This is a genomic window from Streptomyces sp. CBMA291, assembly GCF_014596525.1.
Classification (GTDB): Bacteria; Actinomycetota; Actinomycetes; order Streptomycetales; family Streptomycetaceae; genus Streptomyces.
This window is the reverse complement of the sequence record NZ_MSJP01000098.1, coordinates 56,137-111,828: the sequence shown is the minus strand read 5'-3', so window position 1 is coordinate 111,828 and position 55,692 is coordinate 56,137. Positions and strand designations below refer to the sequence as shown.

At 72.0% G+C, this 55,692-nt stretch carries 53 protein-coding genes, 1 pseudogene and 1 riboswitch (2 of these 55 cut by a window edge); of the genes and pseudogenes, 17 read left to right on the top strand and 37 right to left on the bottom strand.

The genetic code is table 11. The features are described 5' to 3' along the window. On the bottom strand, positions 1-427 hold the 5' end (the start) of the coding sequence (locus tag BU197_RS24035) for an EamA family transporter (protein ID WP_188270384.1). It extends 638 nt beyond the left edge of the window; the window shows 427 of its 1,065 coding nt (coding positions 1-427); it begins with the start codon at positions 425-427; its stop codon lies beyond the left edge, outside the window. 262 nt (positions 428-689) lie between these two features. On the opposite strand from BU197_RS24035, the gene BU197_RS24030 reads away from it, so the two are divergent. Beyond that, a complete protein-coding gene (locus BU197_RS24030) occupies positions 690-911 on the top strand; it encodes a hypothetical protein (RefSeq protein WP_188270383.1) in 222 nt (73 codons plus the stop codon). A 67-nt stretch (positions 912-978) separates the two neighbouring features. Here the strand turns inward: BU197_RS24030 and BU197_RS24025 are convergent, their stop codons facing one another. Beyond that, a complete protein-coding gene (locus tag BU197_RS24025; protein ID WP_188270382.1) occupies positions 979-2,532 on the bottom strand; it encodes a PucR family transcriptional regulator in 1,554 nt (517 codons plus the stop codon). 209 nt (positions 2,533-2,741) lie between these two features. Continuing rightward, positions 2,742-5,216 carry an ATP/GTP-binding protein gene (locus BU197_RS24020; protein ID WP_188270381.1) on the bottom strand — a complete coding sequence of 825 codons (2,475 nt, stop codon included), beginning with the start codon at positions 5,214-5,216 and terminating at the stop codon, positions 2,742-2,744. A 244-nt stretch (positions 5,217-5,460) separates the two neighbouring features. On the opposite strand from BU197_RS24020, the gene gabT reads away from it, so the two are divergent. Both gabT and BU197_RS24010 read left to right on the top strand, forming a co-directional pair. After that, positions 5,461-6,795 carry a 4-aminobutyrate--2-oxoglutarate transaminase gene (gabT, locus tag BU197_RS24015; protein WP_188270380.1) on the top strand — a complete coding sequence of 445 codons (1,335 nt, stop codon included), beginning with the start codon at positions 5,461-5,463 and terminating at the stop codon, positions 6,793-6,795. Positions 6,796-7,202: 407 nt separating this feature from the next. Beyond that, positions 7,203-7,733 (top strand): phosphatase PAP2 family protein, encoded by a 531-nt coding sequence (locus BU197_RS24010; protein WP_317452331.1) that lies wholly within the window; start codon positions 7,203-7,205, stop codon positions 7,731-7,733. Here BU197_RS24010 and BU197_RS24005 read toward each other — a convergent pair. From BU197_RS24005 to BU197_RS23965, 9 genes are all read right to left on the bottom strand, one after another. Beyond that, entirely contained in the window at positions 7,669-9,471 is a 1,803-nt protein-coding gene (locus BU197_RS24005; RefSeq protein WP_411158526.1) for a chitinase, read from the bottom strand. The genes BU197_RS24010 and BU197_RS24005 overlap by 65 nt on opposite strands. 68 nt (positions 9,472-9,539) lie before the next feature. After that, entirely contained in the window at positions 9,540-9,869 is a 330-nt protein-coding gene (locus BU197_RS24000; RefSeq protein ID WP_188270378.1) for a hypothetical protein, read from the bottom strand. Positions 9,870-10,020: 151 nt separating this feature from the next. After that, positions 10,021-10,491 carry a hypothetical protein gene (locus BU197_RS23995; RefSeq protein WP_188270377.1) on the bottom strand — a complete coding sequence of 157 codons (471 nt, stop codon included), beginning with the start codon at positions 10,489-10,491 and terminating at the stop codon, positions 10,021-10,023. Positions 10,492-10,603: 112 nt separating this feature from the next. After that, the gene (locus BU197_RS23990; protein WP_188270376.1) at positions 10,604-12,022 is read right to left on the bottom strand and encodes an NAD(P)/FAD-dependent oxidoreductase; all 1,419 of its coding nucleotides are present in this window, start codon (positions 12,020-12,022) and stop codon (positions 10,604-10,606) included. A 37-nt stretch (positions 12,023-12,059) separates the two neighbouring features. Beyond that, the gene (locus BU197_RS23985; protein WP_188270375.1) at positions 12,060-12,854 is read right to left on the bottom strand and encodes an ABC transporter permease; all 795 of its coding nucleotides are present in this window, start codon (positions 12,852-12,854) and stop codon (positions 12,060-12,062) included. Beyond that, on the bottom strand, positions 12,854-13,786 hold the full coding sequence (locus tag BU197_RS23980) for an ABC transporter permease (RefSeq protein WP_188270374.1): 933 nt from the start codon (positions 13,784-13,786) through the stop codon (positions 12,854-12,856). Before BU197_RS23980 ends, BU197_RS23985 begins: the two co-directional genes overlap by 1 nt. Then, on the bottom strand, positions 13,783-14,934 hold the full coding sequence (locus BU197_RS23975; RefSeq protein ID WP_188270373.1) for an ABC transporter ATP-binding protein: 1,152 nt from the start codon (positions 14,932-14,934) through the stop codon (positions 13,783-13,785). Before BU197_RS23975 ends, BU197_RS23980 begins: the two co-directional genes overlap by 4 nt. 43 nt (positions 14,935-14,977) lie before the next feature. Then, a complete protein-coding gene (locus BU197_RS23970; protein ID WP_188270372.1) occupies positions 14,978-16,225 on the bottom strand; it encodes a PotD/PotF family extracellular solute-binding protein in 1,248 nt (415 codons plus the stop codon). Between the two features lie 49 nt (positions 16,226-16,274). Continuing rightward, a complete protein-coding gene (locus BU197_RS23965) occupies positions 16,275-17,789 on the bottom strand; it encodes a gamma-aminobutyraldehyde dehydrogenase (RefSeq protein WP_188270371.1) in 1,515 nt (504 codons plus the stop codon). A 175-nt stretch (positions 17,790-17,964) separates the two neighbouring features. On the opposite strand from BU197_RS23965, the gene BU197_RS23960 reads away from it, so the two are divergent. Beyond that, positions 17,965-18,513: an NADAR family protein gene (locus tag BU197_RS23960; protein ID WP_188270370.1), complete on the top strand. Its 549-nt coding sequence runs from the start codon at positions 17,965-17,967 to the stop codon at positions 18,511-18,513. 182 nt (positions 18,514-18,695) lie between these two features. On the opposite strand, the gene BU197_RS23955 is transcribed toward BU197_RS23960, so the two are convergent. Continuing rightward, complete coding sequence (locus BU197_RS23955) at positions 18,696-19,427, bottom strand: DUF4190 domain-containing protein (protein WP_188270369.1); 732 nt, start codon at positions 19,425-19,427, stop codon at positions 18,696-18,698. 76 nt (positions 19,428-19,503) lie between these two features. Between BU197_RS23955 and BU197_RS23950 the strand changes: the two genes are divergently transcribed. The 6 genes from BU197_RS23950 (at position 19,504) to BU197_RS23925 (ending at position 25,294) form a co-directional block, all read left to right on the top strand. Beyond that, positions 19,504-20,535, top strand: a complete 1,032-nt coding sequence (locus BU197_RS23950) for an adenosine deaminase (protein ID WP_188270368.1) — start codon at positions 19,504-19,506, stop codon at positions 20,533-20,535. A gap of 25 nt (positions 20,536-20,560) precedes the next feature. Continuing rightward, positions 20,561-21,250 carry a glycerophosphodiester phosphodiesterase gene (locus tag BU197_RS23945; protein ID WP_188270367.1) on the top strand — a complete coding sequence of 230 codons (690 nt, stop codon included), beginning with the start codon at positions 20,561-20,563 and terminating at the stop codon, positions 21,248-21,250. Continuing rightward, positions 21,247-22,026, top strand: coding sequence for an SAM-dependent methyltransferase (locus tag BU197_RS23940; RefSeq protein ID WP_188270366.1), 780 nt, complete (start codon positions 21,247-21,249; stop codon positions 22,024-22,026). Before BU197_RS23945 ends, BU197_RS23940 begins: the two co-directional genes overlap by 4 nt. A 131-nt stretch (positions 22,027-22,157) precedes the next feature. Then, positions 22,158-23,210 (top strand): sensor histidine kinase, encoded by a 1,053-nt coding sequence (locus BU197_RS23935; protein ID WP_223183966.1) that lies wholly within the window; start codon positions 22,158-22,160, stop codon positions 23,208-23,210. 56 nt (positions 23,211-23,266) lie between these two features. Further along, positions 23,267-23,905, top strand: a complete 639-nt coding sequence (locus tag BU197_RS23930) for a response regulator (RefSeq protein WP_411158528.1) — start codon at positions 23,267-23,269, stop codon at positions 23,903-23,905. Between the two features lie 201 nt (positions 23,906-24,106). Next, positions 24,107-25,294: a serine hydrolase domain-containing protein gene (locus BU197_RS23925; RefSeq protein WP_188270364.1), complete on the top strand. Its 1,188-nt coding sequence runs from the start codon at positions 24,107-24,109 to the stop codon at positions 25,292-25,294. Positions 25,295-25,304: 10 nt separating this feature from the next. Here the strand turns inward: BU197_RS23925 and BU197_RS23920 are convergent, their stop codons facing one another. Then, positions 25,305-25,955 carry a nitroreductase family protein gene (locus tag BU197_RS23920; protein WP_188270363.1) on the bottom strand — a complete coding sequence of 217 codons (651 nt, stop codon included), beginning with the start codon at positions 25,953-25,955 and terminating at the stop codon, positions 25,305-25,307. 74 nt (positions 25,956-26,029) lie between these two features. Between BU197_RS23920 and BU197_RS23915 the strand changes: the two genes are divergently transcribed. Further along, positions 26,030-26,695, top strand: coding sequence for an IclR family transcriptional regulator (locus BU197_RS23915; RefSeq protein ID WP_188270362.1), 666 nt, complete (start codon positions 26,030-26,032; stop codon positions 26,693-26,695). 51 nt (positions 26,696-26,746) lie between these two features. On the opposite strand, the gene BU197_RS23910 is transcribed toward BU197_RS23915, so the two are convergent. Then, the gene (locus tag BU197_RS23910) at positions 26,747-27,913 is read right to left on the bottom strand and encodes a PotD/PotF family extracellular solute-binding protein (protein WP_188270361.1); all 1,167 of its coding nucleotides are present in this window, start codon (positions 27,911-27,913) and stop codon (positions 26,747-26,749) included. A 190-nt stretch (positions 27,914-28,103) separates the two neighbouring features. Then, entirely contained in the window at positions 28,104-29,540 is a 1,437-nt protein-coding gene (locus BU197_RS23905; RefSeq protein ID WP_188270360.1) for a gamma-aminobutyraldehyde dehydrogenase, read from the bottom strand. 203 nt (positions 29,541-29,743) lie between these two features. Between BU197_RS23905 and BU197_RS23900 the strand changes: the two genes are divergently transcribed. From BU197_RS23900 to BU197_RS23880, 5 genes are all read left to right on the top strand, one after another. Next, positions 29,744-30,235 carry an Lrp/AsnC family transcriptional regulator gene (locus BU197_RS23900; RefSeq protein WP_188270359.1) on the top strand — a complete coding sequence of 164 codons (492 nt, stop codon included), beginning with the start codon at positions 29,744-29,746 and terminating at the stop codon, positions 30,233-30,235. After that, positions 30,220-31,599 carry an aspartate aminotransferase family protein gene (locus BU197_RS23895; RefSeq protein WP_188270358.1) on the top strand — a complete coding sequence of 460 codons (1,380 nt, stop codon included), beginning with the start codon at positions 30,220-30,222 and terminating at the stop codon, positions 31,597-31,599. Before BU197_RS23900 ends, BU197_RS23895 begins: the two co-directional genes overlap by 16 nt. Positions 31,600-31,803: 204 nt before the next feature. Beyond that, positions 31,804-32,532: an ABC transporter ATP-binding protein gene (locus BU197_RS23890; RefSeq protein ID WP_188270357.1), complete on the top strand. Its 729-nt coding sequence runs from the start codon at positions 31,804-31,806 to the stop codon at positions 32,530-32,532. After that, complete coding sequence (locus BU197_RS23885; RefSeq protein WP_188270356.1) at positions 32,514-33,659, top strand: hypothetical protein; 1,146 nt, start codon at positions 32,514-32,516, stop codon at positions 33,657-33,659. The genes BU197_RS23890 and BU197_RS23885 overlap by 19 nt, the downstream gene beginning before the upstream one ends. 49 nt (positions 33,660-33,708) lie before the next feature. Then, complete coding sequence (locus tag BU197_RS23880) at positions 33,709-34,848, top strand: LOG family protein (RefSeq protein ID WP_188270355.1); 1,140 nt, start codon at positions 33,709-33,711, stop codon at positions 34,846-34,848. 61 nt (positions 34,849-34,909) lie between these two features. Here the strand turns inward: BU197_RS23880 and BU197_RS23875 are convergent, their stop codons facing one another. The 10 genes from BU197_RS23875 to rpsB form a co-directional block, all read right to left on the bottom strand. Next, positions 34,910-35,560 carry a dihydrofolate reductase family protein gene (locus BU197_RS23875; RefSeq protein WP_188270354.1) on the bottom strand — a complete coding sequence of 217 codons (651 nt, stop codon included), beginning with the start codon at positions 35,558-35,560 and terminating at the stop codon, positions 34,910-34,912. Positions 35,561-35,641: 81 nt separating this feature from the next. Continuing rightward, positions 35,642-36,667, bottom strand: a complete 1,026-nt coding sequence (locus BU197_RS23870; RefSeq protein WP_188270353.1) for an ABC transporter ATP-binding protein — start codon at positions 36,665-36,667, stop codon at positions 35,642-35,644. Continuing rightward, entirely contained in the window at positions 36,667-38,280 is a 1,614-nt protein-coding gene (locus tag BU197_RS23865) for an ABC transporter permease (protein WP_188270403.1), read from the bottom strand. The genes BU197_RS23870 and BU197_RS23865 overlap by 1 nt, the downstream gene beginning before the upstream one ends. Before the next feature lie 38 nt (positions 38,281-38,318). Next, entirely contained in the window at positions 38,319-39,413 is a 1,095-nt protein-coding gene (locus tag BU197_RS23860) for a thiamine ABC transporter substrate binding subunit (protein WP_188270352.1), read from the bottom strand. A gap of 71 nt (positions 39,414-39,484) precedes the next feature. Next, positions 39,485-39,595, bottom strand: a riboswitch (TPP riboswitch). A gap of 125 nt (positions 39,596-39,720) precedes the next feature. Beyond that, positions 39,721-40,833: a 23S rRNA (adenine(2503)-C(2))-methyltransferase RlmN gene (gene rlmN, locus BU197_RS23855; protein ID WP_188270351.1), complete on the bottom strand. Its 1,113-nt coding sequence runs from the start codon at positions 40,831-40,833 to the stop codon at positions 39,721-39,723. A 171-nt stretch (positions 40,834-41,004) separates the two neighbouring features. Continuing rightward, complete coding sequence (locus tag BU197_RS23850) at positions 41,005-42,129, bottom strand: phosphatidate cytidylyltransferase (protein WP_188270350.1); 1,125 nt, start codon at positions 42,127-42,129, stop codon at positions 41,005-41,007. Beyond that, positions 42,129-42,686 carry a ribosome recycling factor gene (gene frr / locus BU197_RS23845; protein WP_188270349.1) on the bottom strand — a complete coding sequence of 186 codons (558 nt, stop codon included), beginning with the start codon at positions 42,684-42,686 and terminating at the stop codon, positions 42,129-42,131. The genes BU197_RS23850 and frr overlap by 1 nt, the downstream gene beginning before the upstream one ends. Before the next feature lie 94 nt (positions 42,687-42,780). After that, positions 42,781-43,545, bottom strand: a complete 765-nt coding sequence (gene pyrH, locus BU197_RS23840; protein ID WP_188270348.1) for a UMP kinase — start codon at positions 43,543-43,545, stop codon at positions 42,781-42,783. A gap of 162 nt (positions 43,546-43,707) precedes the next feature. Then, positions 43,708-44,544, bottom strand: a complete 837-nt coding sequence (gene tsf / locus BU197_RS23835) for a translation elongation factor Ts (RefSeq protein ID WP_188270347.1) — start codon at positions 44,542-44,544, stop codon at positions 43,708-43,710. Positions 44,545-44,646: 102 nt separating this feature from the next. Beyond that, positions 44,647-45,564, bottom strand: coding sequence for a 30S ribosomal protein S2 (gene rpsB / locus BU197_RS23830; RefSeq protein WP_188270346.1), 918 nt, complete (start codon positions 45,562-45,564; stop codon positions 44,647-44,649). A gap of 255 nt (positions 45,565-45,819) precedes the next feature. On the opposite strand from rpsB, the gene BU197_RS23825 reads away from it, so the two are divergent. After that, on the top strand, positions 45,820-46,377 hold the full coding sequence (locus BU197_RS23825) for a M23 family metallopeptidase (RefSeq protein ID WP_188270345.1): 558 nt from the start codon (positions 45,820-45,822) through the stop codon (positions 46,375-46,377). Between the two features lie 226 nt (positions 46,378-46,603). On the opposite strand, the gene BU197_RS23820 is transcribed toward BU197_RS23825, so the two are convergent. From BU197_RS23820 to lepB (BU197_RS23765), 11 genes and pseudogenes are all read right to left on the bottom strand, one after another. Beyond that, positions 46,604-47,185 carry a TetR/AcrR family transcriptional regulator gene (locus tag BU197_RS23820; protein WP_188270402.1) on the bottom strand — a complete coding sequence of 194 codons (582 nt, stop codon included), beginning with the start codon at positions 47,183-47,185 and terminating at the stop codon, positions 46,604-46,606. Positions 47,186-47,256: 71 nt separating this feature from the next. After that, positions 47,257-48,093, bottom strand: a complete 837-nt coding sequence (gene whiG, locus BU197_RS23815) for an RNA polymerase sigma factor WhiG (protein WP_188270344.1) — start codon at positions 48,091-48,093, stop codon at positions 47,257-47,259. A 221-nt stretch (positions 48,094-48,314) separates the two neighbouring features. After that, positions 48,315-49,625, bottom strand: a complete 1,311-nt coding sequence (gene dprA, locus BU197_RS23810; RefSeq protein WP_223183102.1) for a DNA-processing protein DprA — start codon at positions 49,623-49,625, stop codon at positions 48,315-48,317. Next, positions 49,622-51,235 (bottom strand): YifB family Mg chelatase-like AAA ATPase, encoded by a 1,614-nt coding sequence (locus tag BU197_RS23800; protein WP_188270343.1) that lies wholly within the window; start codon positions 51,233-51,235, stop codon positions 49,622-49,624. Before BU197_RS23800 ends, dprA begins: the two co-directional genes overlap by 4 nt. Before the next feature lies 1 nt (position 51,236). Next, positions 51,237-51,596 (bottom strand): annotated as a pseudogene (locus BU197_RS23795) (YraN family protein); the annotation flags it as partial. A 375-nt stretch (positions 51,597-51,971) separates the two neighbouring features. Then, positions 51,972-52,280: a DUF2469 domain-containing protein gene (locus BU197_RS23790; RefSeq protein ID WP_005311352.1), complete on the bottom strand. Its 309-nt coding sequence runs from the start codon at positions 52,278-52,280 to the stop codon at positions 51,972-51,974. A gap of 55 nt (positions 52,281-52,335) precedes the next feature. Further along, positions 52,336-52,863 carry an NUDIX hydrolase gene (locus tag BU197_RS23785; RefSeq protein WP_411158527.1) on the bottom strand — a complete coding sequence of 176 codons (528 nt, stop codon included), beginning with the start codon at positions 52,861-52,863 and terminating at the stop codon, positions 52,336-52,338. 41 nt (positions 52,864-52,904) lie between these two features. Next, the gene (lepB, locus tag BU197_RS23780; protein ID WP_188270342.1) at positions 52,905-53,687 is read right to left on the bottom strand and encodes a signal peptidase I; all 783 of its coding nucleotides are present in this window, start codon (positions 53,685-53,687) and stop codon (positions 52,905-52,907) included. A 74-nt stretch (positions 53,688-53,761) separates the two neighbouring features. Then, on the bottom strand, positions 53,762-54,688 hold the full coding sequence (gene lepB / locus BU197_RS23775; protein ID WP_188270341.1) for a signal peptidase I: 927 nt from the start codon (positions 54,686-54,688) through the stop codon (positions 53,762-53,764). Then, the gene (gene lepB / locus BU197_RS23770; RefSeq protein ID WP_188270340.1) at positions 54,621-55,643 is read right to left on the bottom strand and encodes a signal peptidase I; all 1,023 of its coding nucleotides are present in this window, start codon (positions 55,641-55,643) and stop codon (positions 54,621-54,623) included. Before lepB (BU197_RS23770) ends, lepB (BU197_RS23775) begins: the two co-directional genes overlap by 68 nt. After that, positions 55,636-55,692 carry the 3' portion of a signal peptidase I gene (lepB, locus tag BU197_RS23765; protein ID WP_188270339.1) on the bottom strand. It continues 795 nt past the right edge of the window, so the window shows 57 of its 852 coding nt (coding positions 796-852); its start codon lies off the right edge, out of view; its stop codon occupies positions 55,636-55,638. The genes lepB (BU197_RS23770) and lepB (BU197_RS23765) overlap by 8 nt, the downstream gene beginning before the upstream one ends.

Sequence of the window (55,692 nt, the reverse complement as noted above, 5' to 3'; positions counted from 1 at the left end):
CGCCGCCGAGGAGCAGGAGCAGACCGACGAGGAACGCCGAACCGAGCTGCCGCCGGGTGACCTTGACGGCGCCCGGCCCCCGGCGCCAGGCGACGAGCCCGAGGAGCAGCAGTCCGGCGGTGACGTAGCGGGCCCCTGCGGAGAGGAAGGGCGGCAGCGTCTCGACGACGAGCCGGATGGCGAGATACGTCGATCCCCACAGGACGTAGACGATGCCGAGCGCGATCCACACGGCGCCGGTGATCCGGCGGACGGGGCCGGTGGGAGCGGAGGGATCGGAGGGGTCGGCGAGACCAGTGGGATCGATGGGACCAGTGGGATCGGTAGCGGCAGCGGGGGCGATGGGGGCGATGGGAGCGGTGGGGGTACGGGATAAGGCGCTGGCCCGGGGTGGCTCGGGGGCCGGATCCACGGCAGGGCTTGTCATGAACAGAGCCTAGGGAGGCGGGGTGGGGCGGCCAAGGGGATTTCCCCGGGGCGGGCGAGGGGCGATTCGGTGGCCGGGGGACGGTTTTCCACGCCCGGCGGAACCCGTGAGGGCCGTGCGCCGTCCTCCTGCCTACGGGGGCCGTGCGTTCGATTCCCGCCCCTGCCCGCAGAGGCCCGGACGTTCCCGTCGGCGGCCTGAAGACCGTACGGCCACAGAGCCGGACAGACCCGCTCGCTCAGCCGGGCCCGAGGAGACTCCCATGGTCCTTACCGCTCTGATCGGTGTCGTCGCACTCGCCGCGGTGGGCTGCGTCTGCGTGGTGTGGGCCGCGCGGGGCGGACCGAAGGGGGCCCGCGCGGTGGCCGCCGTGACGCTGACCGCCGGGGAACTGGTGCGCGCGGGAGCACGCGCGAACGGCCGGTCGAACAGCCGGAACGGGAATGACGTCGGGACGATGGGCTGCGGCAACGACGGCTGCTGAGACACGGGGAGGGGAGCGGAGGCGGGCGAAAAAGGGGACCCAGGGGGGCGAAAACGGGCCACGGGGGCTACTTCGCCCCCTCCTCCGTGGCCTTCAACGCCAGCCACAGCTCCATCCGTACGTCCGGATCGTCGAGCGAGCGGCCGAGGATCTCCTCCACCCGCCGCATCCGGTAGCGGAGGGTGTGCCGGTGGACGCCGAGGTCGGCCGCCGCCGCGTCCCACTGGCCGTGCCGGGAGAGCCAGGCGCGCAGGGAGGCGACCAGATCGCCCCGGCCGGTGGCGTCGTGGTCCCGGAGGGCGCGGAGCATGCCGTCGGCGAAGGCGCGGACGGCGTCGTCGGCGAGGAGCGGAAGGACCGAACCGGCCGCCAGGTCCTCGTGCTCGACGAGCGCGCGCCCGCGTCGCCGGGCGACCGAGAGCGCCTGTTCGGCCTGTTTGTACGCGGCTGCCGTCAGGGCGGGCGCGGTGGGCGCGGACAGGCCGACGACGATTCCGGCCTCCTCGGCCTCCCGGGCGGCGTATCCCCCGCAGGCGGTGACGACCGCGCCGTCGTCCCCGGCGAGGACGACGAGCCGGTGTTCGCTCTCGGCGACGGTGAGGACGGCCTCTCCGGCGCGGGCGGCGGCGGCTTCCAGGTCCTCGGCGAGCAGCGGGAGCGCGGGTTCCCCGGCGGGTTCGGAGCCCGCGGGTTCGGCGACGAGGAGGCGGAAGGGGGCGTCGAGGAGTCCGCCGTACACCCCGCCGGCGACCGTGCGGGCGTGGTCCGCCTGGCCTTCGAGCAACAGGCGCAGGATCGCGGCGCCGAGGCGCTGTTCGGCCGCCTGGAGGGAACGCGAGCGTTCGGTGGTGAGGGTGAGAAGGGCGATGGCCGAGTGCACGGCGTACCGCTCGGCCGTGCCGAGGGGGGCGGCCGTGCCGACGGCGAGGGCGCCCCGGACGCGTCGGCCGGTGCCGAGGGACTGGAGTTCGACGCGGTCGTCGGTGCCGCCGACGACGGCGCTCGCGGGGGCCGGGCGGGCGCGGAGGCGTTCCACGTCGGGGGTGAGGCGGGCGGCGCGGCGGGCCGCCCAGTCGGGCGAGACGGCGACGACGGAGCCGGAGGTGTCGTAGAGCGCGGCCCAGCCGTCGACGTGGGCGGCGAGCCGGGCGACGACGGCGTCGGGCCCCTCGGCGAGGGCGGCTCTGGTCAGCTCGCGCTGGACTTCGAAACCGGCGGTGACGGCCCGGTACTGGTCGGCGGAGATGGCGGCGGAGACGGCCTTGCTGATGGCGAGGAAGGGGGTGCGGCGGGGCACTTCGAGGAGCGGCAGGTGCTCCTCGCGGGCGGCGGCGAGGAGCGCGGGCGGGATCTCCTCGTAGTTGACGCCCACGGCGAAACCGAGCCCGACGACTCCGGCGCCGAGCAGCCGGCGTACGTAGCGGCGCATGGACGCCAGGTCCTCGGCGTCGAGGGTGAGCGCGGTGGTGAGGAGGAGTTCGCCGCCCTCCATGTACGGGACGGGGTCGGCCAGCTCGCTGACGTGGGCCCAGCGGACGGGGGTGTCGAGACGGTCCTCACCGGCACGGACGACGAGTTTGAGCGAGGAGTGCTGGACGAGCGAGGCGAGGGTGGGCGGCATGTGCGGACCGACGGACCTTTGAGCGAGGGGGCACCGCTCAACCGAGCGACGCCCCCGATTGTGCCAGCACACGGGGGCACCCGCTCAGCCGAGCGGGCCGGGCGGGGGGCACGGCTCGGCCGGGCGGGCGGGTCGCGGAGGGACGCGGCCCGGCCGGGCGGGCGGGCCGCATGGTGTCCCGGCTCGGCCGGGCGGGCGGGGTTCTCGCCTCAGCCGTTCAACTCCACGAGCAGCGGGGGCACGTGCTCCCCCCGCACATGGGTGAGCGAGAGCACGGCGTGCCCCGGCGGCACGGCATGCGCGAGATCGGAAGCGGACCACCGCTGCCGCTCGACTTCCCGCACGGTGACGGCTTCGGTGGTGACGGCTTTGCCGGTGACGAGTTTCCGGAGGGCGTGGAGGGCACGGGTCATCGGCTGGTCGGCGAAGACGGTGTGGTGGGCGACCTCCTTGGTCTCCACCCGTTCGGTGCCCCAGGCCTCGGCGAAGGCCCGCCCGTCCCAGGTGGGAAGTCCTGCGAAGGCCATCCGGCAGCCGACGACGGCGAGCAGCGGGCCGTGCAGTGCCTCGGGCACTTCGGCGAGGGTACGGAGTGCCAGGACGGCGCCAGCGTTCTGCGGGCGGAGCCGCTGGAGGCTTCGGAGGGTTCCTGCCGTCAGGGCGCCCGCGGCCTCGTCGAGCACCAGGCAGACGAAGTGGCTCCGGCCCGGCCGGTCGCGGGTGACGGACTGGAACTGGGCGAGCAGCAGCCGGTTGAGCAGCCGGGCGGCCTCCTCGTGACCGCCCTCGGGCAGGGCGATCCGGACGCGCATCGGGTGCTGGGCGACGGCCCGCAGCGAGAAGGGCCGTGCGTCGCGTCCGCCGCCGAAGAAGTCGGCGAAGACCGGGCGGTCGAGGGCGGCGAGCCGGTCGGCGAGGACGGGGCCGACGTCGGTCGCGGTGCCGACCTGGCGGATACGGGAGTCCAGCTCTCGCCGCATGGCCGGGGCGCCGTCCTCGGGCAGCAGGCCGAGCAGCGCCTGGAGGGTCTCGGGGCGGGCTTCGAGCAGTTCCCGCAGGACCGGGACGGTCGGGAAGCGTCCGTAGGCGACCCGGTAGGGGCCGATGAGCTGGGCGAGCACGGTGGCGGCGCGCCGGGTCTCCACTCCTTCCATGTCGCCGACGAGTCCCTCGGCGAGGAAGTCGGCGGCCTCGTCGGGGTCGGTGGCCCCGGCGTAGAGGTCCAGGTCGTAGCGGGAGGAGGGGTCGCCGAGGCGGACGACGACGTCGTACGAGGCGTCGGGGCCGAGCGGTGATCCCGCCGGGCCGACGGCGACGACGGCGCAGGAGCCGGTGAGCGCCTGCAGGGCGAGCGTCTCGACGACGGGTGCGACGAGGTGCCGGGTCTTGCCCGCGCCGGAGGGGCCCACCGCGAGGAGGGAGGTGCCGAGGAGGCCGGGGTCGAGGGCGAGACCGGCGCCGTGGTAGGCGTCCGGGGTGCGCTCGGCGGGTGCGTACCGGCCGACGCGGACCTGGCCGAGGAGCAGGTCGTGGGTGGCCCGGCGGCCCGGCAGATCGCGGGCGCCGGAGGGGTGGGCGTCCGCGGCGGCGCCCTCCTTGAGGATCAGGTCGGCGACGGTGGCACGGCGGGCGGGGTCCCGCCAGGCGCGGTGGATCCGGGCGCAGTCGGCATCGCTCATGCGTCCGGCGGCCAGTTCCGCGGTGAGCACCTCGGCGGCCTGATGGGCGCCTGCCTCGCGCAGCTCCGGCCAGCGGGAGCGTGCGGTCTCGGGCGCGGCTGCGGGGACCGGTGCGGTGGTGGCCCGGCGGGCGCGGAGGAGGGGGAGCCAGCCACCGACCCGGGCGAAGGGCCGCAGGACGAGCGCCGTGACGAGCGCGTAGACCGGGTAGACGAGGAAGGGCGAGCCGAGGGCGGTGTAGCTGCCGGCGACGAGGGCCACGAGGGAGAGCGCGGGGGTGGCGATGGGCAGTGGGTCCCAGCCCAGTCCGAAGGCCTCCGGCCAGACGAACATCAGGGCGATCAGGGCCCCAGCGCCGGTGAGCGCCGCCCGGCCGGGCGGCCGGAAGCGGTCGAGGTAGAAGCGGACGATGCGGCCCCAGGAGCCGACGGCGGCGACGGCGCAGACGAGCCCGACGAAGAAGGCTCCGGCGAAGACCTCGTGCGCCGCCTGCCCGTGCCAGTCACGGGGGGTGGTGCCGAGGCTGTACCACCAGTCCCCCGGGGTGAGGGTCTTGAGCACCGCCCACATGTAGGGGAGGGTGCCGCGTCGGAAGGCCGACCAGATGAGCAGGCCGACCGCGAGCGGGACGAGCATGCCGATGACGGTGACGGGGGCGAGCCGGACGGGCGCCGCGGCCGGTGGCGGGACGTGGCGGAACCGCCAGATGCCGAGGCCCGCCTCGGGTCGCGGGGCGTCCAGCCACTCGACGACGGCCGGGGGCGCGCCGGGGGGCTGTGGGGGCCTCGGCGGTGCGGTCCGGCCGTAAGCGGGCGGGGCGGAGGGCGGTGGGGGCACGGGCCGGACTCGGGCCGGGGGGATGTCCATGGGCGCTGTGGTGTCCGCCGGAGGTCCGGCCGGAATCCGGCCGTCCCGTGCGGGGCCGCCCTGTGGTCCGCCGATCGGCGGCACCCCACCCCCCTCCCCCCGACTCCCACCCGACTCGTACCTGCCGTCGTTCTCCATGTACCCCTGCCCCCTGACCAGCCAGGTCGCCGCGTCTGTGCCAGCGTCAATCTAGTGGGCCCGGGGGTCCGCGGAGGGGTTTCGCGGGGGTGGGGGGCGGGGGTGGAAACGGAACCGCCATGTCCATCTCGGATAACGACACGCCCACGACCACTCCCTATCGGCGCATGCCCAGGCGTCTCCCCCGCGCCTAGCCTGCGGAGGAAACCCGCAAGTGCGTCCAGATCATCCCCAGGAGCCCCGCATGAACGCTGTCCCGCAGGAGCGGCGCGTCGTCACCGCCATCCCCGGTCCGAAGTCGCAGGAGCTTCAGGCTCGCCGTCTCGACACGGTCGCCGGTGGCGTCGGTTCCACGCTTCCCGTGTTCACCAAGCGGGCCGGTGGGGGCATCATCGAGGACGTCGACGGCAACCGTCTGATCGACTTCGGTTCCGGCATCGCCGTGACCTCGGTCGGCGCCTCCGCGGAGGCCGTGGTGCGCCGGGCCGCCGCGCAGCTCCAGGACTTCACGCACACCTGTTTCATGGTGACGCCGTACGAGGGTTACGTGGAGGTCTGCGAGGCGCTGGCCGAGCTGACGCCGGGCGACCACGCCAAGAAGTCCGCGCTGTTCAACTCGGGCGCCGAGGCCGTCGAGAACGCGGTGAAGGTGGCCCGTTCGTACACCAAGCGCCCGGCGGTCGTCGTCTTCGACCACGGCTACCACGGCCGGACGAACCTGACGATGGCGCTGACGGCGAAGAACATGCCGTACAAGCAGGGCTTCGGTCCGTTCGCGCCCGAGGTGTACCGCGTGCCGGTGGCCTACGGCTACCGCTGGCCGACCGGTGCCGAGAACGCCGGCCAGGAGGCCGCCGCCCAGGCGATCGACCAGATCACCAAGCAGATCGGCGCCGAGAACGTCGCCGCGATCATCATCGAGCCGGTCCTCGGCGAGGGTGGCTTCATCGAGCCCTCGAAGGGCTTCCTCCCGGCGATCGTGAAGTTCGCCAACGACAACGGCATCGTCTTCGTCGCGGACGAGATCCAGTCGGGCTTCTGCCGCACCGGCCAGTGGTTCGCGTGCGAGGACGAGGGCATCGTCCCGGACCTGATCACCACCGCCAAGGGCATCGCGGGCGGCCTGCCGCTCGCCGCCGTGACGGGTCGCGCCGAGATCATGGACTCCGTCCACGGCGGCGGTCTGGGCGGCACCTACGGCGGCAACCCGGTGGCCTGCGCCGCCGCGCTCGGCGCCATCGAGACGATGAAGGAGCAGGACCTCAACGGCAAGGCCCGCCGCATCGAGGAGGTCATGAAGGCCCGCCTCGTCACCATGCAGGAGAAGTTCCCGGTCATCGGCGACATCCGCGGTCGCGGCGCCATGATCGCCATCGAACTGGTGAAGGACCCGGCGACCAAGGAGCCGCACGCGGCCGGTGCCGCCGCCCTGGCGAAGGCCTGCCACGCGGCGGGTCTGCTCGTCCTGACCTGTGGCACGTACGGCAACGTGCTGCGTTTCCTGCCGCCGCTGGTCATCGGCGAGGACCTGCTGAACGAGGGCCTCGACATCATCGAGACCGAGCTGGCCTCGATCTGATCCACGAGTCCGCGGGGCCGCGGGGCCACGGATCTGCGGATCTGCGGCCCACCGGCTCACACGGCCCACCGGGTCGGCGGGCCGTGTGAAGAGGTGAAGAGTGTGTGGGGGGCCGATGGCGGGACGCGTTTCCCGCTGTCGGTCCCCTCTTCTCTGCCGTACGGTTTCTGCGGATGAGAGAAACACCCCGGGCGGAGCCTCCCCAGCCCCGCCCACACCGTGCCGCCGCGCACACCACCGGGGCCCCGTGCCCCGGACCTCCTCACCGATCGGATGGCCGCTCGCCCCACACCCCCCGGGGCGAGCGGCGGCCCGGTCCCCTCGGCCGCCCTGGAACCACCCCCCCTGTTCCAGGGCGGCCGGCCATCTTCTCTGCGCTGCTCGTCCTCGCCGTCACGACCTGGCAGGTGCTCGTCCACGGCCCGCTGGTCCGGCTCGACGAACGCCTTTCCGGGGCCCTGGTGGACACGGTTCCCCGGCCCCTCTCCGAGCTGGCCTCCGACCTCGGTTCCATGAGCGTCGCCCTGCCCGTGCTCGGCTGCGCGATGGCGTACGCGGTGTGGCGCGGCCGTCGGCTCGCCGCGCTGTACGCGGGTCTCGCGATGGGCGCCGTCCCGCTCCTGGTGGTCCCCCTGAAGGCGTGGACGGCCCGCCCCGGCCCGCTGGACCCCTGGAACCACGGCTACTTCCCGTCGGGTCATACGGCGACGGCCGCCGTGGCGTACTTCGGCGCGGCCTTCCTGGTCTCGAAACGGCTGGTTCCCGTCGCCGCCGTACTGACGGCGGTGACGGGAACCGGGCTGGTCCTGAGGGGCTACCACTGGCCGCTGGACGTGCTGGCCAGTCTCTGTCTGAGCCTGCTGGTGCTGGGGGTCAGCTCCACTTGTACGCGGAGAAGTTGTTCGAGAACTGCCACTGGTTGTAGCGGTCCCAGTTGATCGACCAGGTCATCAGACCGCGCAGGGCGGGCCAGGTGCCGTGGGTCTGGTACGAGCCGCAGTTGGTCTTCTTGGTGAGGCAGTCGAGGACCTTGTTGACCTCGGCCGGGGCGGTGTGGCCGTTGCCCGCCTGGGTGGAGGCGGGGAGGCCGATCGCGACCTGGTCGGCGCGCAGGGCCGGGAAGAAGCGGTCGGCGTTGCCCGCGACCGGGAAGCCGGTGAGCAGCATGTCGGTCATGGCGATGTGGAAGTCCGCGCCGCCCATCGAGTGGTACTGGTTGTCCAGGCCCATGATGGAGCCCGAGTTGTAGTCCTGGACGTGGAGCAGCGTCAGGTCGTCGCGCAGGGCGTGGATGACCGGCAGGTAGGCGCCGGCGCGCGGGTCCTGGCCGCCCCAGGGGCCGGAGCCGTAGTACTGGTAGCCGAGCTGGACGAAGAAGGTCTCGGGGGCCATGGTGAGGACGAACTTCTGTCCGTACTTGGCCTTGAGGGTCTTGACCGCCTGGATCAGGTTGACGATGACCGGGCTGGTCGGGTTGCGGAAGTCGGTGTCACCGGTCTGGAGCGACAGCGAGTGGCCCTCGAAGTCGATGTCGAGGCCGTCGAGGCCGTACTCGTCGATGATCTTCGAGACGGAGCTGACGAAGGTGTCGCGGGCGGCGGTGGTGGAGAGCTGGACCTGTCCGTTCTGGCCGCCGATGGAGATGAGGACCTTCTTGCCCGCGGCCTGCTTGGCCTTGATCGCGGCCTTGAAGTCGGCCTCCGACTCGACGGTGGGGCACTCCGTCACGGGGCAGAGCTTGAAGCGGATGTCACCCGAGGTCACCGAGGTCGGCTCGCCGAAGGCCAGGTTGATGATGTCCCAGGAGGCGGGGACGTCGGCCATCCGGGTGTAGCCGGAGCCGTTGGCGAAGCTGGCGTGGAGGTAGCCGACGAGGGCGTGCGCGGGCAGGTCGGTGTTGCCGCCGCCCCCGCCGCTGGTCGTGGTCGCGGTCACGCCGCCCGACTTCGGCGACTCGCCCGCGCTGTTCACGGCGCTGACCTGGAAGGTGTACGCGGTGGAGGCGGTGAGGCCGGTGACGTTGGCGGAGGTGCCGGTGACCGTCTGGACCTTGGTCGCGCCCTGGTAGACGTTGTACGAGGTGGCCCCGGAGACCGCCGTCCAGGTGAGCGGCACGCTGGTGGAGGTCGGGGAGCCGGCCGCGAGGCCCGTGGGGGCGGCCGGGAGCTGGACCGGGTCGCCGCCGGGGCCGAACAGGGAGAGGTCGTCGGCCTGGTAGGCGGGGGTGCCGTACCAGCCGTGGGTGTAGATGGTGACCGAGGTGGTGGAGGGGCCCGTGGTGAAGGTGGTGCTGAGCTTCTGCCAGTCGGGGGCGGAGCCCGTCCAGGTGGAGACGTCGGTGGTGCCGGTGCCGGAGGCGCCGAGGTAGACGTAGCTGCCGCGCACCCAGCCGCTGAGCGTGTACGAGGAACTCGGCTTGACCGTGACGGTCTGCGAGCAGCGGGCGTTGTCGGCACCGGCGGGGGTGGCCTGGAGCGCCTTCGTACCGCTGTGGACGGGGGTGGAGACGGCGGTGCCGCTGCCGCCCGAGCAGCTCCAGCCGTCGAGACCGGCCTCGAAGCCGCCGTTGCGGGCCAGTTCGGCGTCGGCGGCCTGGGCCGCGGGGGTGAGCGCGGCGAGCCCGCCGACGGCGAGGGCGCCCGCGAGGAGCAGGGTGAGGGGTCTTGCGCGGTCCACAACTGCCTCCGGATGTGGGGGAATCGGGGGTCGGGTGCGCCACAGCATGGTCCAGACCAATCGAGTGGTCAAGACCTCTGACTCCGACGTCCGCACGGCGGACGGACCGGTCCGCCCACCGTACGGAGCGCCCGGCCCGCCCCTCGCCCGATCATGGCCCGCCGCGCCGCCCCCGGGGCCCGGCCGATGGAGCACACCGCGTCGTATCCACCGGCCGGGGGCCGGAAGGTCCGCACGTCGGCCTGTTCGAAGGTGGCGCCGGGCGCGAGCCGTCCGATGAGCCATTCCAGGGCCGCGAGCTGCCCGGGGACGTCGGCGAACACCTCCTCGTACCGTGCTCCGACCTCGTCGAGAACCGCCGCCGCCGACTCACCGCGGGACTGCGGGGTGTCGCTCACCGAACGGACCTCCCGCTCTCGGACCGGGGCCCGGCCACCGGCACGGCGACCGGGGCCCGGTCTGCCGTGCCCTCAGAACGCCAAGGCCCGGCCCGGCCCCGAGCCGTCCCGCCCCTACCCCGCCCCGAGCCGTCCCGTCCCTACCCCGCCCCTACCCCTCGCCTCCCCCGCGTCCGATGCGCCCCGCCGCCTCGTGCATCGCCCGTTCCAGGAGGACGGCGTCGGTGAGCAGGCCCGTGCCGTCCGGGGGGACCAGCCAGCGGACTCCGCCGCCCACCCGGCCGGGGTGCGGGATGGCGATCCAGGTCCCGGTGCCCGCGCCCCGGACACCGGTGCCGAGCCAGCCGGTGGCGGTGCCCGGTGGCACGAAGAAGCCGATCCGGGCGTCGCCGAAGTCGGCGAGGACCGGACCCGGCCTGCCGACCAGACGGGTGAGGACGTCGAGGGTGGGCCCGCCCAGTTCCCCCGGCAGGATGAGCACGTCCCAGCGCCGGCCGGCGGGCAGCAGCGCGACCCTGTGCGGGCTGCGCTCCCATTCCCACCGGCAGGCGTCCGGGTCGGGTGCGACCGAAGCCAGCCACTCCGCGGCGCGCTTGGCGCCCGGGGCCCCCGTACCAGTCATCGCGTGGTTCTCCTTCCGTGTGGACACGTTGTCCGTACGGAGAGAGCGGGCGCGGGGGCTTCCCTTACGCGGCTTCGGCTACTCGCCAGTTGTGATGTGGGTCACTTATCGTTCAGCTGTCGAATCCGAGGCCCACCCGGTCCATCGCCTTCAGCCAGAGGTTGCGCCGTCCGCCGCGTTCGTCGGCGCGCGCGAGGGACCACTTGGTGATGCCGATGCCGGCCCAGGCGATCGGCTCGGGCGGGAACGGCAGCGGCTTGGAGCGGACCATCTCAAGGCCGGTGCGCTCGGTGCGCTCCCCCGCCAGCAGGTCGAGCATCACGTCCCCGCCGAAGCGGGTGGCGCCGACGCCGAGCCCGGTGAACCCCGCCGCGTACGCCACCTTGCCCCGGTACGCCGTGCCGAAGAAGGCGGAGAAGCGGGAGCAGGTGTCGATGGCGCCGCCCCAGGCATGGCTGAAACGGATCCCTTCCAGCTGCGGGAAGCAGCGGAAGAAGTGTTCGGCGAGCTTGAGGTAGGTCTCGGGGCGGTGGTCCATCTCGGCGCTGACCTTGCCGCCGAACGGGTAGATCGCGTCGTAGCCGCCCCACAGGATGCGCTGGTCGGCGGTGATCCGGAAGTAGTGGAACTGGTTGGCCGAGTCGCCGAGCCCCTGCCGGTTGCGCCAGCCGATGGAGGCCAGCTGCCCGGGGGTGAGCGGTTCGGTCATCAGGGCGTAGTCGTAGACCGGGACGGTGTACGGGCGGACGCGCTTGACGAGCGAGGGGAAGACGTTGGTGCCGAGCGCGACCCGCTGGGCGAGGACCCGCCCGTAGGGGGTGCGGACGCCCATGCCCGCGCCGACCGCGACCAGTTCGAGGCCCGGGGTGTTCTCGAAGATCCGCACGCCCAGGTCGAGGCAGGCGCGCTTGAGGCCCCAGGCCAGCTTGGCGGGGTTCAGCATGGCGACGCCGGTGCGGTCCCAGAGTCCGCCGAGGAAGGTCGGGGAGTCGACCTCGGCGCGCAGGGCGCCTTCGTCGAGGAGTTCGAGTCCGTCGGCGAGGCCGAGCCGCTCGATCTCCTCGTACATCTCGTGGAGTTCCTCGACCTGGTGGGGCTCGGTGGCCACGTCGATCTCGCCGGTGCGCTCGAAGTCGCAGTCAAGGGAGTAGCGGGCGACCGCCTCCTCGATGGCGTCGAGGTTGCGTCCGCCCAGCTCCTCCAGCTTCGCCAGCTCGTCCGGCCAGCGGGCGAGCCCGTTGCCGAAGCCATGGGTGAGGGAGGCGGCGCAGAAGCCTCCGTTGCGGCCCGAGGCGGCCCAGCCCACCTCGCGGCCCTCGATCAGCACGACGTCACGGGAGGGGTCGCGCTCCTTGGCGAGGAGCGCGGTCCACAGTCCGCTGTAGCCGCCGCCGACCACGAGGAGGTCGCACTTCTCGGTGCCGGTGAGGGCGGGCAGGGCGCCGGGCTTGCCGGGGTCTTCCAGCCAGAAGGGGACGGGCTGGGCGTCGGAGAGAGATCGTGCGGCGAGACGCATGGCTTCGGGGGCCATGGTTTCCAACTCCTTCGGTGCCTGGGCTGCTTTCCGCTCAGGCCGTTGCTGATTTCTTGCGCCGGTTCGTCATGACTTGCCCGGCTACGACCATCAGTACCGCGAGGGCGAACATCGCGGTGCCGATGACGTTGATCTGAACGGGGGTTCCGCGCTGTGCCGAGCCCCAGACGAACATGGGGAAGGTCACGGTGGAGCCCGCGTTGAAGTTGGTGATGATGAAGTCGTCGAAGGAGAGCGCGAAGGCGAGCATGCCGCCGGCGGCGATGCCGGGCGCGACGATCGGCAGGGTCACCCGCAGGAAGGTCTGCGCGGGGCTCGCGTAGAGGTCGCCCGCGGCTTCCTCCAGGCGCGGGTCCATGGACATGACCCTGGCCTTGACCGCCGTGACGACGAACGACAGGCAGAAGGTGACATGGGCGATGAGGATCGTCCAGAAGCCGAGCTGGATGCCCATGTTGAGGAAGAGCGTCAGCATGGAGGCGGCCATGACGACCTCGGGCATCGCCATCGGCAGGAAGATCAGCGAGCTGACCGCGCCGCGTGCCCGGAAGCGGTAGCGGACGAGCGCGAAGGCGATCATCGTGCCGAGGACGACGGCGCCGAGGGTGGCCCAGGCGGCGAGCTGGAGCGAGAGGGAGAGCGACTCGCACATGTCGGCGACGCCGCAGGGGTCCTTCCAGGCGTCCAGGGAGAACTCCTGCCAGGAGTAGTTGAAGCGTCCCTTCGGCTTGTTGAAGGAGAACGCCATCACCACCAGGTTCGGCAGGATCATGTAGGCGAGCGTGAGCAGGCCCGCGATGACGACGAGGTTGCGCCGGATCCAACGCATCAGACCAGGTCCTCCGTTCCCGCCCGGCGGATGTAGACGGTGACCATGACCAGCACGATCGCCATGAGGATGAAGGAGAGCGCGGCGGCCGTCGGATAGTCGAGGACCCGCAGGAACTGCGACTGGATGACGCTTCCGATCATCTTGGTGTCGGTGGAGCCGAGCAGTTCCGCGTTGACGTAGTCGCCGCTCGCGGGGATGAAGGTGAGCAGGGTGCCGGAGACGACGCCGGGCATCGACAGCGGGAAGGTCACCTTGCGGAAGGTGGTCGCCGGGGAGGCGTACAGGTCCTGCGCCGCCTCGTGCAGCCGTCCGTCGATCCGCTCCAGGGAGGTGTAGAGGGGCAGGATCATGAAGGGCAGGAAGTTGTACGTGAGACCGCAGACGACGGCCATCGGGGTGGCGAGCACCCGGTCGCCCTCGGTGAAGCCGAGCCAGCTGGTGACGTCGAGGACGTGCAGGGCGTTGAGGGTGTCCACGACGAGACTGTCGTCGGCCAGGATCGTCTTCCAGGCCAGCGTCCGGATGAGGAAGCTGGTGAAGAAGGGGGCGATGACGAGGACGAGGACGAGATTGCGCCAGCGTCCCGCCTTGAAGGCGATGAGGTACGCCAGCGGGTAGCCGAGCAGCAGGCAGAGCAGGGTCGCGGTGCCCGCGTAGAGCAGGGAGCGGACGAACTGCGGCCAGTACTCGTGGAAGGCGTCCCAGTAGGTCCGGAAGTGCCAGGTGACCTCGAAGCCCTGTTCGAGGGAGCCGGTCTGGACCGAGGTGGAGGCCTGGTAGACCAGCGGCAGCGCGAAGAAGACGAGCAGCCAGACGATGCCGGGCAGCAGCAGCCAGTAGGGGACGAGCCGCTTGCGGGTGGAGGGCTTGCGCGGGGCGGGCTCCCCGGTCGGCTCCACGGCCTCCTTCGGGAGGGTGGCGGTGCTCATCCGGCGTCCTCCACCGTCTCCACGCCCGCGTCGATGGCCTGGGAGGCGTCGAGCCCGAAGGTGTGCGCCGGGTTCCAGTGCAGGACGACCTCGGCGCCCGGGACGAGCCGGGTGTCGCGCTCGATGTTCTGCTCGTAGACCTGGAGTCCGGTGCCCGCGGGGCCGTCCACCACGTACTGGGTGGAGACGCCGATGAAGGAGGAGTCGGCGATCCGGCCGGTGACCCGGTTGCGGCCGTCGGCTATCGCGTCGGCGTCGTCGGCGTGCGTGAGCGAGATCTTCTCGGGGCGGACGCCCATGAGCACCTTGCCGCCCTGCCGGACGGCGCTCGTACAGCGGTCGCCGGGCACCCGGAGCCTGCCGCCGCCCGCCGTGACCAGGACGTCGGCGCCGCCGCTCTCCAGGACCTCGGCCTCGATGAGGTTGGAGGTGCCGAGGAAGTTGGCGACGAAGGTGGTCCGCGGGTTCTCGTAGAGGTCGGCGGGGGCGCCGAGCTGCTCGACCCGGCCGCCGTTCATCACCGCGACCTGGTCGGCCATGGTCATGGCCTCCTCCTGGTCGTGGGTGACGTGCACGAAGGTGATGCCGACCTCGGTCTGGATGCGCTTCAGCTCCAGCTGCATCTGGCGGCGCAGCTTGAGGTCGAGGGCGCCGAGCGGCTCGTCGAGGAGGAGGACCTGCGGGTGGTTGATGAGCGCGCGGGCCACGGCGACGCGCTGCTGCTGGCCGCCGGAGAGCTGGTGCGGCTTGTGGCGGGCCTTGTCGCCGAGCTGGACGAGCTCCAGCATGTCGTCGACCTGCTTGCGGACGGACTTGACGCCCCTGCGGCGCAGTCCGAAGGCGATGTTCTCGGAGATGTCCATGTGCGGGAAGAGCGCGTAGGACTGGAAGACGGTGTTGACCGGCCGCTTGTAGGGCGGGAGGTCGGTGACGTCCCGGTCGCCGAGGAAGACGGTGCCGGTGCTGGGCTCCTCCAGACCGGCGATCATCCGCAGGGTGGTGGTCTTGCCGCAGCCGGAGGCGCCGAGGAGGGCGAAGAAGGAGCCCTGCGGGATGGTCAGGTCGAGCGGGTGGACGGCGGTGAAGGAGCCGTACGTCTTGCCGATCCCGGTGAGACGGACGTCGCCGCCGGTGGTGGTGTCAGTCATGGGGTGTGGTCCCAGGGAGTGAGAGAGGTGGACGACGTGGGCCTCAGGCACCGATGAGCTTGGCGAACTTCTCCTCGTACGCCGTCTCCTCGGCGGTGCTGAGCGAGCGGAAGGCGTGCGACTTCCTGGCCATGGCCTGGTCCGGGAGGATCAGCGTGTTGTTCGCGAGCGCGGGGTCGATCTTCGACAGCTCGTCCTTCACCCCGTCGACCGGGCACACGAAGTTGATGTACGCGGCGAGCCGGGCGGCGGTGGGCGGCTCGTAGTAGTGGTCGATGAGCTTCTCGGCGTTGGTCTTGTGCCGGGACCCGGCGGGGACGAGCAGGTTGTCGGTGGAGGTGATGTATCCGGCGGCCGGGACGGCGTACCGGATGTCCGGGTTGTCGGCCTGGAGCTGGATGACGTCACCGGCCCAGGCGAGACAGGCGGCGAGGTCGCCCTTGTCCAGGTCCGACGTGTAGTCGTTGCCGGTGAAGCGGCGTATCTGCTTGGTGTCGACGCCCTTGGAGAGGCGTCCGACCGCCGCGTCGAAATCGGCGTCGGTGAAGGTGCCGGGGTCCTTGCCGAGGTCGAGCAGGGTCATGCCGATGGTGTCGCGCATCTCGGTGAGGAAGCCGACGCGGCCCTTGAGGGCGGGGTCGTCGAGGAGCTGGGTGACCGAGTCGACCTTCCGCCCTCCGGTCGCCTTCACGTTGTACGCGATGACGGAGGAGATGCCGGTCCAGGGGTAGGAGTGGGACCGGCCCGGGTCCCAGTCGGGGGTGCGGAACTGGGCGGAGAGATTGGCGTACGCGTGGGGCAGGTTCGCCGGGTCGAGCTTCTGGACCCAGCCGAGCCGGATCATGCGGGCGGCGAGCCAGTCGGTGACGCAGATCAGGTCGCGGCCGGTGTCCTGGCCCGCGGCGAGCTGCGGTTTGACCTTGCCGAAGAACTCGACGTTGTCGTTGATGTCCTCGGTGTACTTGACCGTGATGCCGGTGCGCCGGGTGAAGTCCTGGAGGGTGGGGCGGGACTTGCCGCTCTCGTCGACGTCCATGTACTCGGTCCAGTTGGAGAAGGAGACGGTCTTCTCCTTCGCCGAGGCGTCGTCGGAGACGGCGCCCTCGCCCGTCCGCCCGGCCGGCGGGATGCCGCAGGCGCTCAGTCCGGCGAGGGCGCCGACGGTGAGCGCCCCGAAGCCGCCCGCGCGCAGCACCGAGCGGCGGCTGAGGGCGCCCCGGCCACTGGTCAGGGTGCGGCGGATCGCCGCCGCCCGCGCGGCCGAGAGGCGGTCGGGCTCGTACTGCTCCATACGCTGTGCCCTTTCGGAGTGTGCGTCGCCTGGTCAGGGCGGAAGTCGGCTATCGGTCCCCGAAGATCGTGCGGTGCCAGTCCTTGGCCGCCACTGCCGTGTTGTCGAACATCACATGCTTGACCTGCGTGTATTCCTCGAAGGAGTAGGCAGACATGTCCTTGCCGTAGCCCGATGCCTTGGTGCCGCCGTGCGGCATCTCGCTGATGATCGGGATGTGGTCGTTGACCCAGACGCAGCCCGCCTTGATCTCCCGGGTGGCGCGGTGGGCCCGGTAGACGTCCCGGCTCCAGGCGGAGGCGGCGAGACCGTAGGGGGTGTCGTTGGCGAGCCGGATGCCCTCGTCGTCGCCGTCGAAGGGCAGGGCCACCAGGACCGGCCCGAAGATCTCCGACTGGACGACCTCGCTGTCCTGCGGGGCTCCGGTGATCAGGGTCGGCCGGTAGTAGGCGCCGCCCTCCAGGTCGCCGCCGGGCGCCTCCCCGCCGGTGACGACGGTGGCGTAGCCGCGGGCGCGCTCGACGAATCCGGCGACGGCGTCGCGGTGCCGGTGGCTGACGAGCGGGCCGAGGTCGGTGGCCGGGTCGAAGGGGTCGCCGACGCGGACGGTCTCCATCAGCTCGGCGACCCGGGCGACGAAGGCGTCGAAGAGCGGGCGCTGGACGTAGGCGCGGGTGGCGGCGGTGCAGTCCTGGCCGCTGTTGATGAGGGAGGCGGCGACGGCTCCGTGCGCGGCGGCTTCCAGGTCGGCGTCGTCGAAGACGACGAAGGGCGCCTTGCCGCCGAGTTCGAGGTGGAGGCGCTTGACGGTGCCGGTGGCGATCTCGGCGACGCGCTTGCCGACGGCGGTGGAGCCGGTGAAGGAGGTCATGACGACGTCGGGGTGGCCGACGAGGTGCTCGCCCGCGTCCCGCCCGGTGCCGTTGACGATGTTGACGACGCCGTCGGGGATGCCCGCGTCGGTCGCCGCCTGCGCGAACATCAGCGAGGTCAGCGGGGTCAGCTCGGCGGGCTTGAGGACGATGGTGTTGCCCGCCGCGATGGCCGGGAGGATCTTCCAGGCGGCCATCTGGAGCGGGTAGTTCCAGGGGGCGATGGAGCCGACGACGCCGATCGCCTCGCGCCGGACGTACGAGGTGTGGTCGCCGCTGTACTCGCCGGCCGACTGGCCCTGGAGATGGCGGGCGGCCCCCGCGAAGAAGGCGGTGTTGTCGACGGTCCCCGGCACGTCGAACTCGGTGCTGAGCTTGAGGGGCTTGCCGCACTGGAGGGACTCCACGGCGGCGAAGTCCCCGGCCCGTTCGGCGAGCACGGCGGCGAAGCGGTGGAGGGCGTCGGAGCGCTCCCCCGGGGTGGCTCCGGACCAGCCGGGGAAGGCCGCCTTGGCGGCGGCGACGGCCTCGTCCACATCGGCGGTGGAGGCCAGTCTGTAGGTGTACACGCTCTTTCCGGTCGCCGGGTCGATCACACTGTGTTCCCGGTCGGAGGTCCCGGCACGGAGCCGTCCGCCGATGTACTGTGCGCCGTCCGCGAAGCGGTCCGTCACCTGAAAGCGGTTGCCCATGACGCTCTCCGTTGTTCCAGCTCGATTTGAGTGCCGATCCTGACATGGCGCCAGAAGGCCAACAAGTGATTCCGCCGTTGCCTTTTGGTTACGCGGCGGAATCGGTCGACCATGTGTCGAGGCGGCCGGAAAATCTCCGTACGGAGTGTCCGTGGCGCATGCCACACTCGCGTGCATGAGCCACATCGAGTCGTTGACGCAGCAGGTCAGCAGGGGTGATCGGGTGAAGTGGCTGCCCTTCTGGGGTCACCGTCCGCGACCGGACGGACACCTTTCGGCGAGTTGTCTCAGCCAGTGGTGGCCCGCACCCTTCGTAGTCGAAGGGGAGGGATACGCGACCGCCGAGCACTGGATGATGGCGGCCAAGGCCCGGCTCTTCGGCGATGCCGGGGCCGAGCGGGCGGCGCTGACCGCCCGTACCCCCGCCGAGGCGAAGAACGCGGGCCGGGGGGTGCGGGGCTTCGACGAGGCGGTGTGGGAGCGGGAGCGCTTCGGGATCGTCGTCGAGGGCAGCGTCCACAAGTTCTCCTCGGACGAGGCGCTGCGCGCCTTCCTCCTCGGCACGGGCGAGCGGGTCCTGGTGGAGGCCAGCCCGCTGGACCGGGTCTGGGGCATCGGGCTCGCCGCCGACGACCCCCGCGCGACCGATCCCGCCCGCTGGCGCGGCCTCAACCTGCTGGGCTTCGCCCTGATGGAGGCCAGGGAGCGGCTGCGCCAGGAGTGAGGAACGGCGCGGGGCCGGGAAACGCAGGGGGGCCGGGGAACGCAGGGGGGCCGGGGAACGCAGGGGGGCCGCGCACCCGTGCCCGTACGGGGGCGGGGAACGCGCCGGGCCCCGCACCTGGGATCAGGTGCGGGGCCCGGTCGCGCGCGGGGTGACTCGGTGGCCGGTCGCGCGCGGGTGGCTCAGCGGCCGTTCTCGATCACCAGGCTGGAGGCGAACGGGTCGTCGGTGCCGGAGTCGTCGTACTCCTCGCCCTGCGCGATCGCCCAGACGATGAAGGACAGGAAGACCGCGCTGATCAGGGTGCCGATGGCGCCGAGCACGATGCCCGCGACGGCCATGCCCCGGTTGGTCGCCTCGCCCCGGCCGGCCTTCTTCACTCCGATGATGCCGAAGATCAGCGCCAGGATGCCGAGGACCGCGCCCAGACCGTAGAGGCAGAAGCCCGCGACGGAGATGATGCCGAGCACCATCGCGGTGGTGCCCATGCCGTTGGACGGGGCCTGCTGCCAGCCCGGCTGGCCGCCGTACGGCGTCGACGGGTAGCCGGGGTAGCCGTAGCCGGAGGCACCCGTGGGCGCCGCCGGGGCGGTCGGATAGCCGTAGCCGCCGGGGGCGCCCGCCGCCGGGTAGCCGTAGCCGGCGGCCGCCGGGCCCGTCGGGGCGACCGGGGGCGGCGGCACCGCGCCCTCGGGCTCGGGCGTCACCGGCACGGACGTGACGGTCTGCTGGTCGTGGACCTCCGGCCGCGGGTCCTGGCCCGGCGCGGACTGCGGGTCCTGGCCCGGCGCGGACTGCGGGTCCTGGCCCGGCGCGGACGCCGACTTGCTCAGTTCCACGCCTTCGCGATTCGGCGGAGCCCACGGGTCCGCCGGGTCGAATCCGCCCCGCGGCTGGTCTTGGTTGTCAGACATGGGCCTCCCCCCATCATGGTGCCGCCATGCTACGGCCTCCCCCCTACGGGGCATCCGTCCGGCCTACGATGATCCGATGACCGACCTCCATCCCTTCATCGCGGGGCTTCCCAAGGCCGAGCTGCATGTGCACCACGTCGGCTCCGCCTCGCCCCGGATCGTCGCCGAACTGGCCGCCCGGCACCCGGACTCCAAGGTCCCCACGGACCCGGAGGCTCTGTCCGACTACTTCACCTTCACCGACTTCGCGCACTTCATCGACGTCTACCTCTCCGTCGTCGACCTGGTCCGCACCCCCGAGGACGTCCGGCTCCTCACCTTCGAGATCGCCCGCGACATGGCCCGGCAGAACATCCGGTACGCCGAGCTGACCATCACCCCCTACTCCTCCACCCGCCGGGGCATCGACGAGCGCGCCTTCATGGAGGCCATCGAGGACGCCCGCAAGGCGGCCGAGGCCGAGTTCGGCACCCTCCTGCGCTGGTGCTTCGACATCCCCGGCGAGGCCGGACTCGTCTCCGCCGAGGAGACCGCGCGGCTCGCCACCACCGACACGCTGCGCCCGGAGGGCCTGGTCTCCTTCGGTCTCGGCGGACCGGAGATCGGCGTGCCGCGCCCGCAGTTCAAGCCGTACTTCGACCGGGCGCGGGCGGCCGGACTGCACTCCGTCCCGCACGCGGGCGAGACCACGGGCCCGGAGACCGTCTGGGACGCCCTGCGCGAGCTGGGCGCCGAGCGCGTCGGCCACGGCACCAGCTCCGTGCGGGACCCGGAGCTGCTCGCCCACCTGGCCGAGCACCGGATCGCCCTGGAGGTCTGCCCGACCTCCAACATCGCCACCCGGGCCGTCGCCACCCTGGACGAGCACCCGATCCGGCGGATGGTCGAGGCGGGTGTCCTGGTCACGGTCAACAGCGACGACCCGCCGATGTTCGGCACCGACCTCAACAGCGAGTACGCCGTCGCCGCCCGGCTCCTCGGGCTCGACGAGCGCGGGGTCGCCGCCCTCGCCAAGAACGCCGTCGAGGCCTCCTTCCTCGACGCCCCGGGCAAGGCGAGGATCGCCGCGGAGATCGACGCCTACACCGAGGGATGGCTCGCGCGCTGACGACGCCGGGACCGACAATGGGGCCATGGACTCCGTCACTGTCGTAGGTCACCGCGGCGACCCCTACCGCGCCCGCGAGAACACCCTCCGTTCGATCGTCTCGGCGGTCGAGCGGGGGGCCGACACCGTCGAGGTCGACGTCCGGACGACGAAGGACGGGGTGCCCGTCCTCCTCCACGACGACACCCTCAAGCGCCTGTGGGGCCACGACCGGCCGCTCGCCTCCCTCACCCGCGAGCAGGTCGCCGAGGTGTCGCGGGGCGGCATCCCGACCCTGCGCGAGGCGCTGCTCACCGCCGGGGAGACCCGGCTGATGCTGGACCTGCCGGGCGGCGACGAGAGCACGGTCCGGACGATCGTCGGCACGGTCCGCGAGTGCGGCGCCGGGGAGCGCGTCCTCTACTGTGCGGGGGCGGTCGCCATGCTCCGGGTGCGGGCGGCGGACCCGTCCGCCGAGATCGCGCTGACCTGGACCTCGCTCGCCCCGCCCCGTCCGACGCTGCTCGACGCCGTCCGGCCCCGTTGGCTCAACTACCGTTTCGGCCTGGTGAGCAGGGAGCTGACCGACCGGGTGCACCGGGACGGTCTGCTGGTCTCGGCCTGGACCGCCGACACCCGGCGCACCATGCGTAAGCTGATCATGAACGGGGTCGACTCGGTCACCACGAACCGGGTCGACGCACTGGCCGACGTCCTGCGAAAGGCTCGCTCATGAACGACCGCATCCGGACCGACATCGCCCACAACGCCCGTGTGTGGAACTACTGGCTGGGCGGCAAGGACAACTACCCGGTGGACCGCGCGGTCGGCGAGCAGGTCACCGGCTTCTACCCGAGCATCGGCGAAGTCGCCCGCGCCGACCGGGCGTTCCTGGGCCGGGTGGTGACCCATCTGGCCGCCGACGCGGGCATACGCCAGTTCCTCGACATCGGTACGGGGCTGCCGACGGCCGACAACACCCACGAGGTCGCCCAGCGTTCCGCGCCCGACGCCCGGATCGTCTACGTCGACAACGACCCGATCGTCCTCACCCACGCCCGCGCGCTGCTCACCAGCGCCCCGGAGGGCGTCACTGAGTACGTGGACGCCGACGCGCACGACCCGGAGACGATCGTCAAGGCGGCTTCGGCGACGCTCGACTTCTCCCAGCCGGTCGCGGTGATGATGCTCGGCATCCTCAACTTCGTCATGGACACCGACAAGGCGCGGTCGATCGTGCGGACCCTGATGGACGCCGTCCCCTCCGGCAGCCATCTCGTCCTGACCCACCCGACCCTGGAGCCGGAGCTGGGCGGCGAGGGCAACCACGAGGCGATGGCCTTCTGGAACGAGAACGCCACCCCGCCGATCACCGCCCGCAGCCGCGCCGACTTCGCCTCCTTCCTCGAAGGGCTCGACCTGCTGGAGCCCGGCATCGTCTCCTGCTCGCGCTGGCGCGCCGAGGGGGCGCCGGTGGTCGCGCAGTTCGGCGCGGTGGGCCGCAAGCCCTGATGGGGAGCGGGGGGGCCGTGCGCGTCCGGGAGGCCGTGAGGCTCCGGGGGGAGCGGGTGCGGGAGTGGGGGGCGGCCAACCCGTGGGCGGTGGACGCGGGGATCGCGCTGCTGGTCCAGGCGGCGGTGACGATGCCGTTCGTGGTGCCGCGCGGTCCCGATCTCGAACCGGCGACGTGGAGCGCGTACGGACTGACGACGCTCACGGTGCTGCCGCTGGCCTGGCGGCGGCGCGCGCCGCTCGCCGTGTTCCTGGCGGTGCTGGCGACGAGCGCGCTGTACAAGCTGGCCGTGGCGGGTCCCGGGCAGCCGTTGCCGTACACCGGGCTCGTCGCCATCCATACGATCGCGCTGCTCTCCCCGCCGGTGAAGCGTCTGGTGACGGTGGGGCTGCTGCTTGTCGCGGTGCCGGGGTCGGTGTGGCTCAACACCCAGTCGGCGCGCGAACTGACCTTCTCGTTCTTCGTGTTCGGCGCCGCCTATGTCTTCGGGCGGCTCCAGGACGCCCGGCAGCGCGCCCACCGGGTCGAGGAGGAGCGGGCCGCCGCGCGGGAGCGGGCCAGGATCGCGCGGGAGATGCACGACGTCCTGTCGCACGCGGTGAGTCTGATGGTGGTCCAGGCGGAGGCGGGGCCGGTGGCGGTGCGGACGGCCCCGGAGCGCGCCGAGGCCGCGTTCGAGGCGATCTCGGAGACGGGCCGGGAGGCGATGACGCAGCTGCGGCAGCTGCTCGGGCTGCTGCGGGAGGGCCCGGAGGGGGCCGCGCCGCGCGCTCCGCAGCCGGACCTCGGCGCGCTTCCGGAGCTGCTGGCGCGGGTCCGGGCGGGCGGGACGGCCGTGGAGTACCGGACGGAGGGCGGGGTGCGGGCGCTGCCCTCGGCGACCGGCGCGCAGGTGTACCGGATCGTCCAGGAGGCGCTGACCAATGTGGTCCGGCACTCCGGGGCGCGCCGGGCGGAGGTCCGGCTCGTGCACGCGGACGGGGTCCTGCGGGTCACGGTCACCGACGACGGGCGCGGTCCCGGCCGGTCCCGGCCGGGCGGCGCGGGGCACGGGCTCACCGGGATACGGGAGCGGGCCGCCTCGCAGGGCGGGACGATGGCGTACGGCCCGGGTCCGGGCGGCGAGGGGTTCGAGGTGCGGGTGGTGCTGCCCGTGCCGTCGGGGGCGGAGGTGGGGGTGTGACGGTGATCCGGGTGGTGGTCGCGGACGACCAGGAGCTGGTGCGCAGTGGTTTCGCGATGATCCTGGACGCGCAGCCGGACATCGCGGTGGTCGCGGAGGCGGGCGACGGCGCCGAGGCGGTCGAGGCGGTGCGTCGGCACGCGCCGGACGTGGCGCTGCTCGACGTCCGGATGCCGGGGATGGACGGGATCGAGGCCTGTCGGGTGATCGCCGGGGAGTCCCGCTGCCGGACGGTGATCCTGACGACCTTCGACACGGACGCGTATGTGTACGAGGCGCTGCACGCGGGCGCGAGCGGCTTCCTCCTGAAGGACGTGCGGCGCGACGATCTGGTGCACGCGGTACGGGTGGTGGCGGCGGGCGAATCGCTGCTCGCGCCTTCGGTGGCCCGGCGGCTCGTGGAGCAGTACACCTCGGGCGGTCCCCGCAGGACGGCGCCCGATCCCCGGCTCGACGTCCTGACGGCCCGGGAGCGGGAGACGCTGCTGCTGCTCGCGCGGGGGCTCTCGAACGCGGAGATCGCGGCGGAGCTGGTGGTCAGCGACCACACGGTGAAGACGCATGTGGGGAACGTGCTGTCCAAGCTGGGGCTGCGGGACCGGGTGCAGGCGGTGATCTGCGCGTACGAGACGGGTCTGGTCGCGGCGGGGGCTTCCCCGTCCGGGTCTGTCCCGCCCTGGCCTTCCTCGCTCTGAACGCCCCGGCCAGGTCTCCGGCGCCGGGGGCTCCCCGTCGCCGGAGACCTCCCCCGGGCGGGGGAGGCGGGAGGCCTGGTTCCTCCCCCGGGCCGGGGAGGTGTCGGCCTCTCGGAGACCGCCGGTGCGGGTGATCCGCGCGGGGTGCCCCGGCGGCCAGGATGGAGCCATCGACCACGGCTCACATCACGGGAGTTGACCATGAGGAAGTCCCTTCGGGCACTGCTCGCCGCCACCCTGGTCCTGGGGGTGGCCGGCGGTCCGGCGGCCGTCCCCGCGCTCGCGGCGGGAGGGACCGCGGCCACGGCCCCGGCCACCGCACCGGCCGGGGCGTCCGATCCGGGCGAGGCCCTGTCGGCGGTGCTCGCGGGGCTGCCCCGGGCGGACGCGACGGCCGCGCTCGTCCGGGTCGGCGGCCGTGAGGGCGTCTGGCGGGGCAGTGCGGGGGTCCACGATCTGGAGTCGGGCGCCCCGGCGGATCCGGCGGCGCGGTTCCGGGCCGGTTCGGTGACGAAGGTGTTCACGGCGGCGACCGTGCTCCGGCTGGCGGCCGAGGGGCGGATCGATCTGGACCGTACGGCCCGTTCGTATCTGCCGGAGCTGATCCCCGGCCGGTACGCCACGGTGACGGTCCGCCAGCTCCTGAACCACACGCACGGCATCCCGGCGGCCGATCTGCCGGGCGAGACGGTGGAGGAGTGGTACGCGCACCGCTTCGATCGGCACACTCCGGTGGAGCTGGTGCGCTCGGCGGTGGCGCAGCCGCGCGAGTTCCGGCCGGGCACCCGTCAGCACTATCTGAACATCGGCTACACGATCGCGGGGCTGATCGTGGAGCGGGTGACCGGTGACTCGTTCGAGAAGCAGGTGGAGCGGCGGGTGCTGGGTCCGCTGGGGCTGCGGGACACGTACTTCCCGCGCGGTGCGGCCGGGTTGGCGGGGCCGTACAACCATGGTTATCAGACGATGCGGCTGGACGACGGGACGACCGGGCTGCGGGATGTCTCCGTCTGGGGGACGTCGGACGCCTGGGCGGCCGGTGATCTGGTGTCGACCACCGCCGATCTGGAGCGGTTCGTCCGGGAGCTGTTCGCGGGGCGGGTGGTGCGCGGGCCGCTGCTTGAGGAGATGTTCACGCTGCCGAAGGTCCCGGACGCGGCGAGCGGCGAGCCCGCCGCGTACTCCGTCGGTCTGTCGATGAAGCGGCTCGGCGGGCGCGAGGTGTGGGGCAAGACGGGGGGCCGCTGGGGGTACAACGCGGCCGTCGCCTCGACCCGGGACGGTTCGCGGACCCTGGTCTACAGCGTCAACGCCACGGACGCGAAGGGCCAGGACGTGAACCGTACGGCGCTTGGCCTGATGGTGGCGGCGTACGGCCTGCCGGACTGAGCGGCGGGCGTCACCAGCGGTCCCAGTGGAGCACCTGCTCGCGCGGGACGCGCCGGGCGGGCCGGAAGTCGGTGCCGAGGGTGTAGGCGACGGGGATGAACGCGGCCTGCATGACCTCGCCGTAGGGGATGCCGAGGAAGCGGGCGAACTCCCGTTCCATCGGCAGGTTCCCGGTCGTCCACACCGTGCCGAGGCCGCGTTCCCGGGCGGCGAGCATGAAGCTCCAGGCGGCGGGCAGGATCGATCCCCAGGTACCGGCCTGATGGGTGACGGGGGCGCCTTCGGTGCGACCCTCGACGCAGGGGATGACGTACGCGGGGACCTCGTGCAGATGCCGGTGGAGGTGGCCGACCCCGGAGTAGACGCGGTCCATCACGCCGGGCGCGACCTCGGCCCTGCGCACGTCGCGGGCGGGCAGCGGCTGATGGGCGCCGGGGACGGTGAGGGCGGCGCGCCAGAGGTCGGCGAGGACGGCGCGGCGGTCCGGGTCGGTGACGATGACGAAGTGCCAGCGCTGCCGGTTGCGGCCGGTGGGTGCCTGGACGGCGAGGTCCACGCACTCCTCCAGGAGGGCGCGGGGCACCGGCCGGGTCAGGTCGAGCCGGTGGCGGACGGCGCGGGTGGTGGAGAGCAGGGTGTCGGAAGCGAGACCGAGGTTCATGTGTTGAGCCTCGTACGGGCCCGGCGGGGCGGGGAAGTACGGGATTCCACTGGGTGGAAGACGGGGGCGGGGAGATGGCGGAGAGTGTGGCGGGGCGGCTGTTCTCGGTCCTGGACGCCTTCGAGGAGGGCGGTCCGCCGTCGCTGCGGCTCACCGACATCGCGGCCCGTACGGGGCTTCCGGCGCCGACGGCGCTGCGGATGGTGCGGGAGTTGGTGGCCTGGGGCGGTCTCGAACGGGGCGCGGACGGGGCGTACCGGCTGGGGTTGCGGCTGCGGGCGCTCGGCGCGGCGGCCCCCTGCCCGCGCGGTCTGCTGACCGCGGCGCTGCCCGCGCTGCGGGTGCTGGGGGCGCGGACGGGCGGTCACGCGGACGTGGCGGTCGCGGCGGGTCCGCCGGGCGGCGGGACGCTGTGTCTGGTGAGCGGGGAGCGGTGGCCGGGGCACGCGACGGCGTACGGGGCGATCCTGTGGTCCGGTCCGCCGGTGGCGCCGGCCCGGCTGACCCGGCACACGGTGGTGGCGCCGGGGGTTCTGGCGGCGCGGTCGGCCCGGTTCCGGGCGGCGGGGCTTGCGGTCTGCGCGGAGGAGTACCGGCTGGGCGAGGTGACGGTGGCGGCGCCGGTCCGGGGTCCCGCGGGGACGGTGGCGGCGCTGGGCGTGACCGTCCCGACGGGCGTGCCGCTCGCCCGGGTGACGGCGGCGGTGCGGGAGGCGGCCGACGGGGTGCGGGTGGGGTGAGGCCCCGGTCGTCTCTTTCGGATCGTGCCGGGGGCCCTCACGGCCCGCCGCTCACAGCCCCACGATGGTGTTCCACTTCTTCGTGAACTCCTGGCGTTCGTCGGCGCGGATGTCCCGGCAGATGGCGAGGCGGGCGCTCATCTCGGCGTCGGGGAAGATCAGCGGGTCCTCGGCGAGGGCGACGAGGTCCTCGTCGCCGGAGTCGGCGAGGACCGCCTGGGCGGCGGGGACCGGGCAGACGTAGTTGACCCAGGCGGCGAGTTCGGCGGCGACCTCGGGCTCGTAGTAGTAGTCGACGAGCTTCTCGGCGTTGGTCTTGTGCCGGGCGAGGTTGGGGATCATGAGGGATTCGGCCCAGAGTTCGGCGCCTTCCTCGGGGACGACGAACTCGATGTCCGGGTTGTCGGCCTGGAGTTGGATGACGTCGCCGGAGTAGGCCTGGCAGGCGAGGACGTCTCCGGTGGAGAGGTCCTTGATGTAGTCGTTGCCGGTGAAGCGGCGGATGTGCTTGCGGCGGACGAGGCCTTCCATCTGCTCGCAGAGGGTGTGGAAGTCGTCGGCGGTCCAGCGGGTGACGTCGACGCCGTTGCCCTGGAGGAGCAGGGCCATGGACTCGTCGAGCCCGGAGAGCAGGGTGACCTTGCCTCGCAGGTCGTCGGCCCAGAGTTCCTTGGTGGAGCGCAGTTCCCTGCCGAGCTTGCGGCGGTTGTACGCGATGCCGGTGATGCCGGACTGCCAGGGGACGCTGTGCAGCCGTCCGGGGTCGAAGGCGGGGGTGCGCAGCTGGGGGGCGAGGTGGGCGGCGACGTTGGGCTGGGCGGCGCGGTCCATCTCCTGGACCCAGCCGAGGCGGACGAAGCGGGCGGCCATCCAGTCGCTGATGACGACGAGGTCGCGGCCGGTCTGCTGGCGGTTCATCAGGGAGGGGCTGATCTTCCCGAAGAACTCGTCGTTGTCGTTGATCTCCTCGGTGTACCGGACGTCGATGCCGGTGCGCTTGCGGAAGGCGTCGAGGGTGGGGCGCTTCCTGGGGTCCTCGTCGTCGGTGTCGATGTAGAGCGGCCAGTTGGCGAAGGCGAGGGTCCGGTCGCGGGCGGAGAGGTCGCGTCCGGCGCGGTCGGCCTCCTCGACGTAGGCGGCGGGGACTCCGCACCCGGCCGTGAGCAGGGTGGCGGCTCCGGCGCCGCCGAGGCCGCGCAGCAGGGCTCGGCGGGTCATGGTCTTCCTGGTCGCTCTCACCCGTGCAGCATCGCGGTCGGCGGCGGGCCGGGCAATGGACGGTCCGTCGAGCGAAGGACCGAGGCCCCGACACCTTGTCGATCAAGGGGCCGGGGCCTCGGCGGGAGGACCGGTGGGGGTCGGCCCGGGGAAGGGCCGGGGGCGGCCCCGGGGAGGGGCCGGTGAGGGGTCAGCCCAGGGAGGTCATGACGTGCTTGACGCGCGTGTAGTCCTCGAAGCCGTAGGCGGAGAGGTCCTTGCCGTAGCCGGACTTCTTGAAGCCGCCGTGGGGCATCTCGGCGACCAGCGGGATGTGGGTGTTGATCCACACGCAGCCGAAGTCGAGGGCCTTGGACATGCGCATGGCGCGGGCGTGGTCCTTGGTCCAGACGGAGGAGGCGAGGGCGTACTCGACGCCGTTGGCGAACTCCAGGGCCTGGGCCTCGTCGGTGAAGGGCTGGACGGTGATGACCGGGCCGAAGACCTCGTTCTGGACGATCTCGTCGTCCTGCTTGAGGCCGGAGACGACGGTGGGGGCGTAGAAGTAGCCCTTGTCGCCGACGCGGTGGCCGCCGGCCTCGACCTTGGCGTGCGCCGGGAGGCGCTCGATGAAGCCGCTGACCTGCTTGAGCTGGTTGGCGTTGTTGAGGGGGCCGTAGAGCACGTCCTCGTCGTCCGGCTGTCCGGTCTTCGTCTCGGCGGCGGCCTTGGCGAGGGCGGCGACGAAGGTGTCGTGGATGGACTCGTGGACGAGGACGCGGGTGGCGGCGGTGCAGTCCTGGCCGGCGTTGAAGAAGCCGGCGACGGAGATGTCCTCGACGGCCTTGTCGATGTCGGTGTCCTCGAAGACGACGACGGGGGCCTTGCCGCCCAGCTCCAGGTGGACGCGCTTGACGTCCTTGGCGGCCGACTCGGCGACCTGCATGCCCGCGCGGACGGAGCCGGTGATGGACGCCATGGCCGGGGTCGGGTGCTCGACCATCGCCTTGCCGGTGGTGCGGTCGCCGCAGACGACGTTGAAGACGCCCTTGGGGGCGATCCCGCCGATGATCTCGGCCATCAGGACGGTCGACGCGGGGGTCGTGTCGGAGGGCTTGAGGACGACGGTGTTGCCCGCGGCGAGGGCCGGGGCGAACTTCCACACGGCCATCATCATCGGGTAGTTCCAGGGGGCGACCTGGGCGCAGACGCCGACGGGCTCGCGGCGGACGATGGAGGTCATGCCCTCCATGTACTCGCCGGCGGAGCGGCCTTCGAGGAGCCGGGCGGCACCCGCGAAGAAGCGGATCTGGTCCACCATCGGCGGGATCTCCTCGCTCGCGGTGAGGGCGACCGGCTTGCCGGTGTTCTCGACCTCGGCGGCGATGAGTTCCTCGGCGCGCTCCTCGAAGGCGTCGGCGATCTTGAGGAGTACCTTCTGGCGCTCGGCGGGGGTGCTGTCGCGCCAGGCGGGGAAGGCGGCGGCGGCGGCTTCCATGGCGGCGTCGACGTCGGCCTGTCCGGAGAGCGGGGAGGTGGCGTACACCTCGCCGGTGGCCGGGTTGACGACGTCGATCGTGCGGCCGTCGGCCGCGTCGCGGAACTCCCCGTCGATGTAGTTACGCAGCCGGCGCAGCTCGGTGGTCACTTCCACCCCTCCTGTCACGTTCTGTCGTCGCACGTCGCCGTGCGCGTCTCGGTGGGCGAGACACCCCAGCCTAGTCATAAGGCTGATGCTTTCAACAGGCCCGACCCTCCATAACTTCGGATTCAGTGCTTGTTGGGGCCTCATGCAACGAATTACATCGGTCTGGGGTTGCGATACCGACGAGTCTCGGTGCAGAGTGAGGCGTGGCCAGTCGAAGCACAGACTCCAGAACCGGAACCGGTTCGTCCCCGACGATCGACGCCGTCTCCCTGGCGATCATCGAACAGCTCCAGGAGGACGGTCGCCGCCCCTACGCGGCGATCGGCAAGGCCGTGGGCCTCTCCGAAGCCGCCGTACGGCAGCGCGTCCAGAAGCTTCTCGATCAGGGCGTCATGCAGATCGTCGCCGTCACCGACCCGCTCACCGTGGGTTTCCGACGGCAGGCGATGGTCGGCATCAACGTCGAGGGTGACCTGGATCCGGTTGCGGAGGCACTGACCGGGATGGCCGAATGCGAGTACGTGGTGATGACCGCGGGCTCCTTCGACCTGATGGTGGAGATCGTCTGCGAGGACGACGACCACCTCCTGGATGTGATCAACAAACGCATCCGCGCCCTTCCCGGCGTGCGCTCCACCGAGAGCTTCGTCTACCTCAAGCTCAAGAAGCAGACCTACATGTGGGGAACTCGATAACCGTGACCCAGGACCTCTCCAAGACCGCCTACGACCACCTGTGGATGCACTTCACCCGCATGTCGTCGTACGAGAACTCGCCCGTCCCCACCATCACGCGTGGCGAAGGCACCTACATCTTCGACGACCAGGGCAAGCGCTACCTCGACGGTCTCTCGGGCCTCTTCGTGGTCAACGCCGGACACGGCCGCAAGGAACTGGCCGAGGTCGCCTACAAGCAGGCGCAGGAACTCGCGTTCTTCCCCGTGTGGTCGTACGCGCACCCCAAGGCCGTCGAACTGGCCGAGCGCCTCGCGAACTACGCCCCCGGCGACCTCAACAAGGTCTTCTTCACCACCGGTGGCGGCGAGGCCGTCGAGACCGCCTGGAAGCTCGCCAAGCAGTACTTCAAGCTCCAGGGCAAGCACACCAAGTACAAGGTCATCTCGCGTGCGGTCGCCTACCACGGCACCCCGCAGGGCGCCCTGTCCATCACCGGCCTGCCGGCCCTGAAGGCCCCCTTCGAGCCGCTGGTCCCCGGCGCGCACAAGGTGCCGAACACCAACATCTACCGCGCCCCGATCCACGGCGACGACCCCGAGGCCTTCGGCCGCTGGGCCGCCGACCAGATCGAGCAGCAGATCCTCTTCGAGGGCCCCGAGACCGTCGCCGCCGTCTTCCTTGAGCCGGTGCAGAACGCCGGTGGCTGCTTCCCGCCGCCGCCCGGCTACTTCCAGCGCGTCCGCGAGATCTGCGACCAGTACGACGTGCTGCTCGTCTCCGACGAGGTCATCTGCGCCTTCGGCCGCCTCGGCACGATGTTCGCCTGTGACAAGTTCGGCTACGTGCCCGACATGATCACCTGCGCCAAGGGCATGACCTCGGGCTACTCCCCGATCGGCGCCTGCATCGTCTCCGACCGCATCGCGGAGCCGTTCTACAAGGGTGACAACACCTTCCTGCACGGCTACACCTTCGGTGGCCACCCGGTGTCGTCGGCGGTCGCGCTCGCCAACCTCGACATCTTCGACAAGGAAGGCCTCAACCAGCACGTCCTGGACAACGAGGGCGCCTTCTTCTCGACGCTCCAGAAGCTGCACGACCTGCCGATCGTCGGCGACGTCCGCGGCAACGGCTTCTTCTACGGCATCGAGCTCGTCAAGGACAAGGTCACCAAGGAGACCTTCACGGACGAGGAGACCGAGCGCGTGCTCTACGGCTTCCTCTCCAAGGCGCTCTTCGACAACGGCCTGTACTGCCGTGCCGACGACCGCGGCGACCCGGTCATCCAGCTGGCCCCGCCGCTCATCTCCGACCAGCGCACCTTCGACGAGATCGAGGGCATCCTGCGCACGGTGCTGACCGAGGCGTGGACCAAGCTGTAAGGGTCTCCCCCCCAGCATCACGCCGCCCTCACGGCGTGACCCCGGCCCGGGGCGCGGCCATCCGAGTGGATGGCCGCGCCCCGGGCCGCGTGCCGTGCGTACAAAACGATCTGAATCCTTACGGTGCCCAGTGACCGACAGGCCCGTCTTTCGTTCCCCGGACGGGGGGAGCACAGATTCGGATCCGACATCGAGGTGTACGCGATGGCCCCACCGGACAACGACGTGCTCTGGGCGCGTTCCCTGCACTGCGCCCTGGGCGGCACGGACGCCCTCGGCGGCGTCTCCCTCGGGGTCCGCGAGGGCGAGATCCTCGCCGTCACCGGACCGTGCGGCAGCGGCAAGACCACCCTCCTGCGCTGCCTCTCCGGCCAGCTCCTCGCCCAACGCGGCGAAGTCTGGTTCAACAGCATCCCCGTCCACACCCTGCCCGCCGCCGACCGCGAACGGCTCCGCCGCGAACGCTTCGGCTGGATCGACCCCACCCCCGGACTCGTCCCCGAACTCACCGGCTGGGAGAACGCCGCCCTGCCGCTGCTCCTGCGGGGCACCTCCCACCGCGCCGCCAGGACCGCCGCCCTCGAATGGCTGGAGCGCCTCGACATCGGCGCCGTCGCCCGCACCCGCCCGCACGCCCTCACCCGCGCCCAGTGCCAGCGGATCGCCGTCGCCCGCGCCCTGATCACCACCCCCTCGGTGCTCTTCGCCGACGAACCGACCGCCGCCCTGCACCGGGCCGAAGGCGCCCTGGTCCTGCGGACCCTGACCGCCGCCGCCCGCTCCCACGGCATCACCGTGCTCCTCGCCACCCACGACGCCGAGGTCGCCGCCTGCGCCGACCGCTCCCTCGCCCTCCTCGACGGGCGCCGGGCCGGCACCGTACCCCCGGCGTCCGGGGCGGAGGGCGTCGCCGCGTGCTCGCTCTCCGTCTAGCCCGCGGCTCCCGCCCCCTCGTCCAGACCCGGCGGCTCCTCGTCGCCACCGCGACCGCAGGGACGGGCTTCCTCCTGCTCGCCACCCTGGGATACGCCCTCGGTCACCCGGGCTCCCCCACCTCCGTCCTACGGCTCCTCTGGTGCGTCCTGCCCCTCGTCGCCACCGTGCAGTTCGCCGTCGCCGTCGCCCGCACCGACCCCGGCACCCGCCCCAGGACCGGCCTCTCGGCCGTCGGGCTCGGCCCCGCCCGCCTCACCGCGATCGCCGCCGCCTCGACCGCCGCCGCCTGCGCCCTCGGCTCCGCCCTCGCGCTCCTGGTCTATCTGCACCTGCGCGGCGACCTCACCGGACTCCCCTTCGACGGCGCCGCCGCCGGACTCCTCGCCGCCGACCGGCCCGTCCCGCTCGCCGCCGCCCTCACCCTCCTCGCCGTCCCCCCGGTCGCCGCCTCGACCGCCGCCGGGCTCGCCCTGCGCCCCCGCACCGCGCCCGCCGCCCCGGAAGGCGCCGAGCGGCCCGTCCCCACCGGGCTGCCCTGGGGCACCGCCCTGATCGCCGCCGGACTCGCCGTCGAGACGTACACCGGACGCGGCGGCGGCGAAGGACTCCCCCTCCCCGGCCGTCTCGACAGCAGCCCGGGAGCCGTCCTCGCGGGCTGGGTCCTCACCGCACTCGGCCTCGCCCTCGCCGGGCCCGGCCTCGTGCACGGCTGCGGGCGGATCCTCCAGGCCGTCCGGCCCGGCGCCGTCCGGCTCCTCGCGGGCCGGATCCTCACCGAGGAGGCCCGGCGCGTCGGCCGCCCCCTCGGCGTGGTCAGCGCGGTGCTCTCCGGCGCCTACGCGGGCGCCGCCCTCCACGCGGCGGGCCCCGAGTCCGGGGCGATCGGCCCCCTCACCGGCCTCGGCGCCACCCTCGTCCTCGCCTGCACCACCGCCACCCTCCTCACCGCCGCCCTGGAGGCCCGGCAGAGCCGCGAGCCCACCACCGAGGCCCTCCTGCGCGTCGGCACCCCGCCCACCGCCCTGCGCAGGGCCGCCCTCCTGCGGGCCGCCGCCCTCGCCGCCGTCTTCCTCCCCCTGACCTGGGCCATCGCGGAACTGGCGGCGCTGCCCCTGAAGGGCTGACCCGCCCGACTCCCACGCCCCCCGCAGCCCCCGCGCCTACCCTGGCCCCATGGCCACGCCTCCCCCGGCCCATCGGCCGCCCGGACCGCGTGGGCGCGGGCGGGAGATCCACACCCTTGACGCCTTCGACGCGGTGACCACCCGGTCCGGCTCGCTCGCCGGATACCGGGTCCAGTCCGTGGACCTCGCGGACCGCACCCGCGCCCTGCTCGCCACCCCCACCGCGGGCACCGTCTTCCTCGGCTGCCCCATGACCCCCGAGGCCGCCGCCAAGGTCCGGGCCGACGGCGCACTCCTCTTCCCGCCCGTCCCCCATCTGCCCTTCGACCCCTACCGGGCAGCGCTCTACTCCCCCGGGGGCCTGTACGAGGGACTCGCCGCCCACGGGTACGAAGGGACGCCCGACGCCCTCGCCCACGCCTGGTTCCGGCGGACCAGGGCCGACGGCGACATCCTCGCCTCGATGATCCGCTCGATCCACGACGACGCCGTCTCCGACGCCCTCGACGAACTCCTCGAAGGCGCCCGGGTCGTCGGCGTCATGGGCGGCCACGCCACCGCCCGCGACAGCACGGCGTACGCGGGCGCCGCCCGCCTCGGCCGCACCCTGGCCCGCGCCGGGCTCACCGTCGCCACCGGCGGCGGACCCGGCGCGATGGAGGCGGCCAACCTCGGCGCCTGTCTCGCGCCCCACCCCGACAGCGCCCTCGACGAGGCCCTCGTACCGCTGGCCGCCGCCCCCTCGTACCTCCCCTCCGTGACGGAGTGGGCCCTGGCCGCCTTCCGCGTACGGGAACGGTTCACGCGCCTCGGCCCCTCGGTCGGCATCCCCACCTGGTTCTACGGGCACGAACCGCCCAACGCCTTCGCCGCCCACATCGCCAAGTACTTCGCCAACGCCACCCGCGAGGACGGGCTCCTCGCCCGCTCCACCGCCGGAATCGTCTTCCTGCCCGGCGCCGCGGGCACCGTCCAGGAGATCTTCGACAACGCCACCCCGAACTACTACGGCTCCCGGGGCGCCCCCACCCCCATGGTCCTGGTCGGCCACGACCACTGGACCCGGGCCCTCCCCGTCTGGCCCCTGCTACGCGCCCTCGCCGAGGACCGGCCGATGGAGCACCGGATCGCCCTGGTCGACTCCGTCGACGAAGCCGCCGCCGCCCTGCGCGGGCTCGGCGGCCCCTGAATCACCCGAACGGCCCCGGGCGCGCGCCCGGGGCCGTATCCCACCCGTCCGGCCCAAGCGGTCACTTCCGCCAGAACAGGTGGTGCGTCACCTGCCCGCTCGGGCTGGGCACCACGTCGCAGTGGTAGCGGTCGTCCAGCTCCCGGGGCGACTCCCACAGGCGCGCCCCGCCGCCCAGCACCACCGGGGAGACCGCCACGTGCAGGGTGTCGACGAGATCCGCGTCCAGGAACTCCCGGATCGTCGTCGCCCCGCCGCCGAGCCGTACGTCCTTGCCTCCGGCCGCCTCCCGAGCCCGCGCCAGCACCGTCTCCGGGTCGGCGTCCACGAAGTGGAACGTGGTGTCGGAGAGCGTGAACGAGGGGCGCGGGTGGTGCGTGAGGACGAACACCGGGGTACGGAAGGGCGGCTCGTCGCCCCACCAGCCGCGCCACTCCTCGTCGCGCCAGGGCCCGCGCTGCGGCCCGAACTTGTTGCGGCCCATGATCTCGGCCCCGATGTTCCGGCCGTAGTCCCTGGTCAGATAGTCGTCGAGGCCCCGGCTGCCGCCCGGGTCCGTCCGCATGGGCCAGCTCGCCGTGGCGCCCGCCCACGAGAACATCGCCGCCGGGTCCGCGTGGCCGAAGGGCCGCTCAAGCGTCTGCCCCTCACCCGCCCCGTACCCGTCGGACGAGACGTTGAAGTTCTGCACTCTCAGCAACTGCTCTGCCACGGCTGTTTCCTCCGCGCGGTCGACCTGGCACTACGGACAGGAACAAGACTGCTCCGGGCGCCGGAACTCATCGCACCCGGCTCACCCGTCCGGCCCCAACACCACCACGTCCTCCACCCGGAACTCCACTCCCACGGCGGCGCCTTCCTCCGGCGCCTCGCGCAGCGACAGCTCCGCTTCGAGCGGCGGCCCGTCCCCGTCCACCGGACGGAGCAGGACGGCCACCCGGCTGCCCCGGAACGTCCGGGACTCCACCGTCCAGCCCCGCTCCCCCGCCGTGAGGCGCACCCCGCCGGGCCGGACGAGGAGCCGCCGCTCCCCCTGCGGCGAGCCCTCCGGCACCGGCACCGTGCCCCACGCGGTCCGGGCCGTCCGCCCGTCCACCCGCGCCGCCACCACGTTGTCGAAGCCGAGGAACCGCGCCACGAACTCCGACGCCGGACGCGACCACACCTCCACGGGCGCACCCGTCTGGGCGATCCGCCCGTCCCGCATGACCACCACCCGGTCGGCGAGCGCGAACGCCTCCCCCTGGTCGTGGGTGACCGCGAGGACCGTCGTCCCCAGCCGCCCGAACAGCTGCCGCAGCTCGACCACGAGCCGCTCCCGCAGCCCCCGGTCGAGCTGTCCCAGGGGCTCGTCCAGCATCAGCAGCCGGGGCCGGGGCGCGAGGGCCCGCGCGAGCGCCACCCGCTGCTGCTCGCCGCCCGAAAGGACGCCGACCGGGCGCCGGCCCGCGCCCGGCAGTCCGACCAGGTCGAGAAGGTCCGCGACCCGCCGGGCCCGCTCCGCCCGGGGCACACCGCGCATCCGCAGCCCGAAGGACACGTTCCCCGCGACGTCCCGCTGCGGGAACAGCTGGTGGTCCTGGAACATCAGGCCCACCCCCCGCCGGTGCACCGGCACCCCGCGCTGGTCGGCGCCGCCGAGCAGCACCCGGCCGCCGTCCAGGGTTTGGAGTCCGGCCACCGCCCGCAGCAGCGTCGACTTGCCGCTGCCGCTGGGCCCGAGGACGCACACCGTCTCGTGCTCGGCGACCTCCAGGTCCACCGCGTCCAGGACGGCCCGCTCCCCGAACCGTACGGTCGCCGCGTCGAGTCTCAGCATCAGAACTCCCCGGAGGTCCGGTCGGTACGGAGCCGTTCGAGCAGCAGCAGGGACACCGCGCACACCACCATGAGGATCGTCGAGAGGGCCATCGCCTGGCCGTAGTTGAGTTCGCCCGGTCTGCCGAGCAGCCGCGCCACCGCCACCGGAAGCGTCGGGCTGTCGGGCCGGGCGATGAACACGGTCGCGCCGAACTCGCCCAGCGAGACGGCGAACGCGAACCCGGCGGCGATCAGCAGCGCCCGCCGCACCAGCGGCAGGTCCACCTCCCGCCAGGCACGCCAGGGCGAGGCGCCGAGCACGGCGGCCGCCTCCCGCAGCCGTTCGTCCACCGCCCGCAGCACCGGCAGCATCGTCCGCACCACGAACGGCACACCGACCAGCGCCTGGGCCAGCGGCACCAGGATCCAGCTGGCCCGCAGGTCGAACGGCGGCTCGTCGAGCGTGATGAGGAACCCGAAGCCGACGGTCACCGCCGACACCCCGAGCGGCAGCATGAGCAGCGCGTCGAAGCCCCGGGTCAGCCGCCCGGCGCGCCGGGTGAGGGCCGCCGCCGCGAGCCCGCCGATCAGCACCGCGATGCCGGTCGCGGCCAGTGCGTACCGCAGCGAGTTGCCGATCGCTTCGAGCGGCGGGACGAGGAAGGTGCCGGACTCGTCGAGCGAGCCGAGCGCCCGGTAGTAGCGCAGCCCGTAGCCGTCGGGCCCGGCGAACGAGCGCTCGACGAGCACCCCGAGCGGCAGCAGGATCAGCAGCGCCACCGAGAGCAGCACCCCGGCGAGCAGCGCCCACTGGCCGGTCCCGCGCGGTACGCGCGCGGTACGCTCCGGCGCCACGAGCCGCAGGGCCGTCTCCCGTCGCCGTACCGTGCGGGCGTGCACGGCGAGGATGGCGCCCACGGCGGCGAACTGCACGAGGGTGAGGACGGCGGCGGTCGGCAGGTCGAGCAGCCGGGCGGTCTGCCGGTAGATCTCGGCTTCCAGGGTGGAGTACGCGTCTCCGCCGAGGATCTGCACGACGCCGAAGGAGGTGAAGGTGAAGAGGAAGACCATCAGCGCCGCCGAGGCCACCGAGGGCCCGAGGGCGGGCAGGGTCACCGTCCGCCAGGCCGTCCACCGCGAGGCGCCGAGCACCCGGGCGGCTTCCTCCTGGCGCGGGTCGAGCTGGGACCACAGTCCGCCCACGGTCCGTACGACCACCGCGTAGTTGAAGAACACATGGGCGAGCAGGATCGCCCAGACGCTGGTGTCGAGGCGCAGTCCCCACAGTTCGTCCGTGAGTCCGTTCCGGCCGACGAGCGCGAGGAACGCGGTGCCGACGAGGACGGTGGGCAGGACGAACGGCACGGTCACGACCGCCCGCAGGACGCCCTTGCCGGGGAAGTCGAAGCGGGCGAAGACGTATGCGCCGGGCAGGGCGACGAGCAGGGTGAGGAGGGTGGAGGCGAGGGCCTGCCAGAGGGTGAAGCCGAGGACGTCGAGGATGTCGGGGCGGCTGAGGGTCTCCCCGACGCGTCCGAGTTCCCAGCCGCCGTCAGGGCGCAGCCCGCGGTCGACGATGGAGACCACGGGCCAGGCGAAGAAGACCGCGAAGAACGCGACGGGCAGGGCCATCAGGCCCAGCCGCGTCACGTTCCCCCGGAGGTCGCGCGTCACTTCACGACGAGCGAGGACCACTGCCGGATCCACGCGTCACGCTTGTCGGCGATCTTCTCCGGAGCCATCGTCTCCGGGTGGTCGACGACCACGCCGTGCTTCGTGAACAGTTCGGGCAGCGCCGCGTCCTTCGCCACCGGGTTGACGAACATCTGGAGCGGCATGTCCTCCTGGAACTTCTTCGAGATCAGGAAGTCGATCAGCGCCTTGCCGCCCTCGGGGTTCTTCGCCCCGTTCAGCAGCCCCGCGAACTCCGTCTGCCGGAAGCAGGTGCCGGTGGCGACGCCGGTCGGCGCGGTCTTCGGCTGCGGCTCGGCGTAGAGCACCTCGACGGGCGGGCTCGACGCGTACGAGACGACGAGCGGGCGGTCGCCCTTGGCCTGCTTGCCGCCGGCCGAGCCGGAGAACTCCTGGTTGTAGGCGAGTTCCCAGCTGTCGACGGTCTTCACACCGTTGGCCTTGAGCTTCTTCCAGTAATCCGGCCAGCCCTCGTCGCCGTACTTCGCGGCCGTACCGAGGAGAAAGCCGAGCCCCGGGGAGGACCGCTCGGGGTTCTCCACCACGAGGAGGTCCTTGTACGCGGGCTTCGCCAGGTCGTCGAAGGTCACCGGCGGCTTCAGCTTCCGGTCGGCGAAGTACTTCTTGTCGTAGTTGACGCAGATGTCGCCGGAGTCGACCGGGGTGACCCGGTTCTCCTTGTCGAGGCGGTACGCGGCCGGGATCCGGTCGGCTCCCTTCGCCTCGTACGGGACGAAGATCCCGTTGTCGAGGGCGCGGGAGAGCAGCGTGTTGTCGACGCCGAAGAACACGTCGCCCTGCGGAGAGCCCTTCGTGAGGATCTCCTTGTTGACCGCCTCGCCCGCGTCCCCGCTCTTGAGGACCTTCACGGCGAAACCGGTCTGCTTCGTGAACTCCGCGAGGACTTCCTTGGAGGCGTTGAAGGAGTCGTGGCTGACGAGGGTCACGGTCTTCGGGGCGGGCGCGCCGGACGTGCCGGTGGCCTCGTGGACCTCGTTCTTGCCGCAGGCGGCAAGCGTGGTGACGCCCAGCGCCGCGACGAGCGCGACGGTGGCCGCCTTCTTGGTGCTCACTGAGATTCCTCCTGGGGGTGACCAGGAAGAGACGCGGCCCTGCCCACCGGAAGGCGGGCAGGGCGCAACAGCTTGAGTTACGTCCGAACTTCCTACCCAGAATGACCTGGGCGAGGTTCAGAGGGTCTGCGGTCCGAAATTCACCGCACTCTCAGCGCTGTGGCGCTCCCCTGTCGGAATATGAAGATGTGTTCGAGCCAAGGGTAGCCCAGGGCCCGCGGGCGATGGCTCGAAGGCTCCGGGTCGGTGTCCGGTGGCGGCCCGGGGCTCCGGGCCGCCGCGCGGGGTCGGCGCCGAAGCGCGCCGGTCAGCGCTCGGAGGCGGCGAGCTGGCCGCAGGCTCCGTCGATCTCCTGGCCTCGGGTGTCCCGGACGGTCACCGGCACCCCGTGGCGGGCGATGGCGTCGACGAACGCCTTCTCGTCCTCGGGGCGTGAGGCGGTCCACTTCGAGCCGGGCGTCGGGTTGAGCGGGATGAGGTTGACGTGCACCCGCTTGCCCTTGAGCAGGCGCCCGAGGAGGTCGCCGCGCCAGGCCTGGTCGTTGATGTCCCGGATGAGCGCGTACTCGATGGAGATCCGGCGGCCGGACTTCTCGGCGTACTCCCAGGCCGCGTCGAGGACCTCGCGGACCTTCCAGCGCGTGTTGACCGGTACGAGGGTGTCGCGCAGCTCGTCGTCGGGGGCGTGCAGCGAGACGGCGAGACGGCACTTGAAGCCCTCGTCGGCGAAGCGGAGCATCGCGGGGACGAGGCCGACGGTGGAGACGGTGATCCCGCGCTGGGAGAGGCCGAGGCCGTCGGGCTCGGGGTCGGTGAGCCGCCGGATGGCGCCGACGACCCGGTTGTAGTTGGCCAGCGGCTCGCCCATGCCCATGAAGACGATGTTGGAGAGGCGTGCCGGGCCTCCGGGCACCTCCCCGTCCCGCAGGGCGCGCATGCCGTCGACGATCTGGTGCACGATCTCGGCGGTCGACAGGTTGCGGTCGAGCCCCGCCTGTCCGGTGGCGCAGAACGGGCAGTTCATCCCGCAGCCGGCCTGCGAGGAGATGCACATGGTGACCCGGTCCGGGTAGCGCATGAGCACCGACTCGACGAGCGTGCCGTCGTGCAGCCGCCACAGCGTCTTGCGGGTGGTGTCGTCGTCGCAGGAGACGTGCCGGACCACCGACATCAGCTCGGGCAGCAGCTCCCCGGCCAGCTTCTCCCGCGAGGCGGCCGGGATGTCGGTCCACTCGGCGGGGTCGTGCGCGTACCGCGCGAAGTAGTGCGTCGACAGCTGCTTGGCGCGGAAGGGCTTCTCGCCGATGGCGGCGACGGCTTCCTTGCGCTCGGCGGGCGAGAGGTCGGCGAGATGCCTCGGCGGCTTCTTGACTCCGCGCGGGGCGACGAAAGTGAGTTCTCCGGGAAGCGGACGGGCCACGACGGGTGTCTCCTCAAGACGACGAGGTCCGACACCCCGCCGCGAGCGGGGAACCACGGCAGCAGGGTGCCGGAGCCAGGAGACCTCAGGGGGGTCACCCCGCCGCAGCGGGGAGTACGAAGGGCTCGCGGCGCATCGCGCCACGAGCCCTTCCAGAGTACCCGCTGTCCGTCAAGCCGTTCCGACGAAGAGGGTGAGGAGCAGCCAGACCACCGGTGCCGTCGGCAGCAGGGAGTCCAGGCGGTCCATGATGCCGCCGTGACCGGGCAGCAGGGTGCCCATGTCCTTGATGCCCAGGTCCCGCTTGATCATCGACTCGCCGAGGTCGCCGAGCGTCGCGCTCGCCGCCACCGCGAGGCCGAGGAGCAGGCCCTGCCACCAGGCGCCGTCGTCGATGAGGAACTGCATGCACAGGGCGCCCGCCGCCATGGCGAAGGTCACCGCGCCGACCAGGCCCTCCCGGGTCTTCCCCGGGCTGATCCTGGGGGCCAGCTTGTGCTTGCCGAACCGCCAGCCGACCGCGTACGCCCCCGTGTCGCTGACCACGGTCAGGATCAGGAAGGTCAGCACCCGCCACGCGCCGTCGCCTGCGGTGAGCAGCAGGGCCACGAAGGTCGCGAGGAACGGCACGTAGAAGACGGCGAAGACGCCCGCCGTGACGTCCTTCAGATAGCCCTCGGGCGGCTCGGTCATCCGCCAGACCAGGACCGCGAGGGCGGTGAGCGCCGTCGCCACCCAGGCGCCCTCGGGGCCCTGGAGGTATCCGGCGACGACCATCGCCGCTCCGCCGACCGCGAGCGGCACCAGCGGAGCCTTGATCTCCTTGCGCTCCCGGAGGCGGGAGGTCAGCTCCCAGACGCCCACGACCACGGCGAGCACGATCACGCCGATGAAGGCGGGCTTCCAGATGAACAGCGACGCGATGATGACCGCGCCGAGTCCGACTCCGACCCCTATGGCCGCGCCCAGGTCGCGCCCCGCGCTCTTCTTCTGCCGGGGCGCCTGCGGCGGCGCGGACGGCGATGGCGGGGTGGGACCGGGCGTGGGCTCCCGCGGGTGCTCGTGCTCGTGCGGGTGCTCGTGCGGCGTCTCGTCACGGAACAGGGGGCCGCTCGGCTGAGCGGCCCCCCGGCCGTGACCGTCCTGGAATCCGCCGGCGGGAACGTCGGGCACGATGGGCATGGGGCGAGTCTGCGGCGCCTCGTGCCGATCGGGTGGGGGACCCGCCGGGACGGGCCCCTCGTCGGGTCCCCCACGGCCGGAACCGGCCGGGGCCCCCCAGGAAGAGTCGTTCATCAGACCTCGAGCAGCTCGGCTTCCTTGTGCTTGAGCAGCTCGTCCACCTGCGCGACGTACTTCGCGGTGGTGTCGTCGAGCTCCTTCTCGGCGCGGCGGCCCTCGTCCTCGCCGACCTCGCCGTCCTTGACGAGCTTGTCGATGGTCTCCTTGGCCTTGCGGCGGACCGAGCGGATCGAGATCTTCGAGTCCTCGGCCTTGCCCTTGGCCACCTTGATGTACTCCCGGCGGCGCTCTTCCGTCAGCTCGGGGAAGACGACGCGGATGATGTTGCCGTCGTTGCCCGGGTTGACGCCGAGGTCCGAGTCGCGGATGGCCTGCTCGATGTTGCGCAGCGCGCTCTTGTCGAACGGGGTCACCACGGCCATCCGGGGCTCCGGGACGGAGAAGGAGGCCAGCTGGTTGATGGGGGTGATGGCGCCGTAGTAGTCGGCCACGATCTTGTTGAACATCGCCGGGTGCGCACGGCCGGTGCGGATCGCGGCGAAGTCCTCCTTGGCGACCACGACGGCCTTCTCCATCTTCTCCTCGGCCTCGAGGAGGGTCTCTTCGATCACCACTTGCTCCTGCGTGTCGTCGCGTTGTGTCCTGCACGGTGTACGACCGGCAGGGCTCTGTCCATCCCCTTGCGGGGCGGTTCCCCGGTTCGGGTCAGGCCCGGGTGCCCTGGTCGCTCACGAGCGTGCCGATCTTCTCACCCTTCACCGCGCGAGCGATATTGCCCTCGGTGAGGAGTTCGAAGACGAGGATCGGGAGGTTGTTGTCCCGGCACAGGGTGATGGCCGTGGCGTCGGCGACCTTGAGGTCGCGGGAGATCACCTCGCCGTACTCCAGCGCGTCGAACTTGACCGCGTCGGGGTTGGCCTTCGGGTCGGAGTCGTAGACGCCGTCCACGCCGTTCTTGCCCATGAGGAGGGCTTCGGCGTCGATCTCCAGGGCGCGCTGGGCGGCGGTGGTGTCCGTGGAGAAGTAGGGCATGCCCATGCCCGCGCCGAAGATCACGACGCGGCCCTTCTCCAGGTGACGCACGGCGCGCAGCGGGATGTAGGGCTCGGCGACCTGGCCCATGGTGATGGCGGTCTGGACGCGCGAGTCGATGCCCTCCTTCTCCAGGAAGTCCTGGAGGGCGAGGCAGTTCATCACAGTGCCGAGCATGCCCATGTAGTCGGAGCGGGCGCGGTCCATTCCGCGCTGCTGGAGTTCGGCGCCCCGGAAGAAGTTGCCGCCGCCGATGACCACCGCGATCTCCGCGCCGTCGCGGACGACGGCCGCGATCTCACGCGCGACGGCGTGCACGACGTCGGGGTCGACGCCGAGGCCGGTGCCGCCGGAGAATGCTTCTCCTGACAGCTTCAGCATGTAGCGGCCGGCCTTGTTGCCGTTGATGTCGTCGCCCTGTACGGCGCCCTGGTTCATGGAGATCTCCTCGTGCACATACGAAGGAGGCCATTGCCTTGGGTACTCGCGGTATCCCGTGCGGCAATGGCCTCCTCGTCAGATCTGCGGTCGTCCTGCGCGGGCGCGGACGACTGCTTCAGACCCTACCGGGGTCCGGTGTCCGTCGCGTGAGCGGACGGATCAGATGCCGACCTTGATGCGGCTGAAGCGCTTCAGGGTGACACCGGCCTCGTCCAGGACCTTCTGGACGGACTTCTTGTTGTCCAGGGCGTACGGCTGGCCGAGCAGCGTGGCGTCCTTGAAGAAGCCGTTGACGCGACCCTCGACGATCTTGGCGATCGCGGCCTCGGGCTTGCCCTCGGCGCGGGTGGTCTCCTCGGCGATGCGACGCTCGGACTCGACGACCTCGGCCGGGACGTCCTCACGGGTGAGGTACTTCGGCGCGAAGGCGGCGATGTGCTGGGCGACACCCTTGGCGACGTCGGCGTCGGCCTTGTCGAACTCGACGAGGACACCGATCTGCGGCGGCAGGTCGGGCATCGTGCGGTGCATGTACGCGAAGACGAAGCCGTCGGCGAACTGCGCGAAGCGGTCGAGGACGATCTTCTCGCCGAGGTTGGCGTTGGCCTCGTCGACGTACGCCTGCACGGTCTTGCCGGCCTCGATCTCGGAGGCGAGCAGCGCCTCCAGGTCGGCCGGGGCGGTGGCGGCGACGTGCTTGGCCAGCTCGGCGGCGACGGCCTGGAACTTCTCGCTCTTGGCGACGAAGTCCGTCTCGCACTTCAGCTCGACGAGCACGCCGGAGGTGTTGTCGTCGGCGATGAGGGAGACCACGGCGCCGTTCTCGGCAGAGCGGCCCTCGCGCTTGGCGACGCCCTTCTGACCCTTGATACGGAGCGCCTCGACGGCCTTGTCGACGTTGCCGTCGGCCTCGTCCAGGGCCTTCTTGCAGTCCATCATGCCGGCGCCGGTGAGCTCGCGGAGCTTCTTGACGTCAGCGGCGGTGTAGTTCGCCATGAGTCTTTTTCTCTCTCGAAGTCTGAAAGATCGGGCGGTTCCACGGGTGGACGGCGGGAGCTTCGTGGGCTCCCGCCGTCGTCACCCGAAGGTCCTGAAGGGTCAGGCCTGCTCGGCGGCCGGAGCCTCGTCCGCCGGAGCGGCCTCGGCGGCCGGAGCCTCGTCCGCGACCTTCTCGGCCTCGGCCTCGGCGGGGGCCTCGACCTCGGCGGCCTCGGCGGCCTCGGCGGAGTCAGCCTTCTTCTCACCCTCGAGCAGGTCGCGCTCCCACTCGGCGAGCGGCTCGCCCGCAGCCTTCTCGCCCGGCTTCGAGTCGCCGGTCGCGGCGCCGGAACGGGCGATGAGGCCCTCGGCGACGGCGTCGGCGATCACGCGGGTGAGCAGGGTGACGGAACGGATCGCGTCGTCGTTGCCCGGGATCTTGTAGTCGACCTCGTCGGGGTCGCAGTTGGTGTCGAGGATCGCGACGACCGGGATGTGGAGCTTGCGCGCCTCACCGACGGCGATGTGCTCCTTCTTGGTGTCGACGATCCAGACGGCGCTCGGCACCTTCTGCATCTCGCGGATGCCACCAAGGGTCTTCTCCAGCTTGGCCTTCTCGCGGGAGAGGACCAGCAGCTCCTTCTTGGTGAGACCGGAGGCGGCCACATCCTCGAAGTCGATCTGCTCAAGCTCCTTGAGGCGCTGGAGACGCTTGTAGACGGTGGAGAAGTTGGTGAGCATGCCACCGAGCCAACGCTGGTTGACGTACGGCATGCCGACACGCGTCGCCTGCTCGGCGATGGCCTCCTGGGCCTGCTTCTTCGTACCGACGAACATGATGGAGCCGCCGTGCGCGACGGTCTCCTTGACGAACTCGTAGGCGCGGTCGATGTACGACAGCGACTGGAGCAGGTCGATGATGTAGATGCCGTTGCGCTCGGTGAAGATGAAGCGCTTCATCTTCGGGTTCCAGCGACGGGTCTGGTGACCGAAGTGGACGCCGCTCTCCAGCAGCTCCCGCATCGTGACGACGGCCATGGCCGTATCTCCTTGGGTTTCTCGGTTGTGTTCCTGACGCCCCGGCGCGCCATGCCCACGAGGGACCGAAAGGCGCTGCCACGACCCGTGAGGGCAGTGGCGGGGCGTGCGAAGTCGACCCGGTGACCCGGGTCGCCATAGAAAGTGTACGGGAACCATGGAGCAGCGGGTGACGGCACTGTCCACAACCGGTGGGTTATCCACAGAAACGGCTGGTGACGCCCCCGGCCGGACACCGGCGGGGAGCCTGGACCCATGCCGTTCCGACTTGCGCTCCTGGCGCTGACCCTGACCCTGACCCCCGGCCCCCAATGGCCGGTGGGCCCACCACCCCCACCCGTCGTACGGAGCTGGAAACCACCGCCGGGACCGTACGCCCCCGGCCACCGGGGAATCGACCTCGGCGCCCCACCCGGCACCCCCGTCCTGGCCCCGACAACGGGCACCGTGACCTTCGCGGGACCCGTCGGCGGCCGAGGCGTCCTCACCCTGACCCTCCCCGACACCGGCACTCCCCCACTCCGCACCACCTTCACCCCCGTGACCCCCCTCGTAAAAACAGGCACGCAGGTCCCGCCAGGCACCCCCATCGCCACCGTCAACCCAGGACCCCACTGCCCCGAAAACTGCCTCCACTGGGGCCTCCTCAAAGGCCGGCAATACCTCAACCCACTCAACCTCCTCCACCCCAAACCATCACGACTACTGCCTTGGGGAGCGGGAGCGGCGGCGGGAGCGGGAGCGGGAGCGGGGATGTGGGCTGGGGAGTGGGTGGGGCCGTGGGCAGGGGTGGGGATGAACTGGGGCGGCTGAGGCGAGGCGAGGGGGCGGGGGGGGGGGGGGGGAGGGGGGGGGGGGGAGGGGCCCCGGAGCGAAGGGCCCAGGAACCAGAGGGCCTGGAGGCCAGGGGCAGGGTTGGGGCGCGAGGACTGAAGAGTGGGCGGGGCGGGGGCGAAGCAGGCGGGGAGGGGTAGGGAAGGGAAGGGAAGGGAAGAGGTGGGGCGGGGAACGAAGAAGGAGCCCCCCGGCCGCCGAGGGCTCAGGTGGTGGTGTCCGCCTGGTCGGTTTCGTCGCCTTCGGCGACTCCGTTGACTCCGTGGAGGGCCATGGAGACCGCTGCCTCGGTGATCTCCGCCGGGTTTTCGGCGGCGCCCAGCTCGATTCGGCGCACGGCGGCGTCGACGACGCCCTGGAGGAGCATGGCGCCGAGGCGCGGCTGGGGCTGGCCCAGTGCGGCGAGGGCTTCGACGATCATCGCGACCAGGCCTCCGTGGGCGGCGCGGATCTTCTCGCGGGCGCCGTCGTCCAGCTCGCTCGCGGAGATGGCGACGACCGCGCGGTGGCGCTGGTCACCGACCAGTTCCAGCTGTTTGCGGACGTACGCCTCGACCTTGCCCTGCGGGGTCTCGGCCGCGTCCATGGCGAACTCGACCTCGGCCGCCCAGACGGGGAAGTCGACGGCGCAGAGTTCCTCGACGACGGCCGCGCGTGACCGGAAGTACTCGTACACCGAGGAGCGGGCCAGGCCCGTACGCTCGGCGAGGGCGGGGAAGGTCAGTGCTTCCGTCCCGCCCTCGGACAGCAGGGAACGCGCGGCGTCCAGGAGGGCGCCGCGCTGCATCGTCCGGTGCTCGGCCACCGAGGCCGCTCGAATCCTGGGCACGGTTCCACTCTACGACTGGCGGGCGTCGGTCAGCGCCCGACGTCGGCAAGCTTGGCCCGGAGCTGGAGGACGGATTTGGTGTGGATCTGGCTGACGCGGCTCTCGGTGACGCCGAGGACGTGGCCGATCTCGGCCAGGGTGAGGCCTTCGTAGTAGTAGAGCGTGACGACGGTCTTCTCCCGCTCGGGGAGCGTGTTGATGGCGCGGGCGAGCAGTCGGCGCAGCTCACGGTCCTCGGCGACCTCGACGGGGTCGTCGGCGGCCGTGTCCTCCAGGGTGTCCATCAGGGAGAGCCGGTCGCCGCCCTCGCCGCCGACGTGGAGGAGTTCTTCGAGGGCGACGACGTTCGCCAGGGACAACTGGCTGAAAACCGCGTGCAGTTCTTCCAGCGTGATGTCCATCTCGGCGGCGACTTCGCTCTCGGAGGGGGTCCGCCGGAGCTGGGCTTCGAGGGTGGCGTAGGCGCGCTCGACGTTGCGCGCCTTCTGACGGACGGAGCGGGGGATCCAGTCCAGGGCGCGCAGCTCGTCGATCATGGCGCCGCGGATGCGGGTGATGGCGTAGGTCTCGAATTTGATGGCGCGCTCGACGTCGAACTTCTCGATGGCGTCGATGAGCCCGAAGACTCCGGAGGAGACGAAGTCGGCTTGTTCCACGTTGGACGGGAGGCCGACGCTGACGCGTCCGGCGACGTATTTGACGAGCGGCGAGTAGTGCAGGATCAGCTGCTCCCGCAGGCGCTCGTCTCCCGTGTCCTTGTACGAGCGCCACAGCTCGTCGAGGGAGGTCGGAGCGGGTGGCCGTACGGTGCCCCGGGCTGCTGGGGGCACCGCGGCGCGGTCAGACCCTGAGGTGTGCTGGGGCATGCGTCGCCTTGAGCCGTTCTGCTGTCGGATGTGCAGGTGTGGGTGTCCTGGGGGGAATCCTGGTGAGCGTAGCGTGAGTGAGCGGTAGCGGTGAGCGAACGTCGGCGGATCGCGCCGCTCCGGGTGGACGCCATCGGCCACATCTTCGAACCCGGGCCGGGGCGCGCGGCGGCCCCTCGGGGGCGGCCGAGAGAACTCGCTTGTTCACCCTCGGCACCCTTTCACCCGAATGCTCCGGGTCGAGTGCCGCCTCGCCGCGCGTTCGACTCGGACGTCACGGTGTTCGTCAACTTCCAGCCCTCCTCGTGTCGTTCGACGAAGCCGAGGGAGTGGAGCTCGTACAGCCTTGCAAGGGTCTCGTCGGGGGTGGTCCCGGCGCGGCGGGCGACGGTGGTCGTGGGGGTGGGGCCTCGGGCGGGGACGGCTTCGAGGACGTGCCGGGCGGCGGGGGCGAGGAGGTCGCGGGGAAGGACGGGGCCTCGGCGCGTCGGGGCGAGTTGACCCATGTCGCCGATGAGTTCGACGATCTCGTCGGCGTCGGTGACGAGGGTGGCGTCGTCCCGGAGGAGTGCGTGGACTCCGGCGGAGAGGGCGCTGGTGACGGGGCCGGGGATGCCCATGATGTGGCGGCCGAGCCGGGCGGCGGCGCGGGCGGTGACGAGGGAGCCGCTGCGGTGCTGTGCCTCGATGACGACGGTGCCTCGGGTGAGGGCGGCGATGACGCGGTTGCGGAGGATGAAGCGGCTCGGTGTGGGGTGGCTTCCGGGGGGCAACTCGCTGACGACGAGGCCTTGTTCGGCGATGCGTTGGAGGAGTCGGTCGTGGCCTCGGGGGTAGGGGGTGTCGATGCCGCAGGCGAGGACGGCGATGGTGGCGCCTCCTGCGGCGAGGGCGCCTCGGTGGGCGGCGCCGTCGATGCCGTAGGCGGCTCCGGAGACGACGACCCAGCCTTGGCGGGCGAGTCCGTTGGCGAGGTCGGCGGCGGTGTGGGCGCCGTAGGGGGTGCAGGCGCGGGCGCCGACGAGGGCGACGGAGCGTAGGGCCCAGGTCCGCAGGTCGGCGGGGCCTGTGACCCAGAGTCCGAGGGGGCGGGTGTCTCCGAGGTCGTCGAGTTGACGCGGCCATTCGATGTCCCCCGGGATGACGAAACGGCCGCCTGGTCGGTGGACGGTGTCGAGGTCGCGGGCGGGGTTTGCGGTTGTGGCGCGGATACGCCATGAGGCGATGCGTTTCGCGCCGGTCCCGGGGAAGAAGGGGTCGTTCCGTGCTCCTGAGGGGGCCGTGGAGGCGCCGGTGGCGTCTCCGGTTCGGGTGGTGGCGGTGGTAGCGGGCCGGTCAGGGGGCGCCGTGTCCGCGAAGTGGGTGGGCGTGTCGGTGGCCGTGGCCGTTTCCGGTTTCCGCAGGAGGCGGTCGAGGAAGCCGACGGGGCCGTAGTGGCGGAGCCAGCGGCCCGCGTGTTCGTCGCCCGGTTCGACCGCTCGGCTGAGGGCGGCGCGGGCGAGCCGCTCTTCCGGGGAGGGCGGGAGGGTCATGGGCGCTCCCCCGCCGTGACGGGCACGCCCCGGGAGACGCCGGTGCGCAGTTCGAGGGCGAGGGCGACGTCCTGGTGGTCGGGGCGGTCGTGTCCGGCGAGATCGGCGAGGGTCCAGGCGACGCGCAGGACGCGGTCGACGCCCCGGGCGGTGAGGAGTCCGCGTTCGATGTCCCGTTCCGCCGCGTCGAGGGCTCCGGGGGCCGCCGGGTGGCGGGTGCGCAGTTCGTGGCCGGGGATCTCGCTGTTGACGCGCCAGGGGGTGTCGGAGAGTCGGGTGGCGGCGCGGGCGCGGGCCTCGCGGACGCGGTCGGCGACGGTGGCGGTGCTCTCGCCCCGGTCGCCGTGGCCGAGGAGGTCGGCGCGGGTGACGGGTTCGGCCACGACCCGGAGGTCGATGCGGTCGAGGAGGGGTCCGGAGAGGCGTGCCTGGTAGCGGCGGACGAGTGAGGCGGGGCATTCGCAGCCGGAGCCGTGCAGGGTGTGGCGTCCGCAGGGGCAGGGGTTGGCGGCGAGGACGAGGAGGAAGCGGGCGGGGAGGCGGACGACTCCGGCGGCGCGGGCGATGACGACGTGGCCGGATTCAAGGGGCTGGCGGAGGGCGTCGAGGGCTTTTCCGGAGAATTCGGGTGCTTCGTCGAGGAAGAGGATTCCTCGGTGAGCGAGGGAGACGGCGCCGGGCCTCGGGAGGCCGTTCCCGCCGCCGACGAGGGACTGCATGGTGGCCGAGTGGTGGGGTGCGCAGTAGGGGGCGCGGTGGACGAGGGGTTCACCCGGTGGGAGGAGTCCTGCGACGGAGTGGACGGCGGTGACTTCGAGGGATTCCTGTCGGGTGAGGGGCGGGAGGATGCCGGGGAGCCGTTCGGCCAGCATGGTTTTTCCGGCGCCGGGCGGGCCGGAGAGGAGTAGGTGGTGGCTGCCCGCGGCGGCGACTTCGAGGGCGCGGCGGGCGTGGTGCTGTCCGGCGACGTCGGCGAGGTCGGGGCCTTCGGTGGGGTCGGCGGCCAGTCCGGTGCCGAGTCCGGCGCCGGGGACGATGAGTCCGGCGAGCAGGGCGTCGGGGCGGCCTTCCTCGGCGGGTTCCTCCTCGGGGACGGGCTCGTCGGTGAGGACGGCGATGAGTTGGCGGAGGCTGCGGATGCCGAGGACGGAGACGCCGGGGACGAGGGAGGCTTCCCCGGCGGTCTGCTCGGGGACGACGACCTGCCGGTATCCGGCGTCGGCGGCGGCGAGGACGGCGGGGAGGGTGCCTCGGACGGGCCGGACGCGTCCGTCGAGTCCGAGTTCGCCGATGAGGACGAGGTCGGCGATGGTGCGGGGGTCGATGCGCTCGGCGGCGGCGAGGACTGCGGCGGCCACGGCCAGGTCGAATCCGGAGCCGCTCTTGGGCACGGAGGCGGGGCTGAGGCCGACGGTCAGTTTTTTCTGGGGCCAGTCGGCGCCGGAGTTGACGACGGCGGCGCGGACTCGGTCGCGGCTCTCGGTGAGGCTCTTGTCGGGGAGTCCGACGAGGGTGAAGGCGGCGACGCCCGGTTCGAGGTCGGCCTGTACTTCGACGACGACTCCTTCGACGCCGACGAGGGCGACGGAGCAGGTGCGGGCGAATCCCACCTCAGGCCACCCCCTGGGCGTGGGTGAGGACGGGGGCGCCGCGTCGGGGCAGGACGATGCCGACGAGGTCGATCCGGATGCCGCCGTGGGGTGCGGGGGTGCCGGTGCGGTCGAGCCAGCAGGCGGCGAGGCGGCGCAGGCGCTCGGCTTTGCGGGGTGTGACGGCGGCCATCGGGTGTTCGAAGCCGCCGTGGCGTCGGGTTTTGACCTCGCAGATGACGAGGGTGTCCTTGTCGCGGGCGACGATGTCGATCTCGCCGGTGCGGCCGCAGCGCCAGTTGCGGGCGAGGACGCGCATGCCGGCGGCGGTGAGCCGGCGGGTGGCCAGTTCCTCTCCGTACCGGCCGAGGGCGCGGGTGGCGCGGGACCGCCCGGCTCCGTCCGTCGTACGCCTTTCGGCGGGGCTCGCGGCATGCGTCGTGCTCGGGCTCGCGGCATGCGTCGCGCTCGGGCTCGTGGTGCTTCCCGCAGGGGCTCCGGGCGTGCCCGGCGGGTCCTCCGTGCGCCCCGTTCCGTCCGAACGGCGGGGCTTCCGGGGCGTGTGGACGGCGTGACTCGTACGGGGCGCGTGGGCCGTACGGTTCGGATGAGTCGCGTGGGCCGTCTGGGTCGTCTGGGTCGTGTTCATGGGACCACCTCCGTCACTGACTGTGACGGAGGTGGGCGGTGCGTGTGCGGCGCTGTGGACAGTCCGGGGGCTGTGGAAAACCTGCTCACCCGTGTGGGTGAGTCGGGGTCAGCTGCCGGGCAGTTCGAGGTCGCTCTTGTTGAGTTCCTCGATGTTCACGTCCTTGAAGGTGAGCACCCTGACCTGCTTGACGAACCTGGCTGGTCGGTACATGTCCCAGACCCAGGCGTCGGCCATGCTGACCTCGAAGAAGACCTCACCCTGTACGGAGTGGACCTGCATCTCGTAGTCGTTGGTGAGGTAGAAGCGCCGCTCGGTCTCGATCACGTATTTGAACAACCCGACGACGTCGCGGTACTCCCGGTAGAGCTTCAGCTCCATCTCGGTCTCGTACTTTTCGAGGTCCTCGGCGCTCATGGCATGTTCCCCTTCAGCCGTGCGTCCACCTATTGTGCGCCAGCCGTGCGCGTCCCTAGACGATTTCCGGGGCGAGCACCACCGGTGCACTCGGAGGTCCCTCGTCGAGCAGCGTGCGCAGCAGCTCGGCGAGCCTGGTCGGGTACACCGTCTCATGGGCCGCTGACAGTTCGGCGGAGGTCCACCATCTGAGGCCTTCGAGGCTGTGTGTCTCCAGTTCGGTGAGGGCTCTGGGCCTCGGTTCGGCCTCGGGTCCGCGGGTGCGGGCCAGGTAGTACCACTCCTCCTGGTCCCAGCGCCGCCCGGCGAAGGGGAAGGAGCAGTACCGCTTCCAGAGGACGGGGCCGAGGTCGACTTCGGTGATCCCGGTCTCCTCGGCGAGTTCGCGCAGGGCCGCGTCCGCGTGGGTCTCGGCTCCTTCGAGTCCGCCGCCGGGGGTGAACCACCAGGCGTCGCCGGGGTCGTCGGGCTCGTGGCCGTGCAGGAGGAGGACCCGGTCGTCGGGGTCGAGCAGGACCACCCGCGCGACCCGCCGCCGCACCTCCGTCCCCGTTCCCGCCTCCATCCCCATCCCCATCCCCATCCCCATCTCCGTCTCCGTCTCCGTTCCCCTCCCCGTCTCCGTCATGTCCCCACCCTCTCGCGCCGTCCCGCCGTGCGGGAGGGCTCCAAGGGTCGTTTCCCGGAGAGGCGGGTGGAGAGGCGGGCGGCGGGGCCGTACGCCGCTCCGAGGAGGATCAGCAGGGCGCCTGCCGCGATGGCGGTCAGGAGGAGGTGGAAGGGGCCCGGTTCGGAGGTGCCGCCCGGGAGGTCGGCGAAGCCCGTGGGGCGGTCCAGGAGGCCCCTGGCGGGCCAGACGACGGCGTCGACCCTGCCGAGGACGGTGCCGCGGGGCACGGAGCCCTGGCCGGCTTCCTCCAGGTGGGTGCGGGAGTCCAGGGAGGTGTGCCGGTCGTCGCCGAGCAGGAAGAGCTTGCCCTGCGGGACGGTGACGGAGAAGTCGGTGCCGGAGGCGCGGATCCTCCCGTCGGCGCCCGGTCGCAGATAGGGCTCGCGGACGGGCGTGCCGTTGACGGTGAGGCGTCCGTCGGGGTCGCAGCAGGCGACGGTGTCCCCGCCGACGGCGGCGACCCGCTTGACCATGGGCGAGTCGCCCCAGAGGGGGTCGCGGAAGACGACGACGTCACCGCGCCGTACCTCGCTGCCGTCGACGCGTTCGGCGAGGATGCGGGAGCCGACGTCGAGGGTGGGGGTCATGGAGTCGGTGGGGACGGTGTACGGCTGGTAGACGAGGGCGCCGACGATGAATCCGCCGAGGAAGAGCACACAGCCGACGGCCACGGCCAGCCCCGACAGCACGCTGCCGAGGCGGCCGTGGCCGCCCTTCGTCCGTATGTGTCCGCTCATGTGCGCATCCCGGGGTTCGGTGCCGGGCCATCGGGCCCGGCGACGGTTCGGGACGGCACCCTACCGGCGGGGTGCTACTCGGCGGTATGCCGTGTGGCGCGCTTCTTGCGGCGCCAGAGGACCAGCGGGAGCGCCCCGGCGAGGCTCGCGGCGCCGAGGGGTGCGGCGGCCATGGCCTGGTTGAGTCCGGGCTGGTCGAAGATGTCGGGCACCGGGAGGGTGGCCCAGCGGGTCACCGGCCAGGCGATGACGACGGCGCGGCCGACGACCTCGTCGTTGGAGACGGTGCCGCCGCCGGGGAGCTGCTGGTGGAAGCGGGAGTCCAGGGAGTTCTGGCGGTTGTCGCCCATGACCCAGATGCGGTCCTTGGGGACCTTGATCGGGCCGAAGGAGTCCTGGCAGGGGACGGAGCCGGGGTAGAGGTAGGAGGTCTCGTCGAGTGGGACGTCGTTGACGACGACCTTGCCGCCCTCCTTGCAGGAGACGGTGTCGCCGCCGACCGCGATGACGCGCTTGATGAGGTCCTTCTCCTCGGCGGACGGCATGAGTCCGATGAAGCTGAGGAACTTCTGGACGACGTTCGGCGTGGGCGCCGTCTGGCCTTCGAGCCAGCCGCCCGGGTCGTGGAAGACGACGACTTCGCCGCGCTCGGGCTCGGAGCCGAACCAGGGCGTCAGTTTGTCGACGAGGACCCGGTCGCCCTTCTGGAGGGTGTTCATCATCGATTCCGAGGGGATCGAGAACGCCTGCACCAGGAAGGTCTTGATCAGCAGGGCGAGGACGAGGGCGATGCCGACGAGGAGGGGCAGTTCCTTCCAGAAGGAACGCTGCTTCTTCGGGCCGCTGCCGGAACCGCCCGTCGTGTCCTCGTCGCCCGGGGCGCCGCCGCCCGGCTGCGTCTGCTCGTCACCCGTCACGTCGTCACCCGTCGTGTCATCGCGGAGGGCCCCGTCGGCCCCCTTGTCGGGCCCATCGTGTCCGGATCGTGCGTCGACGGCCAAATCCCCCACATCCACTCCTCAGTCCGTGCGAACGCCCGTCCCCGAACAGGGACAGGCCCACCACTCCCATAACGAGCAGAAGTTCCGCAGGGGTCGGGAGTCCGGAGAATCCGTTCAGATTCCGCTGGGACACACTATGCGAAAGACCGAGCGCCGAACCCGGACTCGCGCGGTTGTCGGGGACGTCCGCGAAGGTGTCCCGTTCTTCGAGGCGGCGCCAGTGCCCGAACGGCCAGGCGATCACCACGGCGCGTCCCACCACCTGTTTCTCGGAGACGGTGCCGTGGTCCTTCTCGTCCAGGTGGTAGCGGGAGTCGGCCGAGTCGGAGCGGTGGTCGCCGAGGACGAAGATCCGGCCTTCGGGGACCTCGACCTCGAAGGGGAAGCCGGAGGGCGCGTTGCCCGGGTACAGATAGGGCTCGTCCAGGGGTACGTCGTTGACGGTGAGGCGCCCGTCCTTGTCGCAGCAGCGGACGGTGTCGCCGCCGACTCCGACCACCCGCTTGATGAGGTCGCGGTCGTCGGCCGAGGGCAGCAGCCCGATGAAGGTGAGGGCCTGTTTCACCTGCTTGACGCCGATCGGGTCGTCGGCGGGCGGGGCGGTTTCCTGCCGGAGCCAGCTGCCGGGGTCCTTGAAGACGACGACGTCGCCACGCTGGGGGCGGGAGCCGAACCAGGGCGTCAGCTTGTCGACGAGGACCCGGTCGGAGATGCGGATCGTCTGCTCCATGGAACCGGAGGGGATGACGAACGCCTGCACCAGGAAGGTCTTGAGGAAGAGCGCGATCAGCACGGCGACGGTGATCAGGACGGGGATCTCGCGGAGGGCCGAGCGCTGGCGGCGCCGTTTGACCTTGCGGGCGAGCCTGCGCCGTTCGGCCCGGCCGGGCGGCCGGGTCCGGTCGCCCTCGGGCTCGGCGGTGCGGCCGCCCGGGGGCCTTCCCCGGCTACCCATGGGTGCCCGCCGTCCCGTTCCCGCCCGATCCACCGTGTCCAGGGGCCGG

What these genes read in the sequence shown, in the direction of transcription:
- BU197_RS24030 (WP_188270383.1), top strand. Translation starts at nt 690, where the DNA reads ATGGTCCTTACCGCTCTGATCGGTGTCGTCGCACTCGCCGCGGTGGGC.
- BU197_RS24025 (WP_188270382.1), bottom strand. Translation starts at nt 2,532, where the DNA reads ATGCCGCCCACCCTCGCCTCGCTCGTCCAGCACTCCTCGCTCAAACTC.
- BU197_RS24020 (WP_188270381.1), bottom strand. Translation starts at nt 5,216, where the DNA reads ATGGAGAACGACGGCAGGTACGAGTCGGGTGGGAGTCGGGGGGAGGGG.
- gabT (WP_188270380.1), top strand. Translation starts at nt 5,461, where the DNA reads ATGAACGCTGTCCCGCAGGAGCGGCGCGTCGTCACCGCCATCCCCGGT.
- BU197_RS23995 (WP_188270377.1), bottom strand. Translation starts at nt 10,491, where the DNA reads ATGACTGGTACGGGGGCCCCGGGCGCCAAGCGCGCCGCGGAGTGGCTG.
- BU197_RS23990 (WP_188270376.1), bottom strand. Translation starts at nt 12,022, where the DNA reads ATGGCCCCCGAAGCCATGCGTCTCGCCGCACGATCTCTCTCCGACGCC.
- BU197_RS23985 (WP_188270375.1), bottom strand. Translation starts at nt 12,854, where the DNA reads ATGCGTTGGATCCGGCGCAACCTCGTCGTCATCGCGGGCCTGCTCACG.
- BU197_RS23980 (WP_188270374.1), bottom strand. Translation starts at nt 13,786, where the DNA reads ATGAGCACCGCCACCCTCCCGAAGGAGGCCGTGGAGCCGACCGGGGAG.
- BU197_RS23975 (WP_188270373.1), bottom strand. Translation starts at nt 14,934, where the DNA reads ATGACTGACACCACCACCGGCGGCGACGTCCGTCTCACCGGGATCGGC.
- BU197_RS23970 (WP_188270372.1), bottom strand. Translation starts at nt 16,225, where the DNA reads ATGGAGCAGTACGAGCCCGACCGCCTCTCGGCCGCGCGGGCGGCGGCG.
- BU197_RS23965 (WP_188270371.1), bottom strand. Translation starts at nt 17,789, where the DNA reads ATGGGCAACCGCTTTCAGGTGACGGACCGCTTCGCGGACGGCGCACAG.
- BU197_RS23960 (WP_188270370.1), top strand. Translation starts at nt 17,965, where the DNA reads ATGAGCCACATCGAGTCGTTGACGCAGCAGGTCAGCAGGGGTGATCGG.
- BU197_RS23955 (WP_188270369.1), bottom strand. Translation starts at nt 19,427, where the DNA reads ATGTCTGACAACCAAGACCAGCCGCGGGGCGGATTCGACCCGGCGGAC.
- BU197_RS23950 (WP_188270368.1), top strand. Translation starts at nt 19,504, where the DNA reads ATGACCGACCTCCATCCCTTCATCGCGGGGCTTCCCAAGGCCGAGCTG.
- BU197_RS23945 (WP_188270367.1), top strand. Translation starts at nt 20,561, where the DNA reads ATGGACTCCGTCACTGTCGTAGGTCACCGCGGCGACCCCTACCGCGCC.
- BU197_RS23940 (WP_188270366.1), top strand. Translation starts at nt 21,247, where the DNA reads ATGAACGACCGCATCCGGACCGACATCGCCCACAACGCCCGTGTGTGG.
- BU197_RS23935 (WP_223183966.1), top strand. Translation starts at nt 22,158, where the DNA reads ATGCCGTTCGTGGTGCCGCGCGGTCCCGATCTCGAACCGGCGACGTGG.
- BU197_RS23930 (WP_411158528.1), top strand. Translation starts at nt 23,267, where the DNA reads ATGATCCTGGACGCGCAGCCGGACATCGCGGTGGTCGCGGAGGCGGGC.
- BU197_RS23925 (WP_188270364.1), top strand. Translation starts at nt 24,107, where the DNA reads ATGAGGAAGTCCCTTCGGGCACTGCTCGCCGCCACCCTGGTCCTGGGG.
- BU197_RS23920 (WP_188270363.1), bottom strand. Translation starts at nt 25,955, where the DNA reads ATGAACCTCGGTCTCGCTTCCGACACCCTGCTCTCCACCACCCGCGCC.
- BU197_RS23915 (WP_188270362.1), top strand. Translation starts at nt 26,030, where the DNA reads ATGGCGGAGAGTGTGGCGGGGCGGCTGTTCTCGGTCCTGGACGCCTTC.
- BU197_RS23910 (WP_188270361.1), bottom strand. Translation starts at nt 27,913, where the DNA reads ATGACCCGCCGAGCCCTGCTGCGCGGCCTCGGCGGCGCCGGAGCCGCC.
- BU197_RS23890 (WP_188270357.1), top strand. Translation starts at nt 31,804, where the DNA reads ATGGCCCCACCGGACAACGACGTGCTCTGGGCGCGTTCCCTGCACTGC.
- BU197_RS23880 (WP_188270355.1), top strand. Translation starts at nt 33,709, where the DNA reads ATGGCCACGCCTCCCCCGGCCCATCGGCCGCCCGGACCGCGTGGGCGC.
- BU197_RS23870 (WP_188270353.1), bottom strand. Translation starts at nt 36,667, where the DNA reads ATGCTGAGACTCGACGCGGCGACCGTACGGTTCGGGGAGCGGGCCGTC.
- BU197_RS23865 (WP_188270403.1), bottom strand. Translation starts at nt 38,280, where the DNA reads ATGGCCCTGCCCGTCGCGTTCTTCGCGGTCTTCTTCGCCTGGCCCGTG.
- BU197_RS23850 (WP_188270350.1), bottom strand. Translation starts at nt 42,129, where the DNA reads ATGAACGACTCTTCCTGGGGGGCCCCGGCCGGTTCCGGCCGTGGGGGA.
- pyrH (WP_188270348.1), bottom strand. Translation starts at nt 43,545, where the DNA reads ATGAACCAGGGCGCCGTACAGGGCGACGACATCAACGGCAACAAGGCC.
- tsf (WP_188270347.1), bottom strand. Translation starts at nt 44,544, where the DNA reads ATGGCGAACTACACCGCCGCTGACGTCAAGAAGCTCCGCGAGCTCACC.
- rpsB (WP_188270346.1), bottom strand. Translation starts at nt 45,564, where the DNA reads ATGGCCGTCGTCACGATGCGGGAGCTGCTGGAGAGCGGCGTCCACTTC.
- BU197_RS23825 (WP_188270345.1), top strand. Translation starts at nt 45,820, where the DNA reads ATGCCGTTCCGACTTGCGCTCCTGGCGCTGACCCTGACCCTGACCCCC.
- BU197_RS23820 (WP_188270402.1), bottom strand. Translation starts at nt 47,185, where the DNA reads ATGCAGCGCGGCGCCCTCCTGGACGCCGCGCGTTCCCTGCTGTCCGAG.
- whiG (WP_188270344.1), bottom strand. Translation starts at nt 48,093, where the DNA reads ATGCCCCAGCACACCTCAGGGTCTGACCGCGCCGCGGTGCCCCCAGCA.
- dprA (WP_223183102.1), bottom strand. Translation starts at nt 49,625, where the DNA reads ATGACCCTCCCGCCCTCCCCGGAAGAGCGGCTCGCCCGCGCCGCCCTC.
- BU197_RS23790 (WP_005311352.1), bottom strand. Translation starts at nt 52,280, where the DNA reads ATGAGCGCCGAGGACCTCGAAAAGTACGAGACCGAGATGGAGCTGAAG.
- BU197_RS23785 (WP_411158527.1), bottom strand. Translation starts at nt 52,863, where the DNA reads ATGGGGATGGGGATGGGGATGGAGGCGGGAACGGGGACGGAGGTGCGG.
- lepB (WP_188270342.1), bottom strand. Translation starts at nt 53,687, where the DNA reads ATGAGCGGACACATACGGACGAAGGGCGGCCACGGCCGCCTCGGCAGC.
- lepB (WP_188270340.1), bottom strand. Translation starts at nt 55,643, where the DNA reads ATGGGTAGCCGGGGAAGGCCCCCGGGCGGCCGCACCGCCGAGCCCGAG.